Here is a 57,671-nt window from a genome sequence, read left to right as displayed (position 1 = left end):
CCGGTGTTCGCGGCGGTACGGCGGTCCGACAGGCCCCCTCCCACAGGGTCAAGGTGGATCAATGCGCCACAGGCTGTTCGGTCAGCTCCGGCTCCACCAGCGCCACCAGTGTCCACCCAGGCTGCGGCTTGAGCGGGTTGTCCGGGCTGGCCACATGCACCCAGCCTTGCCCATCCCGGGCGAACAGCAGCGTGGCCCGGGGGCCATGCAGCTGCTGGTAGTCGCCCCAGTCGAAGGCCTCGGTCAGCGTGGTGCTGTACAGCTCGGCACCCTGGTGCAGCAGCTTGGCCAACTGCCCATAGGTCATCGGGCTCGACCCAAGCAATTGCCCGCGATGCTCCTCGCTGGCACGGTGCTTGTCGCTGCGCTGTTTTTCCAGGCCGCTGGCCAGCACGAACAGCCGGGCCTGGCCGAAATCATGGCGAAAGCGCGCGCAGGCCAGGGCATTGAGCTCTCCCGCCGGCGACAGGCCGAGCAGGTGGCCCAGGCCGACCAGGTCGAGGTGAGCGTCGGCGTGCTGCGAGGCGGGGTTGCCAAAGTAGGTCGGCAAGTTTTCCATGCGCGCGGCGCGGATGTTCTCCCAGCTCGAGTCGGTCAGCAGTACCCGGCAGCCCAGTTGTTGCAGGGCTTTGGCGATTGCGCGGGCGGGCGGGTTGGCGCCGACGATGAGGAAGCCGCTCGGCGCCGGCTCCGCCACCTTGAGCAGGCGCGCCAGGGGCCTGGCCGTGGCGCTCTGCAGCACCACGGTGCCGATGATCACGGCGAAGGTCAGCGGCACCAGCAGCAGGGCGCCCTCATGGCCAGCCTCATCGAGACGAATGGCGAAGATGGCCGAGACGGCGGCGGCCACGATGCCTCGTGGGGCGATCCAGGCCAGTAACGCCCGTTCCCGCCAGTTCAGCGTCGAGCCCAGGGTCGCCAGCCAGACGTTCAGTGGCCGCGCCAGCAATTGGATCACCAGCAGCAGCGCCAGCACCGCCGGGCCCAGCGCCAGCAGCGCATCCAGGTCGAGTCGAGCGGCCAGGAGGATGAACAGGCCGGAGATCAGCAGCACGCTGAGGTTCTCCTTGAAGTGCAGGATCTGCCGTACATCCACGCCGGGCATGTTGGCCAGCCACATGCCCATGACCGTGACCGCCAGCAGGCCCGACTCGTGGACGATCTGGTTGGCGGCGATGAAGATGCCCAGCACCGCTGCCAGCGAGGCCAGGTTGTGCAGGTATTCCGGCAGCCACTGCTCGCGCATGACCTGTCCCAATAGCCAGCCGCCGGCGACGCCGAGCGCGCTGCCGCAGAAAATCACCCCGGCGAAGGTCGCCAGGCTCTGGCTCAGCCCGTTGCCAGCGACGTTGGCGATGATGAAGCTGTACACCACCACCGCCAGTAGCGCGCCGATCGGGTCGATGACGATGCCTTCCCAACGCAGGATGTTGGCGATGGCCGCCTTGGGTCGCACCACGCGCAGCATGGGCACGATCACCGTGGGACCGGTGACCAGGGTCAGGGTGCCGAACAGGATCGCCAGGGGCCAGTCGAAACCCAGCAACCAGTGGGTGGCCAGGGCGATCACCAGCCAGGTACTCAGCGCGCCGATGGTCACCAGGCGATGCACCACGCTGCCGATCTCGCGCCATTGCGACAGGTGCAGGGTGAGGCTGCCTTCGAACAGGATCAGCGCCACGGCCAGTGATACCAGTGGCATCAGCAGCGGGCCGAACAGCGCCTGGGGCTGCAGCCAGCCGAGCACCGGTCCTGCGAGAATGCCGCACAGCAGCAGGAACAGGATCGCCGGCAGCTTCAGACGCCAGGCCAGCCATTGGCACAGCAACGCGGCGGCGCCGATACCCCCGACACTCAAAAGAATCTGCTGTTCGTTCATGCGCTCTCCCTCTGCATGCGTCGATATGAAAGACTAAGCGCCATTTCGCCGTTTGCCACCGAGTTTTCATGCCTGCACTGGACCACCCACTGATCGACCAGTTCCTCGATGCCCTCTGGCTGGAGAAGGGACTGTCCGACAACACCCGCGCTTCGTACCGCAGCGATCTGGCGCTGTTCAATGGTTGGCTCCAGGAGCGCGGCGTGGCGCTGCCCGATGCCGGCCGCGAGTCTATCCTCGACCACCTGGCCTGGCGTTTCGACCAGGGCTACAAGCCGCGCTCCACCGCGCGCTTTCTTTCCGGTGTGCGGGGCTTCTTCCGTTACCTGCTGCGCGAGCGTCTGGTCGCTGTCGACCCGACGCTGCAGGTGGACATGCCGCAACTGGGCCGGCCGTTGCCGAAGTCGCTGTCGGAGGCCGATGTCGAAGCCCTGCTGCAGGCGCCGGACCTCGGCGAGGCCATCGGCCAGCGCGACCGTGCCATGCTCGAGGTGCTCTATGCCTGTGGCCTGCGCGTGACCGAGCTGGTCAGCCTGACCCTGGACCAGGTCAACCTGCGCCAGGGCGTGCTGCGGGTGATGGGCAAGGGCAGCAAGGAGCGCCTGGTGCCGATGGGCGAGGAGGCGGTGGTGTGGATCGAGCGCTACCTGCGCGATGGCCGCGCCGAGTTGCTGGGCGGGCGCCCCAGCGACGTGCTGTTTCCCAGCCAGCGCGGCGAGCAGATGACCCGCCAGACCTTCTGGCACCGCATCAAGCACCAGGCGCGGGTGGCCGGCATCGACAAGCCGCTGTCGCCGCACACGCTGCGCCACGCCTTTGCCACGCACCTGCTCAACCATGGCGCCGACCTACGCGTGGTGCAGATGTTGCTGGGCCACAGCGACCTGTCCACCACGCAGATCTACACCCATGTGGCCAAGGCGCGGTTGCAGGAACTACACGCTTTGCATCACCCTCGAGGTTGACGCTCGGGCGATCATCCAGCAGATTCTGAAACCTCAAACGCTCGATATGGAAATCAAGCATGACCAGGTTCAAGTGCCCTGCAGCCGTGCGGTTGCCGGTCAGTAATGTCTGACGCCCTGTGGGCCGCCCGTGAGGGCGATGCGCTGATGCACACCTCGATGATGGCCGACATCGTCAGCGGCGTGCTGGAAGTGGCCGCCAACGTCGCCATCGGCATGCTGGCCACCGCGGCGGTAACCGCGGCGCTGGGTCTGACCGTGGCCACCGGCGGCCTCGGCTGCTTCGTGCTCGGCGCGGTGGTGGGCATCGTGGTCGGCGTGGTCATGAGCAAGACCGGGGCCGACAAGGGCTTGAGCAGTTTATGTGAGGGTATCGGCAACTTCCTGTTCCCGCCCTCGGTGCAAGCCAACATCCTCACCGGCTCGAAGAATACCCACACCAATGGCAAACCGGCCGCACGCGCTGCCGGCGTCATCGTTGCCGCCGCTGCAGCCGCCGGCAGCGACGTGGCTCAGCCGCCGGCCGAGGAGGAGGAAGAAAGCTTCCTCGACATGGCCAAGGGCTTTTTCTCGCAGATGTGGCGGCCTACGGTCGCCAGCCCGGCGCCGAACACCGAGCCTGCCGACGACGACAAGATCCTCTGCAGCAAGCATCCGCCGATGCCGCCGCAGTACCTGGCCGAAGGCTCGAGCAAGGTCACCATCAACGGACACCCGGCCTGTCGCAGCGGCGATCGCAGCACCTGCGAGGCGGCGATCGTCGACGCCGGGCTGGTCTCCGATAATGTGCGCATCGGCGGCGACTCGATCGTGGTCCGCGAGATTCGCAGCGGCAAGACCCCGGGCATCGGCCTGGCGATTACCGCCTTGATGATGCTGCGCGGGCGCGGCGGCAAGTTCTACAGCAAGTTCGGCTGCATGGTGATTGGTGGCATCGGCAGCGCCGTCACCAGCCAGGTGACCGGCGCGATCACCAGCGCCATCGCCGGCTCACCCAACCCGGTCCACAGCGCCACTGGCGCCAAACTGTTGAGCGGCGAAGCCGAGCTTGATTTCAGCCTTCCGGGCTTGATCCCGTTGGACTGGCAGCGCTACTACAACAGCCGGGATGAACGCCGCAACGGCCTGTTCGGTGCTGGCTGGAGCGTCGATTACGAAGTCTTCGTCGCTATCGAGGCACATCCTGAAGGCGGCGAGCGCCTGCTGTTCACCGACGAACAGGCACGGGTCGTCGACATGGGCCATATCCCTCTTGGTGATGGCGTGTTCAGCGCCGGCGAAGGCCTCAGCGTGCGTCGCGCGCACAATGGCGAGCTGCTGATCGAAAGCGTCGACGGTCTCTATCGCCTGTTCCAGCCCGCCCCGAACAATCCGCAGCGCCTGCGCCTGGCGCAACTGGGTGACCGCAACGACAACCGCATCTACCTGGACTACGACAGCAACGGCCGCTTGCTCAGGCTGCGCGATACCTTCGATGTGGTCCAGGTGCAGGTGGTTTACAGCAGCCAATGGCCAGCCCGGGTCAGCCATATCGAGCGATGGTACAGCGACGAGTCGAACGAGCTGCTGGTCAGCTATGCCTATGACAGCAACGGCGACTTGGCCGAAGTCCGCGACGCCAGCGGCCAGGTGCAACGGCGCTTCGCCTATGACCAGGGCCGGCGCATGGTCGAACACCAGCTGCCCAGCGGCCTGCGCTGCTTCTATGAATGGACTCGTGCTGCAGACGACTGGCGCGTGGCCCGGCACTGGACCGACGACGGTGACGAGTACCGTTTCGACTACGACATCGAGGCTGGCATCACCCGGGTCACCGACGGCCTGCAGCGGGTCAGCAGCCGCCACTGGAACCCGCAGTACCAGATCACCCAGTACACCGACGCCCTCGGCCACACCTGGCGTTTCGAGTGGAACGACGAACGCCAGTTGCTGGCCGCCACCGACCCGCAGGGCGGGCAATGGCAGTACCTGTACGATGAGTCCGGCAACCTCTGCGAAAGCATCGACCCACTGGGCCGCAGTGAGGCGACCCAGTGGCTGGAACACTGGTCGCTGCCCCGGGTACAGACCGACAAGGCCGGCAGGCGTTGGCGCTATCGCTACGACCAGCGCGGCAACTGCAGCAGCGAAACCGACCCGCTGGGCCACACCACCCGCTACCGCCATGACGAACGCGGCCAGGTGGTGGAGATCATCGATGCGGCGGGCAAGCACAAGCACCTGCGCTGGAACGAATTGGGCCTGCTGATTGAACAGGTCGATTGTTCGGGGTATCCGACCCGCTTCAGCTATGACCGGCGCGGGCATCTGCAGGCGGTCACCGATGCCCTCGGCGAACGTACCGAGTACCAGTACGATGCCCAGGGCCGATTGCTCGGCTCGCAATTGCCCGATGGGCGCAGTGAGCACTATCAGCTTGATCGCAACGGCCAGCTCAACAGCTATACCGACCCCGCCGGGCACTCCACCCAATACCGCTATAACCGGCGTGGCCAGGTGCAGCAGCGTATCGATCCGCATGGTCGGCGGGTGCAGTTCAGTTACGACGCCTACGGGCGGCTGCTGGCGCTGACCAATGAAAATAGCGAAAGCTACAGGTTCAGCTGGGACCTGGCTGATCGCCTGACTGAACAGCAGGATCTGGACGGCAGCGCCAGCCGCTATCACTACGACCGGCTGGATAACCTCAGTTGCGTTGAGTACCTCCCCGCCCCCCAAGGCGATGCTGAAGCGATCATTCATCAATTGCACCGGGATGCCGTCGGGCGCTTGATCGAAAAGCGCACCGATGATGGTGAAACCCAGTACAGCTACGATCCCCTTGATCAACTGACGGCAATCAGCTTCACCGACAAGGCAGGCAACAGCGAGCAACTGGCCTTCGCTTACGATGCCCTTGGCCAATTGCTGGAAGAGCACAGCGCCAATGGTGTGCTGCAACATCACTACGACGAACTCGGCAACCTGGTCCAGACCCAGCTGCCCGACGGCCGCTGGCTCAACCGCCTGTACTACGGCAGCGGCCATCTGCATCAGCTCAACCTCGACGGCAAGGTGATCAGCGATTTCGAACGCGACCGCCTGCATCGTGAAGTGCTGCGCACCCAGGGCCGGGTCAGCACCCGCAGCGAGTACGACCGCAGCGGTCGTTTGCGCTCACGCTTGCGCCGCCCCAACCACCAGCCGCCGCAACTGCCGGCTACGGTACAGCAACGCTTCGATTTCGACTCGGCAGACAACCTGATCGGCCGTTTCAACCAGCAGCCCGGCAGCCAGCACCAGCAATTGCTGCACTACGATGCCAGCGGCCGGATCATGGCCAGCCAGGACGCTGGCCAGGGCCAGAGCGAAACCTTCGCCTACGACGCCGCCGCCAACCTGCTCGATGGGCCGCAAGCCGGCATCGGCCTGGTGCGCCATAACCGCTTGCTCACCTACCAGGACAAACGCTACCGCTACGACGGCTTCGGCCGCCTGATCGAGAAACGCAGCAGCCGACGTGGCATCCAGCACTTCAGCTACGACGCCGAGCACCGCCTGATCCAGGTGCGCAGCCAGCACGGGGGGCGCGAACGGATACTGAACATGCGCTACGACCCGCTGGGGCGGCGTGTCGAGAAAAATGAACATGACGATCAGGGCAATCTGCTCGACCAGACCCGCTTTGCCTGGGATGGCCTGCGCTTGCTGCAGGAGCATCGCTACAGCCAGACCAGCCTGTACCTGTATGTCGAAGACAGTCACGAACCCTTGGCCCGGGTTGACGGTACGGGGCTGCACCAGAAAGTGCGCTACTACCATAACGATCTCAATGGCCTGCCCGAACAGTTGACGGATGACAGTGGCGAGGCGGTCTGGCAGGCGCGCTATCAGGTCTGGGGCAATACCCTGCAGGAAGTGCGTGAGGCGCATTTCATCGAAGAGCAGAACCTCAGGTTTCAGGGACAGTACCTGGACCGTGAAACGGGCCTGCACTACAACACGTTTCGGTTTTATGATCCGGATATCGGGCGGTTCACGCAGCCGGATCCGATAGGGTTGCTGGGTGGCACGAATCTTTATCAGTATGCGCCGAATCCGAACGGGTGGGTTGATCCGCTTGGATTATCTCCTGTTAGTCCTAAAACGATTTTATTCTCACAAGACAGTATTAATGGTGTGTTTGAGGATGGAAGAAGTGTTAATGGATTAACGCATAGACTTATAAATGATCCCTCGTATATAAATGAAGTTGAGCCAATCAGAAAAGTCAGGATGCGGGATTTACCTGCCAATGTTCAAGAGCGCTTATTGTCTCAAGGAGCACATAAAGATTCAGTGTTTAGCTTGGATAATAGAAGGCTGTACGCAGCTAAAGAAGCTGGTGTATCCAAAATCCCATCCAGATGGGCAACTCCAGAGGAATTGTCTAAAATAAATCTTGATCGAAGGTTTTCAACTGGTGATGGTGGTAAATCGATAAGGACAAGAGGTTGTGGCTAATATGAATGTTAAGGCAATAGAAACAAAATATGGTCTGATTTATGGGCGAGATGCTTTGGTTCTTTTAGGGACTGAATTAATACTCTATCCTTTTAAATTTGTCATTAAAGCATCGTTATCTTTGCGTTCCTGCAAGCCAATGATTACAGACGCACCTGATGTTAGCGTTGAGTTTTTGTTTAGTGATATTAAAAGTATGTCTGTGTATAAAATGGATGATTACCCATATGAAAAACACTCTCTGTCGAGCTTTGATTTGATAGATAACATAGATGGAGATGGATTCCAGCATATAGTTCTTAGCACTTATGACCATGTTTTCGATGTGATTGGAAAATATGATATTAAATATTCTTAGATGAATTTCTTAATAAACCGGGAAAGAGATTCTGATTCTCCAGGTTTATTATAGGGTTTTGTAATGCTGGACATCTCCTATCTGTCGGACACGCTAGGCGACAAGCCCTACCTTCAACTGAGTGACGCTGAGGTGAAGCGTGTGCAGGGCGCATTTATTGAGTTGCGTGAAAAGACGGGGCTTTATATCGATCCTTATGGGCGATCCAGGATTTATCCCAGACAGCAGAAGATGTTGATTGCGCTGCTGTTACAGGACATTGATCGCGATGTGCTTGCTTTGGTTGATTTTCTGAAAGTTTCCAGTGATGCAGATGAGGTCTTGCTGGTAGACGGTGATTGATAGCCGAGGTGACCGCCGCCCCCTGGCGCACGCAGCCTTGCGCTCCCGATCGAGCACGCCTCGACCGCCGCCGCTTCTGTGGTAGGCTTGGACGGTTTGCACCGAGGGCCGCAATGACACCCCGTTTTCAGTACGGGCGTGCTGCATCCGGCCCCGTCCGCCTTCAGGAGTACCCCATGCGCGTGACCCAGATTTTCGCCGCCGCCGCCCTGGCGTTGGCCAGTACCTTTGCCGTCGCCGCGGCCACCGATGCCAACGCCGGTGCCGAGCAGGCGATCCGCAAGTCCTTGCAGAACCTCGAGCTGGAAGTGCCGGTCGAAAGCGTCAGCAGCAGCCCGCTCAATGGTCTGTACGAAGTCAAGCTGCAGGGCGGTCGCGTGCTTTACGCCAGCGCCGACGGCCAGTTCGTGATGCAGGGCTACCTGTTCCAGATCCAAGATGGCAAGCCGGTCAACCTCACCGAGAAGACCGAGCGCCAGGGCGTCGCCAAGCTGATCAACGGCATCCCGGCAGCGGAAATGGTCGTCTACCCGGCCAAGGGTGAAACCAAGTCGCACATCACCGTGTTCACCGACACCACCTGCCCGTACTGCCACAAGCTGCACGCCGAAGTACCGGAACTCAATCGCCGTGGCATCGAAGTGCGCTACGTCGCCTTCCCGCGCCAGGGCCTGGGCTCGCCGGGCGACGAGCAACTGCAGGCGGTCTGGTGTTCCAGCGACCGTCGCGCGGCGCTGGACAAGATGATCGACGGCAAGGAAATCAAGTCCGCCAAGTGCGCCAATCCGGTCAGCAAGCAGTTCCAGCTGGGTCAGTCGATCGGTGTGAACGGCACGCCGGCGATCGTGCTGCAAAATGGCCAGGTGATTCCGGGCTACCAGCCGGCGCCGCAGGTGGCCAAGCTGGCCCTGGCAGAGAGCAAGTAATCAATTCAGTACGCCGTCGTCATGGGGTGACGGCATGTTTCACGGTCGGCGCAGGTGCCGGCCGTTCAATGGGGAGTTCACAGTGAAACCGGTCAAAGTAGGCATCTGTGGGTTGGGGACCGTCGGTGGCGGAACCTTCAATGTACTCAAGCGCAACGCCGAGGAGATTGCCCGCCGTGCCGGGCGCGGTATTGAAGTGGCACAGATTGCCATGCGCTCGCAGAACCCGAATTGCCAGATTACCGGTACCCCCATTACCGCTGATGTGTTCGAAGTCGCGAGCAACCCCGAGATCGATATCGTCATCGAGCTGATCGGCGGCTACACCATCGCCCGCGACCTGGTGCTCAAGGCCATCGACAACGGCAAGCACGTGGTCACCGCCAACAAGGCGCTGATCGCCGTGCATGGCAACGAGATCTTCGCCAAGGCGCGCGAGAAGGGCGTCATCGTTGCCTTCGAAGCCGCCGTGGCCGGTGGCATCCCGGTGATCAAGGCGATCCGCGAGGGCCTGTCGGCCAACCGCATCAACTGGCTGGCCGGGATCATCAACGGCACTGGCAACTTCATCCTCACCGAGATGCGCGACAAGGGCCGCGCCTTCCCCGACGTGCTGGCCGAAGCCCAGGCGCTGGGTTATGCCGAGGCCGACCCGACCTTCGACGTCGAGGGCATCGACGCCGCGCACAAGCTGACCATCCTGGCGTCCATCGCCTTCGGCATCCCGCTGCAGTTCGACAAGGCCTACACCGAGGGCATCACCCAGCTGACCACTGCCGACGTCAACTACGCCGAGGCCCTGGGCTACCGCATCAAGCACCTGGGCGTCGCCCGTCGCACCGCCGACGGCATCGAGCTGCGCGTGCACCCGACACTGATCCCCAACGACCGCCTGATCGCCAACGTCAACGGCGTGATGAACGCGGTAATGGTCAACGGCGACGCCGCTGGTTCCACCTTGTACTACGGCGCCGGTGCCGGCATGGAGCCGACCGCGTCGTCGGTGGTCGCCGACCTGGTCGACGTGGTCCGCGCCATGACCTCGGACCCGGAGAACCGCGTGCCGCACCTGGCCTTCCAGCCGGACGCGCTGTCGGCCCATCCGATCCTGCCGATCGAGGCCTGCGAAAGCGCCTACTACCTGCGTATCCAGGCCAAGGACCACCCGGGCGTGCTGGCCCAGGTCGCCAGCATCCTTTCGGAGCGTGGCATCAACATCGAGTCGATCATGCAGAAGGAAGCCGAGGAGCAGGACGGCCTGGTGCCGATGATCCTGCTGACCCATCGCGTGGTCGAGCAGCGCATCGACGACGCCATCGTCGCCCTGGAAGCACTCCAGGACGTGGTCGGCAAGGTCGTGCGCATCCGCGTCGAACAGCTCAATTAATTCCGGCGGCGGGCCGCGACGGCGGCCCGCGCCCAGCATCGAAGGTTTGCACCCATGCGCTATATCAGTACCCGCGGCCAGGCTCCGGCCCTGAACTTCGAAGACGTCCTGCTGGCTGGCCTGGCCAGCGATGGCGGCCTGTACGTTCCCGAGAACCTGCCTCGCTTCACTCAGGAAGAGATCGCCTCCTGGGCTGGTTTGCCGTATCACGAGCTGGCGTTCCGGGTGATGCGCCCGTTCGTCGAAGGCAGCATCGCCGACGCTGATTTCAAGAAGATCCTCGAAGAGACCTACGGCAACTTCGCCCACGCCGCCGTCGCGCCGCTGCGTCAGCTCAACGGCAACGAGTGGGTGATGGAGCTGTTCCACGGCCCGACCCTGGCCTTCAAGGACTTCGCCCTGCAACTGCTTGGCCGCCTGCTCGACCACGTGCTGCTCAAGCGCGGCGAGCGCGTGGTGATCGTCGGCGCCACCAGCGGTGACACCGGCTCCGCCGCCATCGAAGGCTGCCGCCGTTGCGACAACGTCGACATCTTCATCCTGCACCCGCACCAGCGTGTGTCGGAAGTGCAGCGCCGGCAGATGACCACCATCCTCGGCGACAACATCCACAACATCGCCATCGAGGGCAACTTCGACGACTGCCAGGAGATGGTCAAGGCCAGCTTCGCCGACCAGTCGTTCCTCAAGGGCACCCGCCTGGTGGCGGTCAACTCGATCAACTGGGCGCGGATCATGGCCCAGATCGTCTACTACTTCCACGCAGCATTGCAGCTCGGCGGCCCGGCCCGCTCGGTGGCGTTCTCGGTGCCGACCGGCAACTTCGGCGATATCTTCGCTGGCTACCTGGCGCGCAACATGGGCCTGCCGATCAGCCAGCTGGTGGTGGCGACCAACCGCAACGACATCCTGCACCGCTTCATGAGCGGCAATCAGTACGTCAAGGATGCCCTGCACCCGACCCTGTCGCCGTCGATGGACATCATGGTCTCGTCCAACTTCGAGCGTTTGCTGTTCGACCTGCACGGTCGCAATGGCGCCGCGGTTGCTGCGTTGATGGACACCTTCAAGCAAGGCGGTGGCTTCAGCGTCGAGCAGGATCGCTGGACCGAGGCGCGCAAGCTGTTCGACTCGCTGGCGGTCACCGACGAGCAGACCTGCGAGACCATCGCCGAGGTGTTCAAGGCCACTGGTGAAGTCCTCGACCCGCACACCGCGATCGGCGTCAAGGCCGCCCGCGAGTGCCGCCGCAGCCTGGATACGCCGATGGTGGTGCTGGGCACCGCGCATCCGGTCAAGTTCCCCGAGGCGGTGGAGAAGGCGGGTGTCGCCAAGGCCCTCGAGCTGCCGGCGCACCTGAGCGATCTGTTCAGCCGCGAAGAGCGCTGCACGGTGCTGGCCAACGATCTGAAGACCGTCCAGGCCTTCGTCAGCCAGCACGGCAATCGCGGTAAGCCGCTGTAACGCCTCGCACCTGAGTGTGTGTTGCTGTCCCGGTGCCGGCACCACGGAGGCTGCTTCGCGGGTAACCCGCTCCTACAGGAATTGCGCAAGGCTTGAGGTCATTGCGATCCCTGTGGGAGCGGCTTTAGCCGCGAACACCGGCGTAGCCGGTGCCAGGTGCCGCGTCGCTTGCTTCGCGGGTGAACCCGCTCCCACAGGAGCAGCACATGGCTTGAGGTCAGCGCGGTAGCTGAGAGAGCAACTGTCTTGCTCGGATTCCTCAACCTGGCGCAGATTGATGCAGGCGTTGCGCTACAGCACAGTGACTTCGCACCTGCTTTCGGACTTTTCCTATACAGCCGCTGCTGTCGCCCTACTAAAGTGGTCGCCTCGCTCTCACGCTACATCGCCCGAGGAAAGGCCAATGCACAGGCTCAGTGTCCTTATCCATCAGCCCCGCCCCTTCCACCAGATACTCCTGCACCAGGCGCTCAACGCCCAAGGTATCTACAGCGTAAGGCTGGTCGAGGAGCCGTCGGATATCCTCGTTGCCCTTTGTCGTGGGCTGCCGATAGATCTGCTGATACTCGATCACGGCATGCCACGGGGCAGTGCCGAGCCTTTGTTCGAGCAGCTCTCATCCGGTATATCGCCACGGGCGCTGTTGTTCGTCGGTCAGGCGGGGGAGAAGTGCCCGGATCTGGCGCGCGAGGCGCGCCGACACGGTTTGCCGGTGCTGTTCGACGTGCCCTGGAGCCGACTGACCACGGCGCTGGGACGCGCACTCCAGTGCCTGGCGCCACGGGCCGACAACTGCACCTGCCAGGCTATCGAAACTGTCATGTCCGCCGCGCATGCTCGGTGAACCGGCCAGCTGGACGAACTTTCCCTCCAGGCTGACGGTCAGTTCCGATATGTCCACAAGCCAGAGTGATCCGGATGGAAAGAATCTGCAGACTGCTCAACGATGCCTTGACCCCTTACCGGGCCGAACTGGGTGTGACCGATGACGACGGCAATCGCCAGCTGACGCTGTATGACGAGCGCGGCGAGATGGCGCTGCGGCGCAAGATCCCCGCGCGGCAGTTGGCCGAGCGGCAGTTGCTGGTCGACCTGGTGGACGGCCTGCACCGCGACCTGCAGATCATGGAAGGGCGCTTGCAACCCTGCGTGATCGCCGCGATGCAACACGCGCGACAACCGCAGGGAACCTTTGCCCGAGGCGGCTGATCAGATCCTTCGAGACAGCAGGCTGGCGTGCTTCGCTCCGGCATTCCCGTCAGGCTGTCACCGCAAGTCCCCGGACTTTCGCTTGACCCCGGTCGCCATTCCCCAGCGGCCGGGGTTTCTTTTTTTGTGCGCTACGGCAGGGCCGGTTCGGGCTGTTCGAAGAAGTGACGGGCCTGCTCCAGGTAGTCGTCCTGCAATTGCGGGTCCAGCCAATGCGCGTACAGGCGCGGTAGCGGCTCGCGGCGCAGGTCGGGCAGCAACTGGTCGATATGGGCGATGGCCTCGCGCCCCAGCGTCGTGTCCGAACAGCCGATGTGCAGGAATTGGTAGCGGTTGACGTTGCGGATGGGATGAAAACTGTAGTCTTCCGGTGAGCCGCCTTGATGCTGGATCAGATAGCGGATTTCCGGCCAGTACCCGAGTACCAGCTGCAAGCGTCCTAGTTTCTGCATTTGCAGCAGGCTCGCGGTGGCGTCGTTGCCGTAGTGGCGGCTGAATGCGCTGTCCGGCAACTGGCGCAGGATCTCGTCGACCTGCATGCTGTAGCTGCGTTCGGCGACGATGCCCAGTTTCAGGCGGGTCTGGGCCAGCAACCGTTCGAGGTCCACCTGTTGTCCGTCAAGGAAGGGTGCCAATAGCCCCTCGTCTTGCCTGCGTACCACCAGACCGCTGCTGAGCACGCCCAGCGAGGGGGCGGAAAAGTGCACGTACCTGGCCCGTTCTGGCGTCCACAGCAAGGTTGGGTCACAGGTGAAGCTTTGCTCCTGGAGCATCTGGATGCCTCGGGCGCGGTTGACCCGGACGATGCTGTGATCGTATTCGGGCATCTGGGCGATGAGCAGGGGCAGCAATTGATCGACCACACCCAGGCCCTTTTCCGGGCCTTCGAAAATGGTGAATGGCGGCAGGTCGCGCACCAGCCACAGTAGGCGCTCCTTGGCGGCGACCGTTTGTCCCGTCAGCAGGAGCAGCAGGCAGAGCAAGGCGGGCAGGCGTGTGATCGTGATACCCATGGGGCCGCGGGATCAGACCGTGCCGGCCGCGCGCAGGCGGGCGATGGCGGCCTCGTCGTAGCCCAGGTTGGCGAGCACCCTGTCGGTATGCTCGCCCAGAGCCGGCCCGACCCATTCGCTGGAGCCCGGTGTTTCCGAGAGCTTGGGGACGATACCCGGCATCTTGAACGGCTTGCCGTCCGGCAGGCGCGCTTGGAGGAACATCTCGCGGGCGAGGAATTGCGGGTCGCTGAACATGTCTTCGGCCGAATAGATCCGGCTGGCCGGTACCTCGGCGTCGTTGAGCGTCTGCATCACCTGGCTCAGCGGCAGGGCGTTGGCCCAGCGGTCGATCACGCCGTACAGTTCGTCGCGGCGGGCATCGCGGCCATCATTGCTGGCCAGTGCCGGGTCGTTCGCCAGGTCGTCGCGGCCAATGGCCTGCATGAAGCGCTTGAAGATCGCGTCGCCATTGGCACCGATCTGCACATGGCGGCCATCGGCGGTGGTGTGGATGGAGGAGGGGGTGATACCCGGCATGATATTGCCGGTGCGCTCGCGGATGAAACCGAACACGTCGAACTCCGGGACCATGCTTTCCATCATGGCGAAGATCGCTTCGTACAGCGCCACGTCCACCACCTGGCCCTGGCCGCCGTTCACTTCGCGATGGCGCAGGGCCATCAGCGCGCCGATCACCCCCCACAGGGCGGCAATGGAGTCGCCGATGGAGATGCCGGTACGCACCGGCGGGCGATCCTCGAAACCGGTGATATAGCGCAGGCCGCCCATGGACTCGCCTACTGCGCCGAAACCGGGTTGCTCTTTCATCGGGCCGGTCTGGCCAAAGCCCGACAGGCGCACCATCACCAGGCGCGGATTGAGTGCGTGCAACACATCCCAGCCCAGGTCGAGCTTTTCCAGCACGCCGGGACGGAAGTTCTCGATCAGGATGTCGGCTTCGGCGAGCAGGCGCAGGAGCACGTCACGGCCTTCCGGATGCTTGAGGTTGAGGGTGAGCGACTGCTTGTTGCGCGCTTGCACGAACCACCACAGCGACGTGCCTTCGTACAGCTTGCGCCACTTGCGCAGCGGATCCCCGCCATCGGGCGACTCGACCTTGATCACCTCGGCGCCGAACTCGGCGCAGATGCGTGAGGCGAACGGGCCGGCGATCAGCGTGCCGAGTTCGATGACTTTCAGGCCGGCGAGGGGTTTGCTGGGCGTTGGCATGGGGCATCCGTGGCGAATGGCGTGGAGCGGAGGTTGTATCACAGCTCGGCTGCGGCAGGTACATCGGTGTTTGGCCCTTCGCGGAGCATGGTTGGGAGCGGGCGTGCGCCGCGAGGGTGTCGGATCGGGTAGACTGTGCGACTTTCTCTTTCACGAAGCCCAGCGCCCATGGCCCAGCCGTCCACCACCTACAAGTTCGAACTGAATCTCACCGACCTCGATCGCGGCGTGTACGAAAGCGTACGCCAGACCATCGCCCGTCACCCTTCCGAGACCGAGGAGCGCATGGCCGTGCGCCTGCTGGCCTACGCGCTCTGGTACAACGAGAACCTGTCGTTCGGTCGGGGCCTGTCGGATGTCGATGAAGCGGCCTTGTGGGAAAAGAGCCTGGACGACCGCATCTTGCACTGGATCGAAGTCGGCCAGCCCGACGCCGAGCGTCTGACCTGGTGTTCGCGCCGGACCGAGCGCACCAGCCTGCTGGCCTATGGCAGCCTGCGTGTATGGCAGAACAAGGTGGTCGATGCGGTCAAGGGTCTGAAGAACCTGAGCATTGCCGCCGTGCCGCAGGAGGTGCTGGAGACGCTGGCCACCGACATGCCACGCACCATCAAGTGGGACGTGATGATCAGCGAGGGCACCGTGTTCGTCACCGACGACCGCGGCCAGCACGAAGTGCAACTGGAGTGGCTGCTCGGCGAGCGCGGCTGACCTATCCCTACCTGAATACCGAAGACCCCATGCGCATCGAACCCCGTCCCCTGCCATCGCCCTTGCCATTGCTGGGCAACCTGCCACCCTTGCTGACCCGTCTGTACGCCGCCCGTGGCGTGCAGTCCGAGGTAGAGCTGGACAAGAGCCTGGCGCGGTTGCTGCCGTACCAGCAGCTCAAGGGGATCGACGCGGCGGTGGACCTGCTGGTCGAGGCCCTCGACCAGCGCCAGCGCATCCTGATCGTCGGTGACTTCGACGCCGACGGTGCCACGGCCAGTACCGTCGGCGTGCTGGGGCTGCGGTTGCTGGGGGCTGCGCATGTCGACTATCTGGTGCCCAACCGTTTCGAGTATGGCTATGGCCTGACCCCGGAGATCGTCGCGGTCGCCTTGCAACGCCAGCCGCAACTGCTGATCACCGTGGACAACGGCATCTCCAGCGTCGAGGGCGTGGCGGCAGCCAAGGCCGCGGGGCTCAAGGTGCTGGTCACCGACCACCACTTGCCTGGTGAGCAGCTGCCGCAGGCGGATGCCATCGTCAATCCGAACCAGCCGGGCTGCCTCTTCCCCAGCAAGTCGTTGGCGGGCGTCGGCGTCATTTTCTATGTGCTGATGGCCCTGCGTGCGCGTCTGCGCAGCCTGGGGCGCTACGAGGCGCAACCGCAGCCGAACATCGGCGAGCTGCTCGACCTGGTGGCGCTCGGTAGTGTCGCCGACGTGGTACCGCTGGATGCCAACAACCGCATCCTGGTACACCAGGGGCTGGAGCGCATCCGCGCCGGCCGCGCCCGTCCCGGGCTCAAGGCCATCCTCGAGGTGGCGCGGCGTGATCATCGACGCATCACCTCCACTGACCTGGGCTTCATCCTCGGTCCCCGGCTCAATGCCGCCGGGCGCCTGGACGACATGAGCCTGGGCATCGAATGCCTGCTGTGCGATGACGCCGCCCTGGCGCTGGACATGGCCCAGCAGCTGGACGGCTTGAACCAGGACCGCAAGTCAATCGAGCAGGGCATGCAGCGCGAGGCGCTGGCGCAGCTCAAGGACCTGCCGGTCGAGTCCATGCCCTATGGCCTGTGCCTGTTCGATGCTGACTGGCACCAGGGGGTGATCGGTATTCTTGCCTCGCGCCTGAAGGAGCGCTACCACCGCCCGACCATCGCTTTCGCCGATGCGGGGGAGGGCATGCTCAAGGGCTCGGCGCGCTCGGTGGCGGGGTTCCATATTCGCGATGCGTTGGACGCGGTGGCGGCACGGCATCCGGCGTTGATCAGCAAGTTTGGCGGGCATGCCATGGCCGCTGGGCTGTCGTTGCCGGCCGAGCATTTTCCGGCGTTCGCCGAGGCCTTCGATGAGGAGGTCCGGCGGCAGTTGCGTGAAGAGGACCTGACCGGGCGATTGCTGTCGGATGGCTCCCTGGCGGTCGAGGAGTTTCACCTGGACCTGGCGCGGGCCTTGCGCAATGCCGGACCTTGGGGGCAGCACTTTCCCGAGCCGTTGTTCCACGGGGTGTTCCAGCTGGTCGAGCAGCGGGTCGTGGGGGAGAGGCATCTGAAGGTCGTGCTCAAGAGCGAATGTGGGACGGTGCGGTTGGATGGGATTGCCTTTGGGGTCGACCGGGAGGTTTGGCCCAATCCGACTGTGCGCTGGGTGGAGTTGGCTTACAAGCTGGATGTGAATGAGTTTCGGGGCAATGAGAGTGTGCAGTTGATGATTGCGCATATGGAGGCGCGGTGATCTGGTTTTGGTTAATTAGTTGATTGGTTAATTGGTTGGTGGCTGTTTTGAGCGTTGTATGCGCATTCATTTGTGATGTCGACGCATAGTCACCTTTCCGCCCTTACGGCGGGTCACTTTTTGTCAAACGCGACAAAAAGTAACCAAAAAACGCTGCGCTCCATTCATCCGGCCCTACGCTACGCTCCGGGTTCCCTCACTCCGGCCTTGCTCCCGGGAGGACCGCGCTGAACGGCCCATCCTGGGCCGCAGCGCTTGACGGGCATCCATGCCCGTCACCTCCCTCCGCAAGTCCTGCGTTCGGCCTCCTGAAGTCGCGAAGTTACAGGCGGCGACTGGGCTGGCGCAGCTGACGCTAGTTGCAACTGTGTGATCTCAGATCCGTATTCGCGGGTAAACCCGCTCCCACAGGGTTATGCACATTTTCAACTTACACCACTCTCCTGTGGGAGCGGGCTTGCCCGCGAAAGGGCCAGAACAACCAATATATAAATAACTGCCAAGAGCTAATTTAAAGTTTCTGCTCTTGCTCTTGCTTCTAAGCGCGCGGTAGTTCAGGCGCCGCCAATTGCGACTTCAGGAGGCCGAGCGGAGTTCTTGCGAAGGGAGGTGACGGGCATGGATGCCCGTCAAGCGCTGCGCCCCAGGATGGGGCGTTCAGCGCGGTCCTCCCGGGAGCAAGAACGGAGCGAGGGAACCCCGGAGCGAAGCGTAGGGGCCGTATGATGGAGCGCAGCGTTTTTTGGTTACTTTTTGTCGCGTTTGACAAAAAGTGACCCGCCGTAAGGGCGGAAAGGTGACTATGCGTCACCATCGCCAATGAATGCGCATACAACTATCAAAACCCACACTCTCGAAGCCGAAGCCGAAGCCGAAGCCGAAGCCGAAGCCGAAGCCGAAGCCGAAGCCGAAGCCGAAGCCGAAGCCGAAGCCCCCCAATGGTCTAGTCTAAAAAAACCGTATCCGAGCCCACCCCCCACAACGAGTGCCCGGACCGGAAAACCATTGGAGTCCCCGGGAGGTGCCCCATGAGCCTGCTGCTCGAGCCGTACACCCTGCGTCAGCTGACCCTGCCCAACCGCATCGCCGTTTCCCCGATGTGCCAGTACTCCGCCGTGGATGGCCTGGCCAATGACTGGCACCTGGTCCACCTGGGCAGCCGCGCCGTCGGCGGCGCCGGCCTGGTGATCACGGAGGCCGTCGCGGTCACCGCCGACGGTCGCATCACCGCCGAAGACCTCGGTTTGTGGGACGACGCCCAGATCTCCGCCTTGCAACGCATCACCCGCTTCATCACCGCCCAGGGCGCGGTGCCGGGCATCCAGCTGGCGCACGCCGGACGCAAGGCCAGTACCTACCGGCCCTGGCTGGGCAAGCACGGCAGCGTCAAGCCCGAAGACGGCGGCTGGCAGCCAGTCGGCCCGTCGAAGATCGCCTTCGATCCACAGCACACCGCCCCTCGTGAGCTGAGCAAGGACGAGATCCAGGGCATCGTCGACGCGTTCGTCGCCGCCACCGAACGGGCCGTGAAGGCCGGCTTCAAGGTGGTGGAGATCCATGCGGCCCACGGCTATCTGCTGCACCAGTTCCTTTCCCCGCTCAGCAACCAGCGCCGCGATGAATACGGCAGCAGCTTCGAGAACCGCATCCGCCTGACCCTGCAAGTCACCGAGGCGGTACGCAAGGTTTGGCCACAAGAGCTGCCGCTGTTCGTCAGGGTGTCGGCTACCGACTGGGTCGAGGATGGCTGGAACCCGGATGAGACCGTCGAGCTGGCGCGCCGCTTGCGGGCGATGGGCGTGGACCTGATCGATGTCTCGTCGGGCGGCACCTCGGTGAACGCCGAAATCCCCACCGGCCCCGGTTACCAGACCCGCTTCGCCGAACGGGTGCGCAAGGAATCGGAAATCGCCACCGGCACCGTCGGCATGATCACCGAACCCGCCCAGGCCGAGCACATCCTGCGCACCGGCCAGGCAGATGTCATCTTCCTTGCCCGGGAGCTGCTGCGCGACCCGTACTGGCCGCTGCACGCCGATGACGACCTGGGGGGCAACAAGGCCACTTGGCCTGCGCAGTATCAGCGCGCCACCAGCCGGGCCAATCCGATCCACGAGTCGAACCTGCGCGATTGATTCAGCCGTAGGCGGCCTGGCTGACCCACTGGTTGATGCTCCTCTGCGCCAGCTTGGCCTTGGCCGTCACGCTGGCGTGGAGGGCCGGATCCAGCCGCAGGCTGTTCAATGCTTGAACATCACATGCCGCACGCAGGTGTAGTCTTCCAGCCCATACATCGACATGTCCTTGCCATAGCCCGATCGCTTCTGCCCGCCATGGGGCATTTCGCTGACCAGCATGAAGTGGGTGTTGACCCAGGTGCAGCCGTACTGCAAACGGGCGGCAAGGCGATGGGCGCGACCGTTGTCGCGGGTCCAGACGGAAGATGCCAGGCCGTATTCGGAATCGTTGGCCCAGGCCAACGCCTGAGCCTCGTCGTGGAAGCGGGTCACCGAAACCACCGGGCCGAATACTTCGTGGCGGACTATTTCGTCGTCTTGCAGCGCGTCCGCCAGCACGGTGGGCTCGAAGAAGAAACCGTCACCGGGCAGGGCCTTGCCGCCTGTGACCAGGCGCATGTGCGGCTGCTCGATGGCGCGCTGCACCATGCCGGCGACCTTGTCCCGGTGCAGGGCGCTGATCAGCGGGCCGAGTTCGGTCTCCGAGTCATGCGGCAGGCCCGGCTTGATGCTGGCCACCGCTTCGCCCAGGCGGTCGACGAAGCGCTCGTAGATGCCGTCCTGCACGTACAGCCGACAGGCGGCGGTGCAGTCCTGGCCCGCGTTGTAGAAGCCGAAGGTGCGGATGCCCGCGATGGCCGCGTCGATGTCGGCATCGTCGAACACGATCACCGGCGCCTTGCCGCCCAGTTCCATGTGCATGCGCTTCACGCTGTCGGCGGTGTCCGCGATGATACGCGCGCCGGTGGCAATCGAGCCGGTCAGCGACACCATGCGCACTTTGCCATGGGTGATCAGCGCATTGCCGACAGTCTGGCCGCGGCCGAAGAGAATGTTGAGCACGCCGGCCGGCAGCAGGTCCCGGACCAGCTCGCCCACGTGCAGCGCGGTCAGCGGGGTGAGCTCCGAGGGCTTGATCACCACGGTGTTGCCCGCGGCCAGGGCCGGGGCGATCTTCCAGGCCAGCATCATCAACGGGTAATTCCACGGCGCGATGGAGGCGACGACGCCCAGCGGGTCGCGGCGGATCATCGAGGTATGCCCGGGCAGGTACTCGCCTGCCGCCGAGCCGCCCAGGCAGCGCGCCGCACCGGCGAAGTAGCGGAACACATCGGCGATGGCCGGGATCTCGTCGCCGAGCGCTGCGGAGTACGGCTTGCCGCAGTTGTGCGATTCCAGCCTGGCAAGGACTTCACCGTGCGCCTCGATAAGATCGGCGATGGCCAGCAGCACGCTCGAGCGCTCCTTTGGCGAGGTCTGCGACCAGCCGTCGAAAGCCTGATCGGCGGCACGAACGGCCACGTCGACCTGGGCTTCGGTGGCCTCGTTGATCTGCGCCAGCGCGCGGCCGCTGGCCGGGTCGAGCACGGTCCAGGCGGGGCCTTCGCCGTCGACCAGGCGACCGTTGATCAGCATTTGGGTTTGCATGCGCGGCTTCTCCTCGGGGCTCAGGGCATGGATGCCCCTACAGACTAGAAGGCGCTGGCAGCGGTAACAATTCGCCAGATGGGCAACATCCGGATGCAAATGCGTTAAGCGAGGCTTCAGGTTGGCGGCCTACTCTGGAGGCTGCTCACATTCCACCTTCCATGAGGCATATCAGATGAATACTCGCGGTCTGCTCGACCAGCTACTCAAGACCGGCCAGTCGTTGTTGCAGAACCAGCAGGGCAAAGGCGCTGGCGACAAAGGTTCGGGCGGTCTGGGCAGCCTGCTGTCCGGCGCGGGAGGCGGCGCCTTGGCGGCGGGCGCCATGGGCCTGCTGCTGGGCAACAAGAAGGCCCGCAAGTATGGCGGCAAGGCGCTCACCTACGGTGGCCTGGCCGCCCTCGGCGTGCTGGCCTACAAGGCCTACGGCAATTGGCAGGCACGCCAGGGCGAAGGCAATCGCGAGCCGCAGACCCTCGACCGCCTGCCGCCAGCCGAGGCTGAGCAGCACAGCCAGGCGGTGTTGCGGGCACTGGTGGCGGCGGCCAAGTCCGATGGCCATATCGACGAACGCGAGCGGGCCCTGATCGAAGGCGAATTCACCCGCCTGGACAGTGATCGAGCGTTGCAGCAGTGGTTGCATGCGGAACTGAACAAGCCGCTGGATCCGGCCGAGGTAGCCCGTGCCGCGCAGACGCCGGAAATGGCCGCCGAGATGTACCTGGCCAGCGTGATGATGGTCGATCAGGAGAACTTCATGGAGCGCGCCTACCTCGACGAACTGGCCCGCCAATTGCGCCTGGACCCGGCCCTGCGTCAGGAGCTGGAAAGCCAGGTCAGGCTTGCCGCGGGTCAATGAACCGGCATTTGGCCAGTCCGACAGGCAGGGATGCCTGAATCCACCTGCATTCAGCCGCAAAAGCGTGGGAAGCCTGGGCTATACTTCGGCGATTTTTCCCGCTCGTATCGAATTCCTGAGGGCTGAATGTGAAGAACTGGACCTTGCGCCAACGGATCCTGGCAAGTTTCGCCGTGATCATCGCCATCATGCTGCTGATGATCGTGGCCGCCTACTCGCGGCTGGTGGCGATCGAGTCCAGTGAAGAAGACGTGGGCAACGACAGTATTCCCGGCGTCTACTACAGCTCGATGATTCGCAGCGCCTGGGTCGACAGCTACGTCAACAGCCAGCAGCTGGTGGGCTTGTCCAACCACCGCGAAATCACCACGGCCGACATGGAACTGTTCAAGAGTTTCGATGATCGCCTCAAGCAGCACATGGCCAGCTACCAAGGCACCATCCGCGACCCCGACGATCAGGTCGCCTTCGACGACTTCACCCGCCTGGAACTGGAGTACGTCAAGATCGTCGATCAGGTCCTGGAAACCTACCGGCAGAAAAACTATGCCGAGGCGCAACGCTTGATCGCCGAAGTGCTGACGCCGGCCTGGAAAGAAGGGCGCCAGCACTTGAACCAGGTGATCGAACGCAACCGCGAAGCCGCCGACACCGCCACCAACGAGATCGTCAGCGCGGTGAACACCGCCAAGGGCAGCATGATCGTCTCGCTGCTGCTGGCGATCGTGGCCGCCGGTATTTGTGGCCTGCTGCTGATGCGGGCGATCACCGCGCCCATGCAACGCATCGTGCATGCCCTCGACCGCCTGCGCTCCGGCGACCTGAGCATGCGCCTGAACCTCGACCGCAAGGACGAGTTCGGCGCCATCGAGGGGGGCTTCAACGAAATGGCCGAATCGCTGGCCAACCTGGTATCCCAGGCCCAGCGCTCCTCGGTGCAGGTGACCACCTCGGTCACCGAGATCGCCGCGACATCCAAGCAGCAGCAGGCCACCGCCACCGAAACGGCGGCAACGACCACGGAAATCGGCGCGACCTCGCGGGAGATCGCAGCGACCTCGCGTGACCTGGTGCGCACCATGACCGAAGTCACCAGCGCCGCCGACCAGGCCTCGAGCCTTGCCGGCTCAGGCCAGCAGGGCCTGGCGCGCATGGAGGAAACCATGCACCAGGTGATGGGCGCGGCCGACCTGGTCAACGCCAAGCTGGCGATCCTCAACGAGAAGGCCAGCAACATCAACCAGATGGTGGTCACCATCGTCAAGGTCGCCGACCAGACCAACCTGTTGTCGCTCAATGCCGCCATCGAGGCGGAAAAGGCCGGTGAGTACGGCCGTGGCTTCGCCGTGGTCGCCACCGAGGTACGCCGTCTGGCCGATCAGACCGCTGTCGCCACCTACGACATCGAGCAGATGGTGCGCGAGATCCAGTCGGCGGTCTCGGCCGGTGTGATGGGCATGGACAAGTTCTCCGAGGAAGTGCGCCGCGGCATGTTCGAGGTGCAGCAGGTGGGCGAACAGCTCAGCCAGATCATCCATCAGGTCCAGGCGCTGGCGCCACGGGTGTTGATGGTCAACGAGGGCATGCAGGCCCAGGCCACTGGCGCCGAACAGATCAACCAGGCCCTGGCCCAGCTCAGCGATGCCAGCACCCAGACGGTGGAGTCATTGCGCCAGGCGAGCTTCGCCATCGACGAGCTGAGCCAGGTGGCCGCCGGGCTGCGAGGCGGTGTGTCGCGGTTCAAAGTCTGACCACGATGAACGACCTGGCCCCCCGCGAAGATCGCAGCGCTGCCGACAAGGGCGTGCTGTACCTGCAGTTTCGCATCGCCGACCAGCGTTTCGCCCTGGATGTGCGCGAAGTGATCGAGGTGCTGCCGCTGCGTACCCTCAAGCCCATTGCCCAGGCGCCTGCCTGGGTGGCCGGCGTGTTTGCCCACCGGGGCGAGCTGGTGCCGGTGCTCGACCTTTCGGCGCTGAGCTTCGGCGTACCGGCGGCGTCGCGCAGCAGCACCCGCCTGGTGCTGGTGCATTACCGCGCTGATCCGCTGCGTCCGGAGCTGCAACTGGGGCTGATCCTGGAGCAGGCCACCGATACCCTGCGCTGCGCGCCTGAAGAGTTCCAGCCCTACGGTCTGGACAACGGCGATGCCCGTTACCTGGGGCCTGTGCGCCAGGATGCGCGAGGGTTGCTGCAGCGCATCCGGGTGGATGAGTTGTTGCCCGAAGCGGTCCGGCAGTTGTTGTATCCCGTCGAGCCCGGACAGGTGCCGGCATGAACGAGCAGCGTTTCTTCCGTTTCCTGCAGGATCGCATCGGCCTGGATGTCGAGTCGGTTGGCGCGCCCATGGTCGAGCGCGCCTTGCGCCAGCGCTGCGCTGCTTCGCAGGCCATTGATCTGGACGATTACTGGCTGCGCCTGCAGCAGTCGGCCGACGAGCAGCAGGCACTGATCGAGGCGGTCGTCGTTCCGGAAACCTGGTTCTTTCGCTACCCCGAATCCTTCAGCGCACTGGTGGGTCTCGCCCACAAGCGCCTGGCCGAACTCGCCGGCATGCGGCCCTTGCGCATGCTCAGCCTGCCGTGCTCGACCGGCGAGGAACCCTACTCGATCGCCATGGCGCTGCTGGATGGTGGGCTTGCTCCAGGGACGTTCCGCATCGATGGCATCGACGTCAGTCCAAGCTCGGTGGCCAAGGGCGAGCAGGCGCTCTATGGGCGCAATTCGTTTCGCGGCAGTGACCTGGCGTTTCGTGAGCGGCATTTTCGCGAAGTCGGTGATGTTCATCAGCTCGACGAACGCGTGCGCCAGCAGGTCAGCCTTCAGGTTGGCAATGTGCTCGACCCAACGCTCAAAGGGCGCGAGGGGCTGTACGATTTCGTGTTCTGCCGCAATTTGCTGATCTACTTCGATGTGCCGACCCAGCAGCGGGTATTCGAGGTGCTCAAGCACCTGACCCATGCCCAGGGCGTATTGTTCATCGGCCCTGCCGAAGGCAGCCTGCTGGCGCGCCTGGGCATGCGCCCCCTGGGGATCGCGCAGTCGTTCGCCTACGTTCGCCAGGATGACATCGCTCCCGTCATCCCCAGCGCGCCTGTACCAGCGCCACGCATGCTGGCGTCGAACCTGCCTCCGCGGATCACGCCACTTCCGGCACGAGCGCCCAGGCCAAACCCTGTTCCGGCTCCGCGACCTGCCCTGCAGGACAGCGAGGCGCAGTTGCTGGCGGCCATCGCCCGGCACGCCAACGCCGGTGACAGCGAGCAGGCCAGGGCGGGTTGCGAACGTTACCTGCGGCAGTTCGCGCCCAAGGCGCAGATCTTCTACTGGCTGGGCTTGCTCTGTGACATGCAGGCCGATGCCGCCCAGGCCATCACCCATTACCGCAAGGCGCTCTATCTTGAACCCCAGCACCCGGAAGCACTGGTGCACCTGGCCGCACTGCTGGCCTCGCAGGGAGACGAGGCGGGCGCCCGGCGCTTGCAGGAGCGCGCGGCGCGGGCGGGCAGGGAGTCTGAACGATGAGCCACGATATGCAACTGATCGCCCATGATGACGCCCCCATCGATGATTGCTGGAATCGCATCGGCGTGCATGGCGACAAGCAATGTCCGTTGCTGGAGCGCCATGTGCATTGCCGCAATTGCGAGGTGTATGCCGAGGCGGCCACGCGCTTGCTGGATCGCTACGCACTGGTCCAGGACGAGCAGTTCGCGCCCCAGGTGCTGGAAGAGCGCGCGGTTGGCCGTTCCATGCTGCTGTTCCGCCTGGGGGACGAGTGGCTGGCCCTGGCCACCGCCTGTCTGGCGGAGATCGCGCCGCTGCAGCCGGCGCACTCGTTGCCGCACCAGCGTTCGCGGGTACTGCAGGGGGTCGCCAACGTGCGCGGCGCGCTGGTGCCATGCCTGTCCCTGGTCGACCTGCTGGGCGTGCCGGCCCAGAGCACTGCCGAGCGTACCGGGCGGGCCATGCCGCGCATGCTGATCCTCGCCGCCGACGGCGGCCCCGTGGTGGTGCCGGTGGACGAGATCGACGGTATCCATCGTCTCGACCTCGCGGGCCTGGAAAACGGTCGTGACGCGGCGCACTTCACCACCGCGGTCCTGCAGTGGCGAGGGCGCAGCGTGCGAGTGCTGGATGAACAACAGCTGATGTCAGCCGTGAAGCGGAGCCTGTCATGACCCCGGAGCAAATGCGCGATGCGTCGCTGCTCGAGTTGTTCAGCCTGGAGGCGGAGGCTCAGACGCAGGTACTCAGTGCTGGACTGATGGCGCTGGAGCGCAACCCTGGCCAACCCGACCAGCTCGAGGCCTGCATGCGGGCGGCCCACTCCCTCAAGGGGGCGGCGCGCATCGTCGGCATCGATGCGGGCGTCAGCGTTGCCCATGTGATGGAGGACTGCCTGGTGGCGGCGCAGGAAGGTCGCTTGCTGCTGCGGCCCGAACATATCGATGCGTTGCTGCAGGGCACCGATCTGTTGATGCGCATCGCCACGCCGGGCGACGAGGGCGGCGAAGCTGCCGTATCGACCTTCCTGGCGCAGATGGCAGGGGTGCTGGATCCGGCGCTGCCCGAGGTTGCGCCCGTCGTCACGTCGAGCGGGCCAGGCCAGGTCGTGTCGCCACCGCCCGAGCCAGTGGTGATGAGCGAGGCCTTCATCGCCGAAGCCCCGGTCGTCGAGCCGGACCCCGAATCGGTCGCCCAGCGCAAGATTGGCAGGCGCGGCGCAGAAGGCGGCGAGCGGGTGCTGCGGGTGACCGCCGATCGCCTGAACAGCCTGCTCGACTTGTCGAGCAAATCGCTGGTGGAGACTCAGCGCCTGAAGCCCTACCTGGCGACGTTGCAGCGTCTGAAGCGCATGCATGGCCAGGGCATGCGGGCGCTGGATGGACTCAAGACCCAGCTGGAGGACAGCGGTCAGGGCGCCGAGGTACTCGCGGCGCTGGCCCAGACCCAGCAACTGCTGGCCGAAACCCAGCAGATTCTGTTGCAGCAGGCCGCCGACCTCGATGAGTTCGGCTGGCAGGCCAGCCAGCGCGCGCAACTGTTGTATGACACCGCGCTGGCCTGTCGCATGCGTCCGTTTGCCGATGTGCTCACCGGGCAGAGTCGCATGGTGCGCGACCTTGGGCGCTCGCTGGACAAGCCGGTGCGGTTGGTCGTCGAGGGCGAGAAGACCCAGGTCGATCGCGATGTGCTGGAGAAGCTCGAGGCGCCGCTGACCCACCTGTTGCGCAATGCCGTCGATCATGGCATCGAACTGCCCGAGCAGCGTCTGCTCGCCGGCAAGCCCGGCGAAGGCACGATCCGCCTGCGCGCCTCGCACCAGGCCGGGCTGCTGGTGCTCGAACTCGCCGACGACGGTGCCGGCATCGACCTCGAGCGCTTGCGCCGCAGCATCGTCGAGCGTGCCTTGTCGCCGGCCGAGACCGTGGCACAGATGAGCGAGGCCGAGCTGCTGACGTTCCTGTTCCTGCCCGGCTTCAGTCTGCGCGATACGGTCACCGAGGTGTCCGGACGAGGTGTCGGGCTGGATGCGGTGCAGCACATGGTCCGCGAGTTGCGCGGCTCGATCGAGTTGACCCAGGTGGCAGGGCAGGGCTGCTGCTTCCATCTGGAGGTACCGCTGACTCTGTCGGTGGTGCGCAGCCTGGTGGTCGAGGTGGGTGGAGAGGCTTACGCCTTTCCGCTGGCGCATATCGAGCGCACGCTCGATGTGCCCGCCGAAACCATCGTGCAGATCGAAGGGCGCCAGCACTTCTGGCACGAAGATCGGCATATCGGCCTGGTGGCGGCCAGTCAGTTGCTCAATCGACCGGCGACCCAGGGTGATGAGCAGAGCCTGCGGGTGGTGGTGATTCGCGAGCGCGAACAGCTCTACGGCGTGGCTGTCGAGCGGCTGATCGGCGAGCGGGTGCTGGTGGTGATGCCACTCGATCCGCGCCTGGGCAAGGTCCAGGACATTTCTGCCGGGGCATTGCTCGACGACGGATCGGTGGTGCTCATCATTGATGTCGAAGACCTGCTGCGCTCGGTGGACAAGCTGCTCAGTACCGGTCGTCTGGAGCGCATCGAACGTGGCGGCAGGGCTGGCAAGGGCGTGGCGCGCAAGCGCATCCTGGTGGTAGACGACTCGCTCACGGTGCGCGAGTTGCAGCGCAAGCTGCTGGGCAACCGCGGCTACGACGTGGCGGTGGCCGTGGATGGCATGGACGGTTGGAACGCCCTGCGCAGCGACGACTTCGACTTGCTGATCACCGACATCGACATGCCGCGCATGGACGGCATCGAACTGGTCACCCTGGTGCGCCGCGATCATCGTCTGCAGTCGTTGCCCGTAATGGTGGTGTCGTACAAGGATCGTGAAGAAGACCGGCGTCGTGGACTGGATGCCGGTGCCGACTATTATCTGGCCAAGGCCAGCTTCCACGACGATGCGCTGTTGGACGCCGTCGTGGAGTTGATCGGAGGTGCCCAGGGATGAAGATCGCCATTGTCAATGACATGCCCATGGCCGTGGAGGCCTTGCGCCGTGCGCTGGCCTTCGAGCCGGCGCACGAGGTGGTGTGGGTGGCCGGCAATGGCGCCGAGGCGGTGCGTTTGTGCGCCGAGCAGACGCCCGACCTGATCCTGATGGACCTGATCATGCCGGTGATGGATGGGGTCGAGGCGACCCGCCGGATCATGGCCGAGACGCCATGCGCCATCGTCATCGTCACCGTCGACCGCAGGCAGAACATGAACCGGGTGTTCGAGGCCATGGGCCATGGCGCGCTGGACGTGGTCGACACTCCGGCGCTGGGCGCGGGAGACGCGCGGGAGGCGGCGGCGCCTCTGTTGCGCAAGATCCTCAACATCGCCTGGCTGATCGGCCAGCAGCGGCCCAGCGCGCCCCGGGCGGTCGCCACTCCCCTGCGTGAGGTGTCGCAGCGCCGCGCCTTGGTGGCGATCGGCTCTTCCGCGGGCGGGCCGGCGGCGCTGGAGGTATTGCTCAAGGGCCTGCCGCGTACTTTTCCTGCGGCGATCGTGCTGGTGCAGCATGTCGACCAGGTGTTTGCCGCCGGCATGGCCGAGTGGCTGAGCAGCGCTTCTGGCCTGCCGGTTCGTCTGGCTCGCGAAGGCGAACCACCGCAGCCCGGACAGGTGCTGCTGGCGGGCACCAATCACCATATCCGCCTGCTGAGCAATGGCGAGCTGGCCTACACTGCGGAACCTGTCAATGAAATCTACCGGCCTTCGATCGATGTGTTTTTCGAGAGCGTGGCGCGGTACTGGTCTGGCGAGGCGGTGGGCGTGCTGCTCACCGGCATGGGGCGCGACGGCGCGCAGGGTCTGAAGCTCATGCGCCAGCAGGGCTTTCTGACCATCGCCCAGGACCAGCAGAGCAGTGCGGTCTACGGCATGCCCAAGGCCGCCGCGGCGATCGACGCCGCGGTGGAAATTCGTCCGCTTGAGCGAATCGCCGGGCGACTGATGGAAATCTTTTCGAAATGACGATATGTATTGAGTCACGCCGCCTGGCCGGCAGTGATCTGGTGACTACGGATGAATGATCTCCCGATCGAAGGTTTCACGACCATCAACGAAAGTGCGGCGATGGTCCTGCTGGTAGACGATCAGGCAATGATCGGCGAGGCGGTGCGTCGTGGGCTGGCCCACGAAGAGAACATCGACTTCCACTTCTGCGCCGACCCGCACCAGGCAGTGGCCCAGGCCATGCGCATCAAGCCCACGGTTATCCTGCAGGACTTGATCATGCCGGGCCTCGATGGCCTGACGCTGGTCCGCGAGTACCGCAACAATCCGGCGACCCAGGACATTCCGATCATCGTGCTGTCGACCAAGGAGGACCCGCTGGTCAAGAGCGCGGCGTTCGCTGCCGGGGCCAACGATTACCTGGTGAAGCTGCCCGACACCATCGAACTGGTGGCGCGTATCCGCTACCACTCGCGCTCGTACCTCACGCTGTTGCAGCGTGACGAGGCCTATCGGGCCCTGCGCGTGAGCCAGCAGCAGTTGCTTGACACCAACCTGATGCTGCAGCGGTTGATGAACTCCGATGGCCTCACGGGGCTGTCCAACCGCCGTCACTTCGATGAATACCTGGAGCTGGAATGGCGCCGGGCCATGCGTGAGCAGCAGCAGTTGTCGCTGTTGATGATCGATGTGGACTACTTCAAGGCGTTCAACGACAGCTTCGGTCACCTGGCGGGTGACGAAGCCTTGCGTCAGGTGGCCGAGGCCATCCGCGGCAGTTGCTCGCGTCCCACTGACTTGCCGGCGCGCTATGGGGGCGAGGAGTTCGCCCTGGTGTTGCCCAATACCTCGCCTGGTGGCGCCCGGCTGGTCGCTGAGAAACTGCGTCAGATCATCATGGGGCTGAAGATCGCCCATACCATGCCTGAGGCAACCTCGTACCTGACGGTCAGCATTGGCCTGGCGACCCTGACGCCGAGCGTTGGCAGCCATTGCCGACAGCTGATCTCGGCGGCGGACAAGGGGTTGTACCAGGCCAAGAACAGCGGACGTAATCAGGTTGGGATTGCCTGATGGGGTTTTCGCGGGGGGAGTGCTTTCAGATTTGCACTAACCCTGCGGGGGGCTTTTCGTCGAAAGATTGAAATGACTTTTTGGGGCTGAGTGTTAAATTTCAAGCTTCAAGCTTCAAGCTTCAAGCTTCAAGCTTCAAGTTCCAAGTTCCAAGAACTTTGCTCTTGCTTCTAAGTGCGCGATAGTTCAGGCGCCGGCAATTGCGACTTCAGGAGGCCGAGCGGAGTTCTTGCGGAGGGAGGTGACGGGCATGGATGCCCGTCAAGCGCTGCGCCCCAGGATGGGGCGTTCAGCGCGGTCCTCCCGGGAGCAAGAACGGAGCGAGGGTACCCCGGAGCGAAGCGTAGGGGCCGGATGATGGAGCGCAGCGTTTTTTGGTTACTTTTTGTCGCGTTTGACAAAAAGTGACCCGCCGTAAGGGCGGAAAGGTGACTGTGCGTCGCCATCGCAAATGAATGCGCATATAACTTTCAATACAGACTCTTTAAAAGTCAAAGTCAAAGTCAAAGTCAAAGTCAAATGCGATCGACGTGGGTTTCTACAGTTGTAAGCGCATTCATTTACGATGTCGACGCATAGTCACCTTTCCGCCCTTACGGCGGGTCACTTTTTGTCAAACGCGACAAAAAGTAACCAAAAAACGCTGCGCTCCATTCATGCGGCCCTCCGCTGCGCTCCGGGTTCCCTCACTCCGGCCTTGCTCCCGGGAGGACCGCGCTGCAGGGCCCATCCTGGGCCCCAGCGCTTGACGGGCATCCATGCCCGTCACCTCCCTCCGCAAGGCCTGCGTTCGGCCTCCTGAAGTCGCGAAGTTACGAGCGGCGCCTGGGCTGACGCAGCTGTCGCTAGTGAGTTGCGGGGATAAACTCTTGATCGGCAACGGCAACGGCAACGGCAACAGTAGGGATGCGGCGCTATGAGGATTCCGCCCAGACTGCTCGGCGGGCCTGCCGCCAGGCCCCAGACTCGGTTATACTCGCGGGCTTTTCACCGAATTCGCACGAGAGCTGCCCGCCCATGGAAATCCAACCGATCCTGAACACCATCAAGGACCTCACCGAGCGTTCCCAGTCCATTCGGGGGTATCTTTGACTACGATCACAAACATGATCGTCTGGTCGAAGTAAACCGCGAGCTGGAAGACGCCGCTGTCTGGAACAAGCCCGAGTACGCCCAGGCCCTGGGCCGCGAGCGCGCCATGCTGGCACAGGTGGTCGAGACCCTCGATAAACTGGCCAACGGCCTGGCCGATTGCCAGGACCTGCTCGACATGGCCGTCGAGGAAAATGACGAAGGCGCCGTCGGCGACGTCGTGACCGAGCTGGAAGGCCTGGAAGAAAAACTGGCCCAGCTCGAGTTCCGTCGCATGTTCAGCGGCGAGATGGACATGAACAACGCCTACCTGGACATCCAGGCCGGCTCCGGCGGCACCGAGGCCCAGGACTGGGCCAACATCCTGCTGCGCATGTACCTGCGCTGGGCCGACAAGCGCGGTTTCGACGCCACTATCATCGAACTGTCCGAAGGCGAAGTCGCCGGCATCAAGGGCGCCACCGTGCACATCAAGGGCGAGTACGCCTTCGGCTGGCTGCGCACCGAGATCGGCGTGCACCGCCTGGTGCGCAAGAGCCCGTTCGACTCCGGCGCCCGTCGCCATACCTCGTTCTCGGCGGTGTTCGTCTCGCCCGAGATCGACGACAAGGTCGAGATCGAGATCAACCCGTCCGACCTGCGCATCGACACCTACCGCTCCTCCGGTGCCGGTGGCCAGCACGTCAACACCACCGACTCGGCGGTGCGTATCACCCACGTGCCGACCAATACCGTGGTGGCCTGCCAGAACGAACGCTCCCAGCACGCCAACAAGGACACCGCCATGAAAATGCTGCGGGCCAAGTTGTACGAGCTGGAAATGCAAAAGCGCAACGCCGCCTCGCAGGCGTTGGAAGACAGCAAGTCGGACATCGGCTGGGGCCACCAGATCCGTTCCTACGTGCTCGACGACTCGCGGATCAAGGACCTGCGCACCGGCGTCGAGCGCAGCGACTGCCAGAAGGTCCTGGACGGCGATCTCGACCAGTACCTGGAAGCGAGCCTCAAGCAGGGGCTGTAAGCATCTCCGCCGTGGCGGGCCTGTGGGAGCGGGCTTGCCCCGCGATCCCTCCGCTACGAGGGCAACGAACACCTGATGGAAAGAATGACGACATGAGCGACCTCAAGACCGAAGCGCAAGACCTGCAACAGGAAGAAAACGCCCTGATCGCCCTGCGCAAGGAAAAACTTGCCGCAGAGCGCGCCAAGGGCAATGCCTTCCCCAACGACTTCCGCCGCGACAGCTACTGCGACGACCTGCAGAAGCAGTATGCGGACAAGACCAAGGAAGAGCTGGAAGCAGCTGCCATCCCGGTCAAGGTCGCCGGTCGCATCATGCTCAACCGTGGCTCGTTCATGGTCATCCAGGACATGACCGGCCGCATCCAGGTCTATGTCAACCGCAAGACCCTGCCGGAAGAAACCCTGGCTGCGGTCAAGACCTGGGACCTGGGCGACATCATCAGCGCCGAAGGCACCCTGGCCCGCTCCGGCAAGGGTGACCTGTACGTCGAGATGACCGACGTGCGCCTGCTGACCAAGTCGCTGCGCCCGCTGCCGGACAAGCACCATGGCCTGACCGACACCGAGCAGCGCTACCGCCAGCGCTACGTCGACCTGATGGTCAACGAGGAAACCCGCCACACCTTCCGTGTGCGTTCGCAGGTGATCTCGCACATCCGCAAGTTCCTCATCGAGCGCGACTTCCTCGAAGTGGAAACCCCGATGCTGCAGACCATCCCGGGCGGCGCCGCGGCCAAGCCGTTCGAAACCCACCACAACGCGCTGGACATGGCCATGTTCCTGCGCATCGCGCCTGAGCTGTACCTCAAGCGCCTGGTGGTCGGTGGTTTCGAAAAAGTGTTCGAGATCAACCGCAACTTCCGCAACGAAGGCGTCTCGACCCGGCACAACCCCGAGTTCACCATGCTCGAGTTCTACCAGGCCTACGCCGACTACCGCGACAACATGGACCTCACCGAGGAACTGTTCCGCGAGCTGGCGCAGCTTGTCCTGGGAACCACCGATGTGCCATACGGCGACAAGGTATTCCACTTCGGCGAGCCGTTCGCCCGCCTGTCGGTGTTCGACTCGATCCTCAAGTACAACCCAGAGCTGACCGCCGCCGACCTGCAGGACGTCGACCGTGCCCGTGAGATCGCCAAGAAAGCCGGCGCCAAGGTGCTCGGCCACGAAGGCCTGGGCAAGCTGCAGGTGATGATTTTCGAAGAGCTGGTCGAGCACAAGCTGGAACAGCCGCACTTCATCACCGAATACCCGTTCGAAGTCTCGCCACTGGCCCGTCGCAACGATGACAACCCGGCCGTGACCGACCGCTTCGAGCTGTTCATCGGTGGCCGCGAGATCGCCAACGCCTACTCCGAGCTCAACGACGCCGAAGACCAGGCCGAGCGCTTCCTGGCCCAGGTGGCCGAGAAGGACGCCGGTGACGACGAAGCCATGCACTACGATGCCGACTTCGTTCGCGCCCTGGAGTACGGCATGCCGCCGACCGCTGGTGAAGGCATCGGCATCGACCGTTTGGTGATGCTGCTGACCAACTCGCCGTCGATCCGCGATGTGATCCTGTTCCCGCACATGCGCCCACAGGCCTGAGCGAACTGAACAAGCCGCCTTTCGAGGCGGCTTTTTCATGCCTGAAGCTTTATGTTGTCAGTGCGGGCCTCTTCGCGGGTAAACCCGCTCCCACAGGAGGACGCGCATATCCTGTGGGAGCGGGTTTACCCGCGAAGAGGCCCGCACCGGCAACCCATTGTTCATGAGGTACCAACAGTGACCCCCGCAATGCCCCACCAAGGCGCCGCCGGCATCGCCACCGCCGTCGCCGAGAGCGTGCAATACCAGGGCCGCAAGACCGCCCGTCAGGGCAGCGAGCAGCGCCGCCAGCAGATCCTCGATGCCGCCATGCGCATCGTCGTGCGCGACGGCGTGCGCGGCGTGCGCCACCGCGCCGTGGCCGCCGAGGCAGATGTACCGCTGTCGGCCACCACCTACTACTTCAAGGACATCCAGGACCTGCTGGCCGACACCTTCGCCCAGTACGTCGAGCGCAGCGCGGCCTACATGGCCAAGCTGTGGGCCAACACCGAAGGCGTGCTGCGCCAATTGCTGGCCCAGGGCGACGGCACCCCCGAGGCCCGGGCGCACCTGGCCGACGAAGTGGCGCGCATGCTGGCCGACTACGTCCGGCGCCAGCTGAACAACCGCCGCGATTTCCTCATGGCCGAGCAGGCGTTCCGCCAGGAGGCGCTGCTGTGCCCGCGCCTGGCCGAACTGGTGCAGGCCCACGAGCAGATCCTGCTGCATGGCGCGCGGCAGATACTGCAGGTGGTCGGTTCGCCTCAGCCCGAGCAGGATGCCCAGATGTTGACGGCGATAATCGAGCAGATGGAATATCAGGGCCTGCTCAAGGATGCGAATGCGCAGGCCGATGAGCAGATGCTCGCTATCCTTGTCCGATACCTGCAGATGGTGCTGGCCTCGGCCTGAGTGGCGAACGATTTTTCAAGGAGAACCTGATGAAAGCCTGGCGTGTGGTGTTGTTGACCTTGTCATTCCTCCTGCTGGGCGGTTGTCTGGTGACCTTCGACGAGCCGTTGCCGGCCAACCAGCCGGCGCCCAAGGCACTGCTTGGGCAATGGAGCAGCAAGGACGCTTGGGGCGAGCCGCTCAAGCTGACCATCAGCCGCGCCGGGGGCAATACCTACAAGGCCGTGGCCCGGGCCCAGGGCAAGGCGCCCGAGGAATATGCCTTCACCGTGGCCCGGCACGGCAATCGCTGGTACCTCTCGGCCGGGGTGCCCAAGCGCCTGGGCGGCAACTTCCTGATCGGCGGTTTCGAGGTGATCGACGGCAAGCAACTGGTGGTCTACAACCTCGATGTCGAGCAGGTGCAGCAGGCCGTGGCGAAGAAAGAACTGACCGGGCGCACGACCCAGGTCCCGGAGGACAACGGCGAGGGCGTGCTCATCGACAGTCCGGCCGAGCGGGTGCTGGCGTACCTGGATGATCCGGCCAACTCCGATCTGTTCGTCGAGGTGGCGCGCTTCCAGCGTTCCGGTAAATAGCAGTGAACCTACCAGCCTCATCGCGGGGCAAGCCCGCTCCCACGCGTGGGAGCGGGCTTGCCCCGCGATGAGGCGCCCAGAAGGAGTCCCCGGGTGGACGAGTACCAGCAGACCATACGCACGCTGTCCGACCGCATCGTCGCCGCGCAAACCCCGATCCGCGTGCTCGACGCGGTCAAGTGGGACGACGGCATCCGCCAGGGTTTCCTCAAGGCCAAGGGCAAGGAGCCGCCGGCGGTGGACCGTGCCTATTACCAGAATCGCCCGCTGTCGTTCGACTCCAGCGCGCTGAAGGCCGAGTTCCAGAGCATCGAGCGCGACATCACGCGCCAACTGGGTCAGTTCAACCCGGTCGGGCAGATCATGCGGCGCATGTGCAAGGAGTACCGCATGGTGGTGCGCATGCTCGAAGCGCGTGGCACCGAGGACTTCGGGCTGATTTCCCAGGAACTCTACGGCGCCGCCTCCGATGCCTTCCACGCTGGTGACCCGACGTTGGCCGACCTGGGCCTTATGCTCTCGGACTACCTGAACAACATCGATGGCCGCGGCGACCTGAAGGACGAACCGAAGAACCTCACGGCCAAGGAGGCGGTGGATATTCTCCAGCGTCGCCTGAACAAGGTGTTCGGCGAAGCCGAGGAAACCATTCGCGTGTTCGAGTCCGACGGTATCGTCGCTGATGCCGCAGCGGGCGCCGACTACATCAAGGTGCGCGCCGACGCCATGTTCAACAGCCGCGATGTGCGCGCCCTGGAAGTGCATGAAGGCCTGGTGCACGTCGGCACCACGCTAAACGGCCTGAATCAGCCGATCTGCACCTTCCTGGCCAAGGGCCCGCCCTCATCGACGGTGACCCAGGAGGGCCTGGCCATCCTCATGGAGGTGATCGCCTTCGCCTCCTATCCCAGCCGCCTGCGCAAGCTCACCAACCGCACCCGCGCCATCCACATGGTCGAGGAGGGCGCCGACTTCCTGCAGGTCTTCGAGTTCTTCCGTGGCCAGGGCTTCGAGATGGGCCAGAGCTACAGCAATGCCAGCCGGGTGTTCCGGGGCTCGGTGCCCAACGGCCTGCCATTCACCAAGGACTTGTCCTACCTCAAGGGCTTCATCATGGTTTACAACTACATTCAGTTGGCCGTGAAGAAGGGCAAGCTCGAGCAGATCCCGCTGCTGTTCTGTGGCAAGACCACCCTGGAAGACATGCGCACGCTACGCCAGCTGGTCGAGGAAGGGCTGGTGGAGCCGCCCAAGTACCTGCCCGAGCAGTTCCGCGACCTCAACGCGCTGTCGGCCTGGATGTGCTTCTCCAACTTCCTCAACCACCTGAGCCTGGACCGCATTGAAGCCGACTACGCGAACATTCTCTGACGCCTGCCGTCACCTCGCCTTCGGTCTCGGGCTGCTGCTGTTGGGCGGCTGCAGCAGCTTGCTGTTCTACCCCGAGCCCGGCCAGCCGTTCACCCCGGAAAAGGCCCATCTGCAGTATCAGGACCTGACCCTGGTCGCCGCCGACGGCACACGTTTGCATGGATGGTGGATCCCCGTGCCGCCGGGTGTCGAGATCAAAGGCACGGTGCTGCACCTGCATGGCAACGGCGGCAACCTGGCCTGGCACCTCGGGGGCAGCTACTGGTTGCCGAAAGAGGGCTACCAGGTGCTGATGATCGACTATCGCGGTTATGGGCTGTCCCAGGGCAAGCCAACCCTGCCTGAGGTGTATGGCGACATCGGCGCGGCGCTGGACTGGCTGGACACGGCGCCGCAGGCACACGGCAAGCCTCTGGTGCTGCTGGGCCAGAGCCTCGGCGGGGCCATGGCCATCCATTACCTGGCCCAGCACCCCGAACAACGCCAACGCTTCAGCGCCCTGGTATTCGATGGCGTGCCGGCCAGTTACCGGGCGGTGGGGCGTTATGCCCTGAGCACTTCGTGGATGACCTGGCCACTGCAGGTGCCGCTGTCGTGGCTGGTGCCGGACGGCGACAGCGCGATCAACTCGATCGCACGCCTGGACAGCCCGCCGAAGCTGTTCTTCCACAGCATCGACGACAACCTCGTACCGTTGGAAAACGGCCTGCGGCTGTACCGTCAGGCGCCGCCTCCCCGGGTGTTGCAGCTGACTCGGGGCGATCATGTGCAGACCTTCGCCGATCCGACCTGGCGCCAGGTGATGCTGCGCTTCCTTGATGACCCTACCCACTTCAATGGTCTGCGCCGCCTGGCCGAAGTGCCCAACTACCCCGACGAGAAGAACAAGCAATGAGTGAAGAACGCAACGCCATCCCGCTGATCCTGACCGGTGTCGGCAGCATCATCGTGACGGTGGGAGCCCTCTGGTACTACGGCTACCTGCATTTCGCCAAGCCCGAGGACGCCTTGCTGCTGCAGGATTTCACCATGCTCAAGACCATTGCGGGGGAAGACTACAAGGTCTCGCTGACGCCGGCGCCGCAAGTGGCGCAGTGCATCGATGGCGTGCTGGTGCTGTTCGATACCGAGCAGAAGGGCCTGACCGGCGTGCTGGTTGACAACCGCAAGCGCGCGGTGCGCTGCATGGGGCAGGAAACGCCGCAGCAGGTGCAATGAATGATGGGGCTGCTGCAATGCGGCCCGATCAGTTCAGTCGCGCGCTGGCGACTGAATAGACATCGCATCTTTCACGTTTGCCGATGGCGATGACAAGCACTACCACGCGCTGATCAATCACCTGGTAGACCAAGCGGTAGCCGACTGATCTCAATTTGATCTTGTAGCAATCGGCCATGTTATTGAGCCGGTCTTTTTCAACTCTGGGTCGAGTCAGTCGAGCCTTGAGTTTCCTGGCAAGCTGCAGGCGCAATTTGGGTTCGAGCTTGCGATACTCCTTCTGCGCTCGTGACAAACTCAAGGTTATAGCTTGCTGTCGCGCTCTGCGTCGGCGATGAGCTCATCGATATCCACCCTCACGGTAGGCCCGCCAAGTCGCTGGCGTACCAGTTCGGCCAGTTGGATATCGTCAATCAGATCCATCATCGCCTCGTAGCGCTCTGGTGGTACTGCGTAGAAGGCGGGCTCGTTCCGATTGAGGATCACCACGGTTTCACCGTGCGCTTCACGAATGGTGCCCATTGGGTCTTTCTTAAGGTCGGTGATGGATGCTGCCAGATCGGCGAGGACAGGGTAGGTCATAGTTGTATCAACCCCTTTATCGAGAAGGATGGTTGTGTCATCTTAGTGCTTTTAAAGGTGTCCTTAAAGGTGCTTTTGACGAAAGGTCAAGCATGAAAAAACCCGCCATCAGGCGGGTTTTTTCATTCAGCCAGCAGCCCTTATTGGACTTGGCTCACCGTACGCGGTGCCACTGGCTGGTTGTCGTTGGAGATGGTCACCTCCACCCGACGGTTCTGCGCACGGCCGGAGTTGCTGGAGTTGTCCGCGACCGGGTACTCCTTGCCGTAACCCTGGGCGACGATCCGTGCCGGGTCGACGCCGGCACGCACCAGTGCCATGCGCACCGCGCCGGCGCGGCGTTCGGACAGGGTCTGGTTGTAGTTGGCCGAACCGACGCTGTCGGTGTAACCCTCGACGATCACCTTGCGCTCTGGGTTTTCCTGGAGGAACTGGGCCAGTTTGGTGACATTGGGGTAGGCGCTGCTCTTGAGCACGGCCTTGTTGAAATCGAACAGCACGTCACCGAAGGTCACCAGGGTGCCTCGGTCGGTCTGCTTGGCGTTCAGGCTGTCCTGCAGCTTCTTGATCTGCGCGTCGCGGGCGTCGAGCTTGGCCTGGGCGCGTTGCGCGGCGGCGTTCTTCAGTTCGCCTTCGGCGGTGCGCAGGGCAATGGTCTGCTTGGCTACCTCGACCCGCTGGTTGGTCAGATAGGCGAGCTGATCGACCTTCTTCGAGTCCTCGCGCTCCATGTACGCCTTGTCGGCCTTGTTCAGCCAGTCCTGGGCGTCCTTGGTCTCGAGCGCGGCGACCTTGCTCGACTGTGGGTCGCTCTGCAGGGCCGAGAAGTTGGTGCGGGCCGACTCGAGGTTGGCGTTCGGGTCGTGAGAGCAGGCGGCCAGGCCTACGCTCAGGGCCAGCAGGGCGGGAATCATGACGTAATTGCGCATAGTGTTCATCCTTTGATCTTTAACGAAGGCTCATGAGGCAGGGCAGGGCTCATTCGGCGCTGCGCAGGCCTTCCTCACGTACGTCGTTGATGCCCTGACGGGCATCTTGCACGGCTTTCTGGGCCTTGGCCGCCTGGGCCTTGCGCTCGGCGACGCGAGCATCCCATTCGGCCTGCTCGGCGAGCAGCTTGGCCTCGTCGTACTTCTTGTCGTGCATGGCGATCTCGGCCTTCTTGAACTTGTCCTGGGCGGCCTTCATCTCCACCGCGGCATATTCGGTGCCACCGGCGCTGACTGCCGAGTTGACCGCCGATTGGGTCACGGCGTACTGCTCGGTGGGCGGCTTGCCCGCGCAGCCCGCCAGCACCAGGCTGCTGCCCAGGGCCAGCGCGGCCAGCTTGAGCCCGCGCAGGTGAGTGGAGGAAGGTCGTTCGATGCGGGTCTTCATGGTGGTCAACTCCATTGGGTCACTCCTGTTAAACGACGATGGCCTCGCTGGGCTCATCGCTGTTCCCCTGTGCTCAGCGTCGGGCGAAAAGCCCGTATTTACAGGGTTTTGCCGTGATGGCTATTGGCTGTGACCGAGGCGTTTTTTGAATAGTTCAGAAAAATTTGCACGCTAAAGACATTTTTTTCTGACTAATCAGTCAGCGGATTTTCCATGGAACTTCCGCTGTGGATGGCGGTATGCCGGGCCTTGCCCGGCATCGGCAAAGGCTCAGTGCGACTTGTCTTCCCGCACCCGGCCAAGGGCCTGCAGGTGGCGGCGGGAGAGGGCCAGGAAGCGCGGCGTGGGGCCGATGTCCTCGTACAGTGGGTCGCCTTCCTCGTCGGTGGCGATCACCTGCTGGCCCTTGATGTAGGGGAAGCTGGCCTCCAGTTCCTCGAGCGCCGCCGCCACCAGTTCGCCCAGCAGTTCCTCTGGGCTGCGCTTGGGGTACATGTCGATCAGCGCGGCCAGGCGCGCTTCGGCTTCCATGTCCAGGTGCAGGACATGGCCGGTGGGGCTCAGCCGGCCGGCGGCGTTCTGTTCCCAGTGCTGGGCGAGTTGGCGAATTTTCATGATGACCTCTGTCAAAGCCTGGTAATGGCATTGCTTCGGATGTCCTGTGTTCACTTTAGTTGCTCTGGCTGCTTCTGGCTGCTTCTGGCTGCTTCTGGCTTGCCAGGCGCGGGCGCGAGTGGGCACTCTTGGGCGCATGCGGTTTCCTGGAGTGGAGAAGGCTGATGAGTGATATCGATCTGCGCTTGCGCGAGGATGTGCACCTTTTGGGGGAACTGCTGGGCGAGACCATCCGCCAGCAGCATGGCGAGGCGTTCCTGCAGAAGATCGAGGACATTCGCCATAGCGCCAAGGCCGACCGCCGCGGCGAGGGTGAGCGGCTAAGCTCGACCCTGGGCGATCTGGCCGAGGAAGACCTGCTGCCGGTGGCGCGGGCGTTCAACCAGTTCCTCAACCTGGCCAATATCGCCGAGCAGTACCAGCTGATCCGCCGTCGCGAGGCTGACCAGCCCGAGCCCTTCGAGGCCCGGGTGCTGCCGGAGTTGCTGGCTCGCCTGAAAGCAGCGGGCCACGGTGACGATGAGCTGGCCCGGCAGCTGGGCAGGCTGAGCATCGAGCTGGTGCTCACCGCCCACCCGACCGAAGTGGCCCGTCGCACCCTGATCCAGAAGTACGACGCCATCGCCGCGCAGCTGGCCGCGCAGGATCATCGCGACCTGACGAGCACCGAGCGCCAGCAGGTGCGCGAACGCCTGCGCCGGCTGATCGCCGAGGCCTGGCACACCGAGGAGATCCGCCGTACCCGGCCGACGCCGGTGGATGAAGCCAAATGGGGCTTCGCGGTCATCGAGCATTCGCTGTGGCAGGCGATTCCCAGCCATCTGCGCCAGGTCGACACGGCGCTGTTCGAGGCGACCGGGCTGCGCTTGCCACTGGAGTCGGCGCCAGTGCGTTTCGCCTCGTGGATGGGGGGGGATCGCGACGGCAATCCCAACGTCACGGCGTCGGTCACCCGCGAAGTGCTGCTGCTGGCGCGCTGGATGGCCGCCGACCTGTTCCTGCGCGATATCGACGGACTGGCTGCCGAGCTGTCCATGCAGCAGGCCAGTACCGCCTTGCGTGAGCAGGTTGGCGACAGTGCCGAACCCTACCGGGCATTGCTCAAGCAGGTGCGTGACCGGTTGCGCGCCACCCGGGCCTGGGCCCATGCCTCGCTGACGGCCACCCAGCCGGCAAGCGCTGCGGTGCTGGTCGACAATCGCGACCTGATCGCGCCGCTGCAGCTGTGCTATCAGTCGCTGCACGCGTGCGGCATGGGAGTGATCGCCGATGGGCCGCTGCTCGACACCCTGCGCCGGGCGGTGACGTTCGGCCTGTTCCTGGTGCGCCTGGATGTGCGCCAGGATGCCGCGCGTCATCGCGATGCGCTGTCAGAGATCACCGACTACCTCGGCCTCGGACGCTACGCCGATTGGGACGAGGAGCGGCGCATCGAGTTCCTCCAGGCCGAACTGAAGAATCGCCGTCCGTTGCTGCCGGCGCATTTCCAGCCCCAAGCCGACACGGCCGAGGTGCTTGCTACCTGTCGTGAGATCGCGGCGGCGCCTGCGGCGTCGCTTGGCTCCTACGTGATCTCCATGGCCGGCGCGGCCTCGGACGTGCTGGCGGTGCAGTTGTTGCTCAAGGAAGCCGGGTTGACCCGGCCGATGCGCGTGGTGCCCCTGTTCGAGACCCTGGCCGACCTGGACAACGCAGGTCCCGTGATGGAGCGCCTGCTTGGCTTGCCGGGCTATCGCGCCGGGCTGCATGGGCCGCAGGAGGTGATGATCGGCTATTCCGACTCGGCCAAGGACGCCGGCACCACCGCGGCGGCCTGGGCGCAGTATCGCGCCCAGGAGAACCTGGTGCGCATCTGTCGTGAGCACCAGGTCGAGCTGCTGCTGTTCCATGGCCGTGGCGGCACGGTCGGACGCGGTGGCGGCCCGGCCCACGCGGCGATCCTGTCGCAGCCGCCTGGCTCGGTGGGCGGGCGTTTCCGCACCACCGAGCAGGGTGAGATGATTCGCTTCAAGTTCGGTTTGCCGGGTATCGCCGAGCAGAACCTCAACCTCTACCTGGCCGCCGTGCTCGAAGCGACCCTGTTGCCGCCGCCACCGCCGCAGCCGGCCTGGCGCGCACTGATGGACCAGTTGGCCGCCGACGGGGTCAAGGCCTACCGCGCGGTGGTTCGCGAGACGCCGGACTTCGTCGAGTATTTCCGTCAATCCACGCCCGAGCAGGAGCTGGGTCGTCTGCCCTTGGGCAGCCGCCCGGCCAAGCGACGCGCCGGTGGCATCGAGAGTCTGCGGGCGATCCCGTGGATCTTCGGCTGGACGCAGACGCGGTTGATGCTGCCGGCCTGGCTGGGTTGGGAGACGGCCTTGAACAATGCGCTGGCGCGCGGGCAGGGTGAGCTGCTGGCACAGATGCGCGAGCAATGGCCATTCTTCCGCACCCGCATCGATATGCTGGAAATGGTCCTGGCCAAGGCCGACGCGCAGATCGCCGAGGCCTACGACGAACGTCTGGTGCAACCTGAACTGCTGCCATTGGGCGCGCATCTGCGCGACCTATTGTCGCAGTCATGCCAGGTGGTACTGGGCCTGACCGGGCAACCGGTGCTACTGGCGCACAGCCCGGAAACCCTGGAATTCATCCGTCTGCGCAACACCTACCTCGACCCGCTGCACCGCCTGCAGGCCGAGTTGCTAGCACGCTCGCGCAGCCGCGAAGCCGCTCTGGACAGCCCGTTGGAGCAGGCCTTGCTGGTGACGGTGGCGGGGATCGCGGCAGGCTTGCGCAATACCGGATGAGGCAATCCAGCAAGGGGTTGCGCACAGGTGTCGTCAGACCCGCGACATTCGCCCGGCGTCCGGTTGCGCCGGGCGCAACCTGTCCCCCGGCAGGCCGCAAGTGGCGCATTCCTGCCACTTTGGGACGCTTGTCGGGGGGGCGGGCGCTGTGTATCTTGAGCAGCCTTTTGACCGATTTTACGGTCTCGTCCGATTTTCCGGAGTTGGCCTTGTGCGCCGAATCCGTTGATTTGCATAGAAAAATATGAGGAGCACAAGATGCGCGTAATTCTGCTGGGAGCTCCCGGGGCCGGTAAAGGTACTCAGGCAAAGTTCATCACCGAGAAGTTCGGTATTCCGCAGATCTCCACCGGTGACATGCTGCGTGCCGCCGTCAAGGCCGGCACCCCGCTGGGCCTGGAACTGAAGAAGGTCATGGATGCCGGTCAGCTGGTCTCCGACGAGCTGATCATCAGCCTGGTCAAGGAGCGTATCGCCCAGCCAGACTGCGCCAACGGCTGCCTGTTCGACGGTTTCCCGCGCACCATCCCGCAGGCTGAAGCCATGGTCGCCGCCGGTGTCGATATCGATGCCGTGGTCGAGATCGCCGTGGACGACGAAGAGATCGTTGGCCGCATGGCCGGTCGCCGCGTGCACCTGGCTTCGGGCCGCACCTACCACATTCAGTACAACCCGCCGAAAGTGGAAGGCAAGGACGACGTCACCGGCGAAGACCTGATCCAGCGCGACGACGACAAGGAAGAAACCGTGCGCCATCGTCTGTCGGTCTACCACAGCCAGACCAAGCCGCTGGTGGACTTCTACCAGAAGCTGTCGGCCGCCAATGCCGGCAAGCCGAAGTACAGCCACATCGAAGGCGTAGGTTCGGTCGAGTCGATCACCGCCAAGGTCATGGCAGCCCTGAGCTGATCCATCGCCACGCGTCACCACGGCCCGCTTGCGGGCCGTTGTCGTTTATACTGCCGCTCTTTTCCCCCTGTCGCCTGGATACCGCGTTCGATGACCACCCTGCTGGCCCTGGATACCGCCACCGAAGCCTGTTCCGTCGCCCTGCTGCACGACGGCAAGGTGACCAGCCACTACGAGGTGGCCCCGCGCCTGCACGCGCAGAAGCTGCTGCCGATGATCAAGCAATTGCTGGCCGACTCGGGCGTGGCGTTGAGCGCGCTGGATGCCATCGCCTTCGGACGTGGACCGGGCGCCTTTACCGGTGTGCGCATCGCCATTGGTGTGGTCCAGGGTTTGGCGTTCGCCCTCGAGCGTCCGGTGCTGCCGGTTTCCAACCTGGCCGCGCTGGCCCAGGGCGCGCTGCGTGAGCGGGGCGCACAGCAGGTTGCCGCGGCCATCGATGCACGCATGGACGAGGTGTACTGGGGATGCTATCGCGCCGAGCAGGGCGAGATGCGCCTGATCGGCCAGGAAGCGGTGCTGGCGCCCGAGCGCGTGGCGCTGCCCGAAGGGCTGGGCGGTGAGTGGTTCGGTGCCGGCACCGGCTGGGGTTATGCCGAACGCCTGGCCGTGCAGGCTGCCGCCAGCGACGCCACGGCGTTGCCCTGCGCCCTGGATATCCTGACGCTGGCCAGCTTTGCCTGGGCCCGTGGCGAGGCGGTCGCCGCCGAACAGGCGCAACCTGTCTACCTGCGCGATAATGTGGCTACGCCCAAGGCACGCTGAAGGCAGTTCGTCGGCTATCGCCGTTCGAGATAAAACCTTTTGCGCGATCTGTGGTCCAGTTATCAGTTCGGGCATTAGCGAAGGATTCCTGATGCTGCTAAATTGCCATCATTGATCCTGAGTGCCCATTTCATGCGTATCGACGGCTTCTCCTCACAGAGCTACCCCCTCAAGCGAGCGCCTCGCAAGGCATCGGTGCGTGATGAGGCCATCGACGAGGCCGATGCCGAAATCATCGAAGACATCGATGCGCAGGTCAGCCGGGCCAGCCGTCGCGGCGAAGGCCTGCCGGCGCGCCAGCAGGACCTGATCTTCCCCCGCGCCCGCGATCGGCGGACCGCCTCGGCCCTGGCCAGCTACCTGACCACGGCTGGCTTCACCGACTGGGAGATGGAAGTGCTGGGGCTGGATCTGTACATTTGATGGATGACGCCATCTTCCCTTCCTTATTTTCTCGGTTGTCCGTCCTGGGCTGAAAACGCCTGGCGCGACTACCTCTATCCCGCCGACGCTCGCGCCAGCGAATTTCTTGGGCTCTATAGCCAGGTCTTCAACGCGGTCGAGGGCAACACCACCTTCTATGCCCGCCCGGCGCCCTCGACCGTCGAGCGCTGGGCGCAGATCATGCCAGCGGGGTTTCGCTTCACGGCCAAGTTTCCCGGCGATATCAGCCACGTGGGCGACCTGCGCGAACAGCTCGAGTCGGCGCGTGACTTCACGCGGCTCATGGCCCCGCTGGGCGAGCGCGTGTCACCCTACTGGCTGCAGTTGCCGGCGATGTTCGGCCCGGCGCGCCTGGGCGAGTTGGCATATTTCCTCGACGAGATCGGCGTGCCCGTGGCGGTCGAGGTGCGCAACGATGCCTTCTTCGCCCGTGGCGAGGACGAGCGTCAGCTCAATCGGCTGCTGAATGAGCGGAGGGTGGAGCGTATCTGCCTGGACCCGCGTGCGCTGTTCAGCTGCGTTTCCCGTGAGCCGGCCGTGCTGCATGCCCAGTCCAAGAAGCCCAGGGTGCCACCACGTCCCGCGGCTTTCAGCCAGCATCCGCAGGTGCGTTTCATCGGTCACCCGGAGCTTGCGGCCAACGAGTCGTTCCTGACGCCCTGGGTCGACAAGGTTGCCGGCTGGATCGAAGAGGGGCGCAGCCCCTATGTGTTCCTGCATACTTCGGACAATCGCCTTGCCGCCGCGCTGGCCCAGCGTTTCCATCAACGCCTGATGGTCCGTCTGCCGGGCTTGCCGGCATTGCCTGAATTGCCGCGTGCTCCGGAGGTCGAACAGCTGGGGCTACTTTGATCTGACTGTCGGAGGCTGAACCATGGATGTACAAACCCTGCGAGCCGAAGCTTTCAAGGCGTTGCATGAGCGCGATGGCGCGTTCGTCATCGCCAATCCATGGGATGCCGGCAGCGCGCGGCTCCTGGCCAGCCTGGGCTTCGAGGCGCTGGCCACGACCAGCGCGGGCCTGGCGTTCAGCCTGGGGCGGCCGGATGCCGAAGGCGCGCTGACGCTCGAGGAAACCCTCGGCAATGCTCGCGCCATCGTCGATGCCACGCCGTTGCCGGTGGCGGCGGACCTGGAAAACGGCTTCGGTGATCTGCCCGAAGACTGCGCGCAGACCATCCTTCGCGCCGCGGAGGCGGGACTGGTGGGTGGTTCGATCGAAGATGCCAGCGGGCATAGCGACGCGCCGATCTATGACTTCGAGCTGTCCGTGGCGCGGGTGCGTGCGGCCGTGGCGGCGGCACGCGGCTTGCCGTTCCCTTTCATGCTCTGTGCCCGTGCCGAGAACCTGTTGCACGGTCGCCTCGATCTGGACGACACCATTGGCCGGCTGCAAGCCTATGCCGAGGCCGGGGCGGATGTGTTGTACGCGCCGGGGCTGCGCAGTGTCGATGAAATCCGTGCGGTGGTGCAGGCCGTGGCGCCGAAGCCGGTGAATGTGCTGATGGGCATGGCTGGTGTGCCGCTCAGCGTGAACCAGTTGCAGGATCTTGGGGTGAAGCGCATCAGTGTCGGCTCTTCGCTGGCGCGGGCCGCATTGGGTGCTTTCCAGCGCGCCGCGCTGGAGATTCGCGACCAGGGCACCTTCGGCTATGGCGAGCAGGCGCTGCCGTTCGCCGAGCTCAATGAGCTGTTCCGGCGCTGAGGGCTTATGGGGTTCAGGCGCTCAGGCGCACGTTGTTCAACACCACCGGGCGTGCCCAGTGGATATCGAACTCCAGATCGTTCTGCTGCCTGGCCAGGGTCTTGTCGTCGAAGGGCTCGGGCGCGGGGTCGAGCAGGTTCATCTCGAACTCGGCGATGGGCAGGAACAACGGACGTGGCGAGGGGCCTGGGCCGGGCTCGGCGATGGGCTGGCCCTGGCTCATGACCACCGGTCGCAACCAGCTGTTGTCGATGTCGAGCTGGCGTTGCTGCTCGATCAGTTCGGCGGTGCTGAACGGCTCGGGCGCGGGCTCCAGCAGATGGGCCTCGAGTTCCGCCTTGGGCAGGAACAGCGGCTCGGGCGGTGCCAGCTCGGTGTCGTGAACGGGCAGGGCACGCTGGGCGTCGATCAGGGCCAGCGCACGAGCACCGCCGACAGGTTCGCCACTCTCTTTGTCGCACTGCATCAGCGCTTGGCTGAAACCGTCGACCTCGCCTTCCTGCTGCTCGGCCATGGCGCGGGCAAAGAAGTCCTGCCACAGGTGGCTGACGCCACCCAGTGCCTGGGCGTTCTGCCGACCGTAGTTGCCGACAGGCGACAGGTAGGTCAAGCCGATGGGAAGAGTGTCTGACATGGCAGTCGCGCGCGTTGTGCTCTGGCAGAATAGCGGGATATTGCCTGTATCGGCTCTGGCCGGGGTTTCATTAATTTATTTCGGGTGCGGGAACGGATGGTTGAGCAACAGCAGGGCGCGGGGATCAGGGTCGAGGCGCTGGCACCGGAATTCCAGGCACAGGCCGAGGCGTGGGCTGAGCGCCTGGGCTTGCCGTTGGTGGACGAGGCGGCCGAGTTCGCCGTTCAGCTGGGGGCCGAGGGGTTGCAGATTCAGCAGTTGGGGCCCCAGGCGCCTGGGCCTGTGCGTGTGGATTTCGTCGAAGGCCAGGCGGCGCATCGGCGGCTGTACGGCGGTGGCAACGGGCAGATGATCGCCAAGGCGGTGGGCATCGCCCAGGGCGTGCGGCCGCAGGTGCTCGATGCCACGGCGGGGTTGGGCAAGGATGCATTCGTGCTGGCCAGCCTGGGCTGCCAGATGACTTTGATCGAGCGTCAGCCGTTGATTGCCGCGTTGCTCGAGGATGGCCTGGCACGGGCGCGTCAGGATGCCGAGGTTGGCGCGATCGTCGAGCGCATGCGGTTGATGACTGGCAATGCTATCGAGCGCATGCGGGCCTGGGAGGGGGAGGCGCCGCAGGTGATCTATCTTGACCCGATGTTTCCGCACCGGGACAAGAGTGCACTGGTGAAGAAGGAGATGCGGGTGTTTCGGCCCCTGGTCGGGGATGACCTGGATGCGCCGGCGTTGCTCGAGGCGGCGTTGGCGCTGGCCACGCACCGGGTGGTGGTCAAGCGGCCGCGCAAGGCGCCCATTATCGACGGGGTCAAGCCGAGTCATAGTCTGGAGGGGAAGTCGAGTCGCTACGATATCTATCCCAAGAAGGCTTTGAAGGTTTGAAGCTTGGCTAGGGTTTAAAGTTGGTTGATGGTTGATGGTTGGTGGTTGGTGGTTGGTGGTTGGTGGTTGGTTTTGATAGTTGTATGCGCATTCATTTGTGATGTCGACGCACAGTCACCTTTCCGCCCTTACGGCGGGTCACTTTTTGTCAAACGCGACAAAAAGTAACCAAAAAACGCTGCGCTCCATCATCCGGCCCCTACGCTGCGCTCCGGGGTTCCCTCGCTCCGTTCTTGCTCCCGGGAGGACCGCGCTGAACGCCCCATCCTGGGGCGCAGCGCTTGACGGGCATCCATGCCCGTCACCTCCCTCCGCAAGAACTCCACTCGGCCTCCTGAAGTCGCAATTGGCGGCGCCTGGACTACCGCGGGCTTAGAAGCAAGAGCAAGAGCAGAAACTTTAAATTAGCTCTTGGCAGTTATTTACATATTGGTTGTTCTGGCCCTTTCGCGGGTAAACCCGCTCCCACAGGAGAGTGGTGGGAGTTGAAAGCATGCATAACCCTGTGGGAGCGGGTTTACCCGCGAATACGGACTTGAGATCACACACCTGCAACTAGCGTCAGCTGCGCCAACCCAGTCGCCGCCCGTAACTTCGCGACTTCAGGAGGCCGAACGCAGGACTTGCGGAGGGAGGTGACGGGCATGGATGCCCGTCAAGCGCTGCGGCCCAGGATGGGCCGTTCAGCGCGGTCCTCCCGGGAGCAAGGCCGGAGTGAGGGAACCCGGAGCGAAGCGCAGGGCCGGATGAATGGAGCGCAGCGGCTTTGGTTACTTTGGCCAAGACCAAAGTAACCCGCCGTAAGGGCGGAAAGGTGACTATGCGTCACCATCGCCAATGAATGCGCATACAACCATCAAAACCCACACTCTCGAAGCCGAAGCCGAAGCCGAAGCCGAAGCCGAAGCCGAAGCCAAACTACCCACGAAAAGCCCGAACAAACACCCCCACAGCCTCCCGCACATGCTCCTCGGCCTCAGCCCCACTCAGCGCCTGCGCGCACCCCAGCAGCAACCGATAATCCGGCGCCCCCTTGACCAGGCAGAAAAAATGCTCCGCCGCCCGCAGTGGGTTGTCGATACGCAGCAACCCTCGCTGGTCGACGCCACGCAGCAATGCCTCCATGCCAGCCAGCACCCGCTTGGGCCCGGCCTCGTAGAAGTACTGCCCGAACCCTGGATCCTGGCTTCCCAGCGCGATGATCAGCCGACTCAGCTTGACCGCTTCGTCACTGCTGATCAGCGCCTGGAATCCCCGCGCAATGTTTAGCAACACATCTTCGACCAGCGCTCCCTCGGGGTACTCGAACATCAAGTCCGGCAGCTGGTTCTGGCAGGTAGCCATGACCGCCTCGCCGAACAGCGTCTGCTTGTCGGTGAAATGGCTATAGACCGTGAGCTTTGAAACACCTGCCGCCGCAGCGACCGCATCCATGCTGGTGTTGGCGTAGCCAAGGCTGAGAAACAGGTCCTTGGCGGCTTCGAGGATCGCCTCGCGCTTGGCCAGGTCCTTGGGCCGGCCTGGGCCGATGGGTGCGTCGTTGGACATGAGAGACCGCATTCTGTGTGAAAGGGGCACATCTTACCGGGTCGCGAGGACGTCGGCTGTAGCGTACGTCGCAACGCAAATATGGGCTTTCTCTGAAACGTCCGCTTCCCCGGCCCGGTTCGCTGACTTAATATACTCGCCAGTATAAATATTCGATGCGCCCTCTGCCAAAGGTCTTCCATCATGTTGCGTCGTGCGTTGTCCCTCGCCTTGCCTGCCGCCATCGTGCTGCTCACCGCCTGCGGCCAGGAGGCCGCGCCTCCGACGGCGTTGCGCCCTGCGCTGGTGATCCAGCCCCAGCCCGCCGGGGCGTCCACCGACAGCTATCCCGGCGAGGTGCGCGCGCGCTTCGAGCCGGAACTGGCTTTCCGCATCGGTGGCAAGGTCAGCAAGCGCCTGGTGGAGGAGGGGCAGCGAGTCAAGGCTGAGCAGCCACTGGCCGAGCTCGACCCACAGGACGTGCGCCTGCAACTGGAGGCCAACCGTGCCCAACTGGCCGCCGCCGAAGCCAACCTGGCGCTGGTGCGTGCCGAGCGTGAGCGCTACCAGAAGCTGCTGGACCGGCAGATGGTCAGCCACTCCCAGTTCGACAATGCCGAAAATCTCTACCGCGCCGGCCTGGCCCGGCTGAAGCAGGCCAAGGCCGAATACGAAGTGGCCGGCAACCAGGCTGAATATGCCGTGCTGCGCGCCCCCCAGGCCGGCGTGATCGCCAAGCGCCAGGTCGAAGTGGGGCAGGTGGTGGCGGCTGGCCAGACCGTGTTCACCCTGGCCGCCGATGGCGAGCGCGAGGTCGCCATTGGCCTGCCGGAACAGCAGTTCGCCCGCTTCGCGGTCGGGCAGACGGTCAGTGTCGAGCTGTGGTCGCATCCTGACGAGCGTTTCGAAGGCCGGATTCGCGAGCTGTCGCCAGCGGCCGATCCGCGCTCGCGCACCTTCGCCGCGCGGATTGCCTTTACCTCCACGCGCAACCCCGCCGAACTGGGGCAGAGTGCGCGGGTGTTCATCGCCCACGGCGAACGCGCGCCGCTGGCGGTGCCGCTGTCGGCGGTCACCGCCGAGGCCGGCCAGGCGTATGTCTGGAGGGTCGGCAAGGACAACCGCCTCGAGCGGGTGATGGTGCGCCTCGGCGCCTACGGAGCCGACAGCGTGCCGGTGCTCGAAGGGCTGCACGCCAGCGACTGGGTGGTGGCCGCAGGCGGCCATGTGCTGCGCGAGGGACAACAGGTGCGGCCCGTGGACCGCAGCAACCGTGAAGTGAACCTGGCGGTCAAGGAGTAAGTCCCGATGGGTTTCAACCTTTCCGCATGGGCGCTGCGCAACCGCCAGATCGTGCTGTTCCTGATGATCCTGCTGGCGGCGATCGGCGCCATGTCGTACACCAAGCTTGGCCAGAGCGAGGATCCGCCCTTTACCTTCAAGGCCATGGTCATTCGCACCCTGTGGCCTGGGGCGACCGCCGAGGAGGTGTCGCGCCAGGTCACCGAGCGCATCGAAAAGAAGCTCATGGAGACCGGCGAGTACGAGAAGATCGTCTCGTTCTCCCGGCCGGGCGAGTCCCAGGTCACCTTCATGGCCCGCGACTCCCTGCATTCCAAGGACATTCCCGAGCTGTGGTACCAGATCCGCAAGAAGGTCGCGGACATCAAGCACACCCTGCCGCCCGAGGCGCAGGGGCCATTCTTCAACGATGAATTCGGCACCACCTTCGGCAACATCTATGCGTTGACCGGATCCGGCTTCGACTACGCGGTGCTCAAGGACTATGCCGACCGCATCCAGATCCAGCTGCAACGGGTCAAGGACGTGGGCAAGGTCGAACTCATCGGTCTGCAGGACGAGAAAGTCTGGATCGAACTGTCCAACGTCAAGCTGGCCACCCTGGGCGTGCCGCTGGCAGCCGTGCAGCAAGCCTTGCGCGAGCAGAACGCAGTGAGTACCGCCGGTTTCTTCGAAACCCCCAGCGAGCGCCTGCAGTTGCGCGTCAGCGGGCGCTTCGACAGCGTCGAGCAGATCCGCCAGTTCCCCATCCGCGTGGGTGATCGCACGTTCCGCATCGGCGACGTCGCCGACGTGCATCGCGGCTTCAACGATCCGCCCGCGCCGCGCATGCGGTTCATGGGCGAGGACGCCATCGGGCTGGCCGTGTCGATGAAGGACGGCGGCGACATCCTGGTGCTGGGCAAGGCCCTGGAGGGCGAGTTCGCGCGCCTGGCCCAAGGGCTGCCGGCGGGCATGGAGCTGCGCAAGGTCTCCGACCAGCCGGCGGCGGTGAAGGCCGGCGTGGGCGAATTCGTGCAAGTGCTGGTCGAGGCGCTGGTCATCGTCCTGCTGGTGAGTTTCTTCTCCCTCGGCCTGCGCACCGGGCTGGTGGTGGCGCTGGCGATCCCGCTGGTGCTGGCCATGACCTTCGCCGCCATGCACTACTTCGGCATCGGCCTGCACAAGATCTCGCTGGGCGCGCTGGTGCTGGCACTGGGGCTGCTGGTGGACGATGCGATCATCGCGGTGGAGATGATGGCGATCAAGATGGAGCAGGGCTACGACCGGCTCAAGGCCGCCAGCTATGCCTGGTCGAGCACGGCCTTCCCAATGCTCACCGGCACCCTGATCACCGCAGCGGGCTTCCTGCCGATCGCCACGGCAGCGTCGAGCACCGGCGAGTACACCCGTTCGATCTTCCAGGTGGTGACCATTGCCCTGCTGACCTCGTGGGTGGCCGCCGTGGTGTTCGTGCCCTACCTGGGCGAGCGCCTGCTGCCGGACCTGGCCAAGCTGCATGCGGCGCGCGGGCATGCCCCCGACCCCTATGCCACCCCCTTCTACCAGCGCGTGAGGCGCGTGGTGGAGTGGTGCGTGCGGCGGCGCAAGACGGTGATCCTGCTGACCATCGCCGCGTTCATCGGCAGTATCGTGCTGTTCCGGTTCGTGCCACAGCAGTTCTTCCCGGCTTCCGGGCGTCCGGAGCTGATGGTCGACCTCAAGCTCGCCGAAGGCGCCTCGCTGAACAACACCGCCGAGCGCGTCGAGCGTCTGGAGGCACTGCTCAAGCAGCAGGAAGGCATCGACAACTATGTCGCCTATGTCGGCACCGGTTCGCCGCGTTTCTACCTGCCACTGGACCAGCAACTGCCGGCGGCGAGCTTTGCCCAGTTCGTGGTGCTGGCCAAGTCGCTGGAAGACCGTGAGCGTCTGCGCAGTTGGCTGATCGCGACGCTGGACGAGCAGTTCCCGGACCTGCGCGCGCGGGTCACGCGCCTGGAGAACGGACCGCCCGTGGGCTATCCGGTGCAGTTCCGCGTTACCGGCGAACATATCGAGAAGGTCCGCGCCCTGGCCCGCGAGGTGGCGGCGAAGGTGCGCGAGAACCCGCACGTGGTCAACGTCCACCTCGATTGGGAGGAGCCGAGCAAGGCGGTGTACCTGGACATCGATCAGGATCGCGCGCGGGCCCTTGGCGTGAGCACCGCGCAGCTGTCCAGCTTCCTGCAGAGCTCGCTGACCGGCAGCAGTGTCAGCCAGTACCGCGAGGACAACGAGCTGATCGAGATCCTCCTGCGCGGTACCGCCGAGGAGCGCCGCGAGCTGGGCAACCTGGGCAGCCTCGCGCTACCTACCGACAACGGCCAGAGCGTGGCCTTGTCGCAGGTGGCGACCCTGGAGTATGGCTTCGAGGAAGGCATCATCTGGCACCGCAACCGCCTGCCGACCGTCACCGTGCGCGCCGACATCTACGACAAGGAACAGCCCGCGACCCTGGTCAGGCAGATCCTGCCGACCCTGCAGCAGGTCAGGGAGCAGCTGCCGGATGGCTATCTGCTGGAAGTGGGGGGCACGGTCGAGGATTCCGAGCGTGGCCAGCGCTCGGTGAATGCCGGCATGCCGCTGTTCATCGTGGTGGTGCTGAGCCTGCTGATGATCCAGCTGCGCAGCTTCTCGCGCATGTTCATGGTGTTCCTCACCGCGCCCCTCGGCCTGATCGGCGTGACCTTGTTCCTGCTGGTGTTCCGCCAGCCGTTCGGTTTCGTCGCCATGCTCGGGACGATTGCCCTGGCGGGCATGATCATGCGCAACTCGGTGATCCTGGTGGACCAGATCGAGCAGGATATCGCGGCGGGGCTGGATCGCTGGCAGGCGATCATCGAGGCGACGGTGCGACGTTTCCGGCCTATCGTGCTGACCGCGCTGGCGGCGGTGCTGGCGATGATCCCGTTGTCCAGGAGCGTGTTCTACGGGCCGATGGCGGTGGCGATCATGGGCGGCTTGATCGTCGCCACGGTGCTGACCCTGCTGTTCCTGCCGGCGTTGTATGCGGCGTGGTTCAGGGTGAAGAAGGGGTGAAGCATCGCGGGTCAAGCCCGCTCCCACGATTGAGTAGGCTTGACTCACGACTCGGTGGGAGCGGGCTTGACCCGCGATCGGGGCTGACGCCTCAGAGCGCGCCAAACACCTTCTTGGCCAGGCTGGTCGCGGCACCGGCCGGGTTCTGGCGAATGCTCTCTTCCTGTTTGGCGATCATCTCGAACAGCCCGTCCAGGGCTTTTTCGGTCACATAGTTCTCGATGTTCGCGCTCTTGGCGTCGAGCACGCCCAGGCCTGCGGCCTGCCCGGCGAAGTTGTTGTACTGCTGGGCCAGGCCGACCTTGTCGGTGGCCTGCTTGACGATCGGCAGGAACTTGGCGCGGATCTGCTCGCGGCTGCTCTTGTTCAGGTACTGGGTGGCCGAGTCCTGGCCGCCGCTGAGGATGCCCTTGGCATCGGTCACGGTCATCTTCTTCACTGCGTCCACCAGGATCGCCTGGGCTTGCGGCACCGCAGCCTCGGCGGCTTTGTTCATGCTGGTTTCCAGGGCTTCGACCTGTTCACCCTTGCCGAACATCTTCATGGCCTTGGCCGCCTTGCCGAGGTTGCCCGGCAGCTCGATGCGCACGTCGGGGTTGTTGCTGAAGCCGCCGGGGGCGCTCAGTTGCTTGACCGCGATCTGCGCGCCTTGGGTGAGGGCGTCCTTCAGGCCGCCGGAGGCGTCGCTCTGGGACAGGTCGCCGAGCGACAGGGCCAGGGCGTTGGCCGACAGCAGCAGGCCGGCGCAAAGGGTGGTGAAGCGCAGGGAGGTACGGATCATGGGGATTTCCTTATGGGCAGAATGTAACGGGGCTCAGCGGACCGGGTCGACCTTGATCCGCACCGGCTGCGCATCGCTGCCATCGAGCTTGACGCCATGGTGCTCGGTGTTGATGAACAGCAGCTTGCCGTCCAGTTCGATGCGTGCGCTCACCGCGTAGCGGTGACCGGGTTTGATCTGGGCCGGGTCGTAGCTGAGGTGGAACGGCAGCGGCACGTTGCCCTTGACCGGGCCGGCCTGGCTGGCCAGGGTCACGGCGGGGGCATCCATCAGCGACACGTCCTGCAGGCTCACACTGAGGGTGGCGGCTGGCGGCAGGGCGATGCGCTGCAGGTAGAAGACTTCGCCATCCAGGCTGGCCTGGTTCGATGGGGTGTTGCTGGAACAGGCCGCGAGCAGGGATGCGCAACACAGCATGAAGAGCTTTTTCATGGAATCTCCGGTGTACGTTGGGCTGGCTTGTGGCCAACCCCGGGGACTTTAGCGGATTTTCGCCCGGCGTGCGGCCCATCGCACCCACAGGGCGAGTGACACTCGGATCCTGTGGATGCGGGCTTGACCGCGAGGGGCTGTGCGCGGCAGCCCTTGTCAGCGCAAGGCGTTGTTACGCGGTCGCCAAAGGCTCCGGCGTTTCATCGCGGTGCAACGCCACTTGGCGGATCGACAGGCGCAACTCCGCCGACAGCACGCGCTTGGCCACGCCCTCGGCCAACTCGGCGAGCTTGTCGTGATAGCCCAGCTTGCCGTTGCCATCGGGCTGCAGCACGTCTTCGCGCACCAGGGTCTGGATGAAGTGGCGGAACAGCGTCTTGTCGAAGAACTCCGGAGCGTTCAGCCCATGCAGGATCGACAGGCGCTGGGCCATCATCACGCACAGTTCCTCCAGCTCTTCGGCGCTCAAGGTGTGCTGGCCGCTGTTGAGCAGCAGCGAGGTGGCCATGTAGAAGCGCTGCAGGGTCTGCGTGATGGTGCGGGCCAGCAGTGTCAGCAGGACGAACTGCCGCGAGCTGGGCGCCGGGCGCATATAGGTGTCCTGTTCCTTGCGCAGCAGCCCCTGCTCGACCAGTGCCTCCAGCCATTGGTCGATCACCTCGTCCAGCTGTTCGGGCGTCCAGCGCAGGAACAGCTCGGCCTGCAGGTACGGATACAGCGCCCGTACATACTGGCCCAGCAGTTCGCGGCTCATGCGCGAGCTGCTGAGGAAGAAGCTGGCCAGCAGCCCGGGCAGGGCGAAGATGTGCAGCACGTTGTTGCGGTAATAGGTCATCAGCACCGCGTTGGCTTCGTCCAGGTAGAGGATGCGGCCCAACGCGTCCTTCTGCTCGGCCAGCAGATCCATGCCCAGTACATGCTTGATCAGTGCCTGGCCATCGCCTTCGGGCAGCGTCGTGTGCGGCGAGTAGGGCACTTGGCGGAGCAAGGCCAGGTACAGATCGAGCACCCGGGTCAGGGCGCGTTCGTCCAAGGCCAGACGGCTGGTGGACAGCAGTGCCAGCGCCACCAGGTTGACCGGGTTGATGGCTGCCGCCTCGTTCAGATGGCGGGCGACGGTCTCGCCCAGGCGCGTTGTCGTGTCATTGAGCCAGGCCGGGCGGAACTGCGGCGCCAGGTCTTGCTCGCGCCAGCCGGGTTGCTGCTGATCGAGGAAGGCGTTGAGGCGGATCGGCTCGCCGAAGTTGACGTAGACCTGGCCGAAACGTTGCTTCAGCGCGCCGATGACCTTGAAGATGTCGAAGATCGACTCCTTCTTCTTGCTCGCGCCACGCAGT

49 protein-coding genes and 2 pseudogenes (1 of these 51 cut by a window edge) are annotated in these 57,671 nt (G+C 64.2%); 36 read left to right on the top strand and 15 right to left on the bottom strand.

Translation table 11 applies throughout. The features are described 5' to 3' along the window. Positions 1–58 precede the first annotated feature (58 nt). Positions 59–1,879, bottom strand: coding sequence for a cation:proton antiporter (locus ACYUME_RS20705; protein WP_460416618.1), 1,821 nt, complete (start codon positions 1,877–1,879; stop codon positions 59–61). Between the two features lie 68 nt (positions 1,880–1,947). Between ACYUME_RS20705 and xerD the strand changes: the two genes are divergently transcribed. The 9 genes from xerD to ACYUME_RS20660 all read left to right on the top strand — a co-directional run bounded on the left by xerD (position 1,948) and on the right by ACYUME_RS20660 (position 13,012). Continuing rightward, entirely contained in the window at positions 1,948–2,844 is an 897-nt protein-coding gene (xerD, locus tag ACYUME_RS20700) for a site-specific tyrosine recombinase XerD (protein WP_460416617.1), read from the top strand. Between the two features lie 105 nt (positions 2,845–2,949). Continuing rightward, positions 2,950–7,326: an RHS repeat-associated core domain-containing protein gene (locus tag ACYUME_RS20695; RefSeq protein ID WP_460416615.1), complete on the top strand. Its 4,377-nt coding sequence runs from the start codon at positions 2,950–2,952 to the stop codon at positions 7,324–7,326. Next, a complete protein-coding gene (locus ACYUME_RS20690) occupies positions 7,319–7,684 on the top strand; it encodes a hypothetical protein (RefSeq protein WP_460416613.1) in 366 nt (121 codons plus the stop codon). The genes ACYUME_RS20695 and ACYUME_RS20690 overlap by 8 nt, the downstream gene beginning before the upstream one ends. Positions 7,685–7,747: 63 nt before the next feature. Beyond that, the gene (locus ACYUME_RS20685) at positions 7,748–8,026 is read left to right on the top strand and encodes a hypothetical protein (RefSeq protein WP_050704205.1); all 279 of its coding nucleotides are present in this window, start codon (positions 7,748–7,750) and stop codon (positions 8,024–8,026) included. A gap of 176 nt (positions 8,027–8,202) precedes the next feature. Further along, positions 8,203–8,952 carry a DsbC family protein gene (locus tag ACYUME_RS20680; protein ID WP_460416611.1) on the top strand — a complete coding sequence of 250 codons (750 nt, stop codon included), beginning with the start codon at positions 8,203–8,205 and terminating at the stop codon, positions 8,950–8,952. 82 nt (positions 8,953–9,034) lie between these two features. Beyond that, positions 9,035–10,339 (top strand): homoserine dehydrogenase, encoded by a 1,305-nt coding sequence (locus ACYUME_RS20675; RefSeq protein ID WP_279886290.1) that lies wholly within the window; start codon positions 9,035–9,037, stop codon positions 10,337–10,339. 54 nt (positions 10,340–10,393) lie between these two features. Next, on the top strand, positions 10,394–11,803 hold the full coding sequence (gene thrC / locus ACYUME_RS20670) for a threonine synthase (RefSeq protein WP_460416609.1): 1,410 nt from the start codon (positions 10,394–10,396) through the stop codon (positions 11,801–11,803). A 403-nt stretch (positions 11,804–12,206) separates the two neighbouring features. Beyond that, positions 12,207–12,647, top strand: a complete 441-nt coding sequence (locus ACYUME_RS20665) for a histidine kinase (protein WP_460416607.1) — start codon at positions 12,207–12,209, stop codon at positions 12,645–12,647. Between the two features lie 74 nt (positions 12,648–12,721). After that, entirely contained in the window at positions 12,722–13,012 is a 291-nt protein-coding gene (locus ACYUME_RS20660; RefSeq protein WP_460416605.1) for a DUF3509 domain-containing protein, read from the top strand. Positions 13,013–13,143: 131 nt separating this feature from the next. Here ACYUME_RS20660 and ACYUME_RS20655 read toward each other — a convergent pair whose 3' ends face one another. Continuing rightward, positions 13,144–14,025, bottom strand: a complete 882-nt coding sequence (locus tag ACYUME_RS20655; protein ID WP_460416604.1) for a TIGR02285 family protein — start codon at positions 14,023–14,025, stop codon at positions 13,144–13,146. Positions 14,026–14,037: 12 nt separating this feature from the next. Next, positions 14,038–15,237, bottom strand: coding sequence for a CaiB/BaiF CoA transferase family protein (locus ACYUME_RS20650; protein WP_460416603.1), 1,200 nt, complete (start codon positions 15,235–15,237; stop codon positions 14,038–14,040). Positions 15,238–15,405: 168 nt separating this feature from the next. Here ACYUME_RS20650 and ACYUME_RS20645 point away from each other — a divergent pair, with 168 nt between their 5' ends. From ACYUME_RS20645 to ACYUME_RS20635, 3 genes are all read left to right on the top strand, one after another. After that, the gene (locus ACYUME_RS20645) at positions 15,406–15,948 is read left to right on the top strand and encodes a YaeQ family protein (RefSeq protein WP_279886280.1); all 543 of its coding nucleotides are present in this window, start codon (positions 15,406–15,408) and stop codon (positions 15,946–15,948) included. Positions 15,949–15,977: 29 nt separating this feature from the next. Further along, positions 15,978–17,687 (top strand): single-stranded-DNA-specific exonuclease RecJ, encoded by a 1,710-nt coding sequence (gene recJ / locus ACYUME_RS20640; RefSeq protein WP_460416602.1) that lies wholly within the window; start codon positions 15,978–15,980, stop codon positions 17,685–17,687. A gap of 1,028 nt (positions 17,688–18,715) precedes the next feature. Then, on the top strand, positions 18,716–19,822 hold the full coding sequence (locus tag ACYUME_RS20635; RefSeq protein WP_460416601.1) for an NADH:flavin oxidoreductase/NADH oxidase: 1,107 nt from the start codon (positions 18,716–18,718) through the stop codon (positions 19,820–19,822). Position 19,823: 1 nt separating this feature from the next. Here ACYUME_RS20635 and ACYUME_RS20630 read toward each other — a convergent pair. Beyond that, a pseudogene (locus tag ACYUME_RS20630) lies at positions 19,824–19,925 on the bottom strand (toxin-antitoxin system HicB family antitoxin); the annotation flags it as partial. Between the two features lie 2 nt (positions 19,926–19,927). Further along, positions 19,928–21,352, bottom strand: a complete 1,425-nt coding sequence (locus tag ACYUME_RS20625) for a gamma-aminobutyraldehyde dehydrogenase (protein WP_460416599.1) — start codon at positions 21,350–21,352, stop codon at positions 19,928–19,930. A gap of 175 nt (positions 21,353–21,527) precedes the next feature. On the opposite strand from ACYUME_RS20625, the gene ACYUME_RS20620 reads away from it, so the two are divergent. From ACYUME_RS20620 to ACYUME_RS20550, 15 genes are all read left to right on the top strand, one after another. Then, positions 21,528–22,211 carry a tellurite resistance TerB family protein gene (locus tag ACYUME_RS20620; protein ID WP_460416598.1) on the top strand — a complete coding sequence of 228 codons (684 nt, stop codon included), beginning with the start codon at positions 21,528–21,530 and terminating at the stop codon, positions 22,209–22,211. A gap of 128 nt (positions 22,212–22,339) precedes the next feature. Then, positions 22,340–23,962, top strand: coding sequence for a methyl-accepting chemotaxis protein (locus ACYUME_RS20615; protein ID WP_460416596.1), 1,623 nt, complete (start codon positions 22,340–22,342; stop codon positions 23,960–23,962). A gap of 5 nt (positions 23,963–23,967) precedes the next feature. After that, a complete protein-coding gene (locus ACYUME_RS20610; RefSeq protein ID WP_460416595.1) occupies positions 23,968–24,489 on the top strand; it encodes a chemotaxis protein CheW in 522 nt (173 codons plus the stop codon). Beyond that, a complete protein-coding gene (locus tag ACYUME_RS20605; RefSeq protein WP_460416593.1) occupies positions 24,486–25,736 on the top strand; it encodes a CheR family methyltransferase in 1,251 nt (416 codons plus the stop codon). Before ACYUME_RS20610 ends, ACYUME_RS20605 begins: the two co-directional genes overlap by 4 nt. 8 nt (positions 25,737–25,744) lie before the next feature. Beyond that, complete coding sequence (locus ACYUME_RS20600) at positions 25,745–26,392, top strand: chemotaxis protein CheW (protein ID WP_460419407.1); 648 nt, start codon at positions 25,745–25,747, stop codon at positions 26,390–26,392. Then, the gene (locus ACYUME_RS20595) at positions 26,389–28,695 is read left to right on the top strand and encodes a response regulator (RefSeq protein WP_460416592.1); all 2,307 of its coding nucleotides are present in this window, start codon (positions 26,389–26,391) and stop codon (positions 28,693–28,695) included. The genes ACYUME_RS20600 and ACYUME_RS20595 overlap by 4 nt, the downstream gene beginning before the upstream one ends. Next, positions 28,692–29,705 carry a chemotaxis-specific protein-glutamate methyltransferase CheB gene (gene cheB, locus ACYUME_RS20590; RefSeq protein ID WP_460416591.1) on the top strand — a complete coding sequence of 338 codons (1,014 nt, stop codon included), beginning with the start codon at positions 28,692–28,694 and terminating at the stop codon, positions 29,703–29,705. Before ACYUME_RS20595 ends, cheB begins: the two co-directional genes overlap by 4 nt. A gap of 51 nt (positions 29,706–29,756) precedes the next feature. After that, positions 29,757–30,761 (top strand): diguanylate cyclase, encoded by a 1,005-nt coding sequence (locus ACYUME_RS20585; protein ID WP_460416590.1) that lies wholly within the window; start codon positions 29,757–29,759, stop codon positions 30,759–30,761. A 1,017-nt stretch (positions 30,762–31,778) separates the two neighbouring features. Then, a protein-coding gene (gene prfB / locus ACYUME_RS20580) for a peptide chain release factor 2 (RefSeq protein WP_460416588.1) occupies positions 31,779–32,874 on the top strand; the annotation gives its coding sequence in 2 pieces (ribosomal slippage) (positions 31,779–31,850 and positions 31,852–32,874; 1,095 coding nt in all). Between the two features lie 92 nt (positions 32,875–32,966). Next, complete coding sequence (lysS, locus tag ACYUME_RS20575) at positions 32,967–34,469, top strand: lysine--tRNA ligase (RefSeq protein ID WP_279888218.1); 1,503 nt, start codon at positions 32,967–32,969, stop codon at positions 34,467–34,469. 189 nt (positions 34,470–34,658) lie between these two features. Continuing rightward, positions 34,659–35,363: a TetR/AcrR family transcriptional regulator gene (locus ACYUME_RS20570; protein WP_279888219.1), complete on the top strand. Its 705-nt coding sequence runs from the start codon at positions 34,659–34,661 to the stop codon at positions 35,361–35,363. Positions 35,364–35,392: 29 nt separating this feature from the next. Continuing rightward, positions 35,393–35,941 carry a LolA-like protein gene (locus ACYUME_RS20565; RefSeq protein ID WP_460416586.1) on the top strand — a complete coding sequence of 183 codons (549 nt, stop codon included), beginning with the start codon at positions 35,393–35,395 and terminating at the stop codon, positions 35,939–35,941. Between the two features lie 93 nt (positions 35,942–36,034). Then, complete coding sequence (locus ACYUME_RS20560) at positions 36,035–37,312, top strand: flavohemoglobin expression-modulating QEGLA motif protein (RefSeq protein WP_460416584.1); 1,278 nt, start codon at positions 36,035–36,037, stop codon at positions 37,310–37,312. Continuing rightward, positions 37,284–38,207, top strand: a complete 924-nt coding sequence (locus ACYUME_RS20555) for an alpha/beta hydrolase (RefSeq protein WP_460416583.1) — start codon at positions 37,284–37,286, stop codon at positions 38,205–38,207. The genes ACYUME_RS20560 and ACYUME_RS20555 overlap by 29 nt, the downstream gene beginning before the upstream one ends. Beyond that, on the top strand, positions 38,204–38,530 hold the full coding sequence (locus ACYUME_RS20550; protein WP_460416582.1) for a hypothetical protein: 327 nt from the start codon (positions 38,204–38,206) through the stop codon (positions 38,528–38,530). Before ACYUME_RS20555 ends, ACYUME_RS20550 begins: the two co-directional genes overlap by 4 nt. Before the next feature lie 28 nt (positions 38,531–38,558). Here the strand turns inward: ACYUME_RS20550 and ACYUME_RS20545 are convergent. From ACYUME_RS20545 to ACYUME_RS20525, 5 genes and pseudogenes are all read right to left on the bottom strand, one after another. After that, positions 38,559–38,874: pseudogene (locus ACYUME_RS20545) on the bottom strand (type II toxin-antitoxin system RelE family toxin). Then, complete coding sequence (locus ACYUME_RS20540; RefSeq protein WP_460416581.1) at positions 38,834–39,112, bottom strand: type II toxin-antitoxin system Phd/YefM family antitoxin; 279 nt, start codon at positions 39,110–39,112, stop codon at positions 38,834–38,836. Before ACYUME_RS20540 ends, ACYUME_RS20545 begins: the two are co-directional and overlap by 41 nt. Positions 39,113–39,252: 140 nt before the next feature. Next, on the bottom strand, positions 39,253–40,041 hold the full coding sequence (locus tag ACYUME_RS20535) for an OmpA family protein (RefSeq protein WP_460416580.1): 789 nt from the start codon (positions 40,039–40,041) through the stop codon (positions 39,253–39,255). Between the two features lie 49 nt (positions 40,042–40,090). Further along, positions 40,091–40,504: a DUF4398 domain-containing protein gene (locus ACYUME_RS20530; protein WP_279888211.1), complete on the bottom strand. Its 414-nt coding sequence runs from the start codon at positions 40,502–40,504 to the stop codon at positions 40,091–40,093. Positions 40,505–40,759: 255 nt separating this feature from the next. Further along, positions 40,760–41,104 carry a pilin assembly protein gene (locus ACYUME_RS20525; RefSeq protein ID WP_279888210.1) on the bottom strand — a complete coding sequence of 115 codons (345 nt, stop codon included), beginning with the start codon at positions 41,102–41,104 and terminating at the stop codon, positions 40,760–40,762. Positions 41,105–41,268: 164 nt separating this feature from the next. Here ACYUME_RS20525 and ppc point away from each other — a divergent pair, with 164 nt between their 5' ends. The 6 genes from ppc to ACYUME_RS20495 all read left to right on the top strand — a co-directional run bounded on the left by ppc (position 41,269) and on the right by ACYUME_RS20495 (position 47,719). Beyond that, positions 41,269–43,896: a phosphoenolpyruvate carboxylase gene (ppc, locus tag ACYUME_RS20520; protein WP_460416579.1), complete on the top strand. Its 2,628-nt coding sequence runs from the start codon at positions 41,269–41,271 to the stop codon at positions 43,894–43,896. Positions 43,897–44,154: 258 nt separating this feature from the next. Beyond that, positions 44,155–44,805, top strand: a complete 651-nt coding sequence (gene adk, locus ACYUME_RS20515; protein ID WP_279888206.1) for an adenylate kinase — start codon at positions 44,155–44,157, stop codon at positions 44,803–44,805. Positions 44,806–44,895: 90 nt separating this feature from the next. Continuing rightward, positions 44,896–45,570, top strand: coding sequence for a tRNA (adenosine(37)-N6)-threonylcarbamoyltransferase complex dimerization subunit type 1 TsaB (gene tsaB / locus ACYUME_RS20510; protein WP_460416577.1), 675 nt, complete (start codon positions 44,896–44,898; stop codon positions 45,568–45,570). Between the two features lie 132 nt (positions 45,571–45,702). Further along, positions 45,703–45,993, top strand: a complete 291-nt coding sequence (locus tag ACYUME_RS20505; protein ID WP_279888203.1) for a hypothetical protein — start codon at positions 45,703–45,705, stop codon at positions 45,991–45,993. Positions 45,994–45,996: 3 nt separating this feature from the next. Continuing rightward, complete coding sequence (locus tag ACYUME_RS20500) at positions 45,997–46,866, top strand: DUF72 domain-containing protein (RefSeq protein ID WP_460416575.1); 870 nt, start codon at positions 45,997–45,999, stop codon at positions 46,864–46,866. Positions 46,867–46,888: 22 nt separating this feature from the next. Beyond that, on the top strand, positions 46,889–47,719 hold the full coding sequence (locus ACYUME_RS20495) for an isocitrate lyase/PEP mutase family protein (RefSeq protein ID WP_279888200.1): 831 nt from the start codon (positions 46,889–46,891) through the stop codon (positions 47,717–47,719). Between the two features lie 13 nt (positions 47,720–47,732). On the opposite strand, the gene ACYUME_RS20490 is transcribed toward ACYUME_RS20495, so the two are convergent. Then, a complete protein-coding gene (locus ACYUME_RS20490; RefSeq protein ID WP_279888198.1) occupies positions 47,733–48,353 on the bottom strand; it encodes an energy transducer TonB in 621 nt (206 codons plus the stop codon). A gap of 96 nt (positions 48,354–48,449) precedes the next feature. Between ACYUME_RS20490 and ACYUME_RS20485 the strand changes: the two genes are divergently transcribed. Then, positions 48,450–49,232, top strand: coding sequence for a class I SAM-dependent methyltransferase (locus ACYUME_RS20485; protein WP_460416574.1), 783 nt, complete (start codon positions 48,450–48,452; stop codon positions 49,230–49,232). Positions 49,233–50,150: 918 nt separating this feature from the next. Here the strand turns inward: ACYUME_RS20485 and ACYUME_RS20480 are convergent. After that, complete coding sequence (locus ACYUME_RS20480) at positions 50,151–50,792, bottom strand: TetR/AcrR family transcriptional regulator (RefSeq protein ID WP_279887579.1); 642 nt, start codon at positions 50,790–50,792, stop codon at positions 50,151–50,153. Positions 50,793–50,963: 171 nt separating this feature from the next. Here ACYUME_RS20480 and ACYUME_RS20475 point away from each other — a divergent pair, with 171 nt between their 5' ends. Together ACYUME_RS20475 and ACYUME_RS20470 are read left to right on the top strand one after the other, a co-directional pair. After that, positions 50,964–52,061 (top strand): efflux RND transporter periplasmic adaptor subunit, encoded by a 1,098-nt coding sequence (locus ACYUME_RS20475; protein ID WP_460416572.1) that lies wholly within the window; start codon positions 50,964–50,966, stop codon positions 52,059–52,061. Between the two features lie 6 nt (positions 52,062–52,067). Then, entirely contained in the window at positions 52,068–55,121 is a 3,054-nt protein-coding gene (locus tag ACYUME_RS20470) for an efflux RND transporter permease subunit (protein ID WP_460416570.1), read from the top strand. 91 nt (positions 55,122–55,212) lie between these two features. On the opposite strand, the gene ACYUME_RS20465 is transcribed toward ACYUME_RS20470, so the two are convergent. The 3 genes from ACYUME_RS20465 to plsB form a co-directional block, all read right to left on the bottom strand. After that, positions 55,213–55,902, bottom strand: coding sequence for a DUF4197 domain-containing protein (locus ACYUME_RS20465; RefSeq protein ID WP_279887582.1), 690 nt, complete (start codon positions 55,900–55,902; stop codon positions 55,213–55,215). A gap of 33 nt (positions 55,903–55,935) precedes the next feature. Next, on the bottom strand, positions 55,936–56,334 hold the full coding sequence (locus ACYUME_RS20460; RefSeq protein WP_279887584.1) for a YbaY family lipoprotein: 399 nt from the start codon (positions 56,332–56,334) through the stop codon (positions 55,936–55,938). 172 nt (positions 56,335–56,506) lie between these two features. Next, on the bottom strand, positions 56,507–57,671 hold the 3' portion of the coding sequence (plsB, locus tag ACYUME_RS20455; protein WP_460416568.1) for a glycerol-3-phosphate 1-O-acyltransferase PlsB. 1,325 nt of this gene lie beyond the right edge of the window; the window shows 1,165 of its 2,490 coding nt (coding positions 1,326–2,490); its start codon lies off the right edge, out of view; it ends in the stop codon at positions 56,507–56,509.

It is taken from the genome of Pseudomonas sp. microsymbiont 2 (assembly GCF_054788395.1).
This window is presented reverse-complemented; position numbering and strand designations above follow the sequence as displayed.

Bases quoted from the DNA above. Each gene is read 5' to 3' on its own strand.
- ACYUME_RS20645 (WP_279886280.1), top strand. From the start codon at position 15,406: ATGGCCCAGCCGTCCACCACCTACAAGTTCGAACTGAATCTCACCGAC.
- ACYUME_RS20595 (WP_460416592.1), top strand. From the start codon at position 26,389: ATGACCCCGGAGCAAATGCGCGATGCGTCGCTGCTCGAGTTGTTCAGC.
- ACYUME_RS20485 (WP_460416574.1), top strand. From the start codon at position 48,450: ATGGTTGAGCAACAGCAGGGCGCGGGGATCAGGGTCGAGGCGCTGGCA.
- ACYUME_RS20470 (WP_460416570.1), top strand. From the start codon at position 52,068: ATGGGTTTCAACCTTTCCGCATGGGCGCTGCGCAACCGCCAGATCGTG.
- ACYUME_RS20680 (WP_460416611.1), top strand. From the start codon at position 8,203: ATGCGCGTGACCCAGATTTTCGCCGCCGCCGCCCTGGCGTTGGCCAGT.
- ppc (WP_460416579.1), top strand. From the start codon at position 41,269: ATGAGTGATATCGATCTGCGCTTGCGCGAGGATGTGCACCTTTTGGGG.
- adk (WP_279888206.1), top strand. From the start codon at position 44,155: ATGCGCGTAATTCTGCTGGGAGCTCCCGGGGCCGGTAAAGGTACTCAG.
- ACYUME_RS20475 (WP_460416572.1), top strand. From the start codon at position 50,964: ATGTTGCGTCGTGCGTTGTCCCTCGCCTTGCCTGCCGCCATCGTGCTG.
- ACYUME_RS20585 (WP_460416590.1), top strand. From the start codon at position 29,757: ATGAATGATCTCCCGATCGAAGGTTTCACGACCATCAACGAAAGTGCG.
- tsaB (WP_460416577.1), top strand. From the start codon at position 44,896: ATGACCACCCTGCTGGCCCTGGATACCGCCACCGAAGCCTGTTCCGTC.
- ACYUME_RS20570 (WP_279888219.1), top strand. From the start codon at position 34,659: ATGCCCCACCAAGGCGCCGCCGGCATCGCCACCGCCGTCGCCGAGAGC.
- ACYUME_RS20550 (WP_460416582.1), top strand. From the start codon at position 38,204: ATGAGTGAAGAACGCAACGCCATCCCGCTGATCCTGACCGGTGTCGGC.
- ACYUME_RS20695 (WP_460416615.1), top strand. From the start codon at position 2,950: ATGTCTGACGCCCTGTGGGCCGCCCGTGAGGGCGATGCGCTGATGCAC.
- ACYUME_RS20530 (WP_279888211.1), bottom strand. From the start codon at position 40,504: ATGGAGTTGACCACCATGAAGACCCGCATCGAACGACCTTCCTCCACT.
- xerD (WP_460416617.1), top strand. From the start codon at position 1,948: ATGCCTGCACTGGACCACCCACTGATCGACCAGTTCCTCGATGCCCTC.
- ACYUME_RS20635 (WP_460416601.1), top strand. From the start codon at position 18,716: ATGAGCCTGCTGCTCGAGCCGTACACCCTGCGTCAGCTGACCCTGCCC.
- recJ (WP_460416602.1), top strand. From the start codon at position 15,978: ATGCGCATCGAACCCCGTCCCCTGCCATCGCCCTTGCCATTGCTGGGC.
- ACYUME_RS20625 (WP_460416599.1), bottom strand. From the start codon at position 21,352: ATGCAAACCCAAATGCTGATCAACGGTCGCCTGGTCGACGGCGAAGGC.
- ACYUME_RS20655 (WP_460416604.1), bottom strand. From the start codon at position 14,025: ATGGGTATCACGATCACACGCCTGCCCGCCTTGCTCTGCCTGCTGCTC.
- ACYUME_RS20490 (WP_279888198.1), bottom strand. From the start codon at position 48,353: ATGTCAGACACTCTTCCCATCGGCTTGACCTACCTGTCGCCTGTCGGC.
- ACYUME_RS20465 (WP_279887582.1), bottom strand. From the start codon at position 55,902: ATGATCCGTACCTCCCTGCGCTTCACCACCCTTTGCGCCGGCCTGCTG.
- ACYUME_RS20505 (WP_279888203.1), top strand. From the start codon at position 45,703: ATGCGTATCGACGGCTTCTCCTCACAGAGCTACCCCCTCAAGCGAGCG.
- ACYUME_RS20565 (WP_460416586.1), top strand. From the start codon at position 35,393: ATGAAAGCCTGGCGTGTGGTGTTGTTGACCTTGTCATTCCTCCTGCTG.
- ACYUME_RS20460 (WP_279887584.1), bottom strand. From the start codon at position 56,334: ATGAAAAAGCTCTTCATGCTGTGTTGCGCATCCCTGCTCGCGGCCTGT.
- ACYUME_RS20500 (WP_460416575.1), top strand. From the start codon at position 45,997: ATGACGCCATCTTCCCTTCCTTATTTTCTCGGTTGTCCGTCCTGGGCT.
- ACYUME_RS20495 (WP_279888200.1), top strand. From the start codon at position 46,889: ATGGATGTACAAACCCTGCGAGCCGAAGCTTTCAAGGCGTTGCATGAG.
- ACYUME_RS20540 (WP_460416581.1), bottom strand. From the start codon at position 39,112: ATGACCTACCCTGTCCTCGCCGATCTGGCAGCATCCATCACCGACCTT.
- ACYUME_RS20605 (WP_460416593.1), top strand. From the start codon at position 24,486: ATGAACGAGCAGCGTTTCTTCCGTTTCCTGCAGGATCGCATCGGCCTG.
- ACYUME_RS20600 (WP_460419407.1), top strand. From the start codon at position 25,745: ATGCAACTGATCGCCCATGATGACGCCCCCATCGATGATTGCTGGAAT.
- lysS (WP_279888218.1), top strand. From the start codon at position 32,967: ATGAGCGACCTCAAGACCGAAGCGCAAGACCTGCAACAGGAAGAAAAC.
- ACYUME_RS20650 (WP_460416603.1), bottom strand. From the start codon at position 15,237: ATGCCAACGCCCAGCAAACCCCTCGCCGGCCTGAAAGTCATCGAACTC.
- thrC (WP_460416609.1), top strand. From the start codon at position 10,394: ATGCGCTATATCAGTACCCGCGGCCAGGCTCCGGCCCTGAACTTCGAA.
- ACYUME_RS20665 (WP_460416607.1), top strand. From the start codon at position 12,207: ATGCACAGGCTCAGTGTCCTTATCCATCAGCCCCGCCCCTTCCACCAG.
- ACYUME_RS20525 (WP_279888210.1), bottom strand. From the start codon at position 41,104: ATGAAAATTCGCCAACTCGCCCAGCACTGGGAACAGAACGCCGCCGGC.
- ACYUME_RS20620 (WP_460416598.1), top strand. From the start codon at position 21,528: ATGAATACTCGCGGTCTGCTCGACCAGCTACTCAAGACCGGCCAGTCG.
- ACYUME_RS20610 (WP_460416595.1), top strand. From the start codon at position 23,968: ATGAACGACCTGGCCCCCCGCGAAGATCGCAGCGCTGCCGACAAGGGC.
- ACYUME_RS20480 (WP_279887579.1), bottom strand. From the start codon at position 50,792: ATGCGGTCTCTCATGTCCAACGACGCACCCATCGGCCCAGGCCGGCCC.
- ACYUME_RS20705 (WP_460416618.1), bottom strand. From the start codon at position 1,879: ATGAACGAACAGCAGATTCTTTTGAGTGTCGGGGGTATCGGCGCCGCC.
- ACYUME_RS20660 (WP_460416605.1), top strand. From the start codon at position 12,722: ATGGAAAGAATCTGCAGACTGCTCAACGATGCCTTGACCCCTTACCGG.
- cheB (WP_460416591.1), top strand. From the start codon at position 28,692: ATGAAGATCGCCATTGTCAATGACATGCCCATGGCCGTGGAGGCCTTG.
- ACYUME_RS20535 (WP_460416580.1), bottom strand. From the start codon at position 40,041: ATGCGCAATTACGTCATGATTCCCGCCCTGCTGGCCCTGAGCGTAGGC.
- ACYUME_RS20685 (WP_050704205.1), top strand. From the start codon at position 7,748: ATGCTGGACATCTCCTATCTGTCGGACACGCTAGGCGACAAGCCCTAC.